Consider the following 55,129-nt stretch of genomic DNA (forward strand, 5'->3'; position numbering starts at 1 on the left):
CGCCTCGCCCTCGGACGCTCCGGCAGGGACACTCATACACAGCGGCCGTTCCTCGATGCTTCGTTGCTCGACACCTCGAAGCGTGAAGAACGGCCGCCTCCGCTGTCCCGGAAAGAACCGCAGATCAGCAGGTCGGGTGACCCGCGCGGTTAAACGCCAAGCTCAGGTCACTTCCTGCCCGGTGTCCAGTTCATGCCCCAGCCGTAGGCGTAATCGATGGTGCGTTGGGGGCTCACTCCGCGTTCCGGCACCAGGTAGCGGGCCTCCCGCTGGACGACGAGGTCGCCGCCCTGGTTGGTGATCAGGGCGAGGGCGCAGACGGTGGACGGGACGGTGCACTCGTCGAGCGAGAAGTCGACGGGGGCGCCGTGCTGCGGCTGGAGGGTGACGGTGGCGTGCAGATCGGCGAAGCTGCGCGCGCCCTCGTAGACGGTGACGAAGATGACCACGCGACGGAGCTTGTCCCGGTGGTCGAGGTTGATGGTGAGGTTCTCGCCGGCGGCCACCGCGCCGGTGCGGTCGTCGCCGTCGAGGTGGATGTACGGGGGCTGGTGGAGGGCGCCGAACGCGTTGCCGAGGGCCTGGACCACTCCCTTGCGGCCGTCGGAGAGTTCGAAGAGCGCGCACAGGTCGAGGTCGAGATCGGCGTGCATGGCCACGGCCCGGCCGAGCTTGGCGCCCCAGCCCGTGAACTGCTTGCGCACCTCCCAGTTGAGGTTGACCCGCATGACGCCGGAGGTGCCGCCCTGCTTGCTGAGCGAGACGGTCGGCGACTCCTTGGTCAGTGTGACCTTGGTGAGGCGTACGGGCGCGGTGGGGGGCGCGGGCGGCGGCGCGGCGACGGCTGCCGGGGTGTGCGACGGTGCCACCGGCGCGGGAGGCGCCACCGGGGTCGCCGGCGTCCGCGGTGCCACGGGCGGAGCCGGGGGAGCCGCCTGCCGGGGTTCGTCGACGGTGATGCCGAAGTCGGTCGCGAGGCCCTCCAGTCCGCTGTCGTACCCCTGCCCCACGGCCCGGAACTTCCAGGCGCCCTGGCGCCGGTAGAGCTCGCCGAGGATGAAGGCCGTCTCGACCGTCGCGTCCTGGCTCTCGTAGCGCGCGATCTCGGTGCCCGCCGCGGCGTCCACGACCCGTACGTACAGTCCCGGCACCTGTCCGAAGCTGCCTCCGTCGGCGGAGGCGGCGAGCACGATCCGCCCGACGGCGGGCTCGACGCGCCCCAGGTCGACCGCGAGCCGGTCGGTCGTGGCACCGCCGGCGGCGTGCTTGCCCTCGTGGCGCACCGCGCCCGAGGCGTGGGTCGGCTGGTTGTAGAAGACGAAGTCCGCGTCGGAGCGGACCTTTCCCGATCCGGAGTCGAGCAGCAGCGCGGACGCGTCCACGTCCGGGCCCCCCGTTCCCGAACTCCAGCCCAACTCGACCCGAACGTTCAGCGCGGGTACCGGAACATTGGCTCCTTTGAGCATGGACATCCTCGCCCCCATCGTGGTCCTCGTGCCCGGAGAAGTGTGTGCGGACACGGTAGCCGCGGCGCCGCCCGCACAGCCCCCACGACCCGTGGGTAACCCCCTCCCAGCTTGTCCTTTACACGATCTGGAGGCTTCGGGATGACCGTTTTTTCCCGGGTTCGCTCTGATTGGGGAATCCCAGTCACAAGTAACACGTCAAACAACCCTCTTATCGGGCTCCCCAACCAGCACATCGTGGGCTTAACTTATGTGCCATGACCTCCCCCCGCTCCACCTACGGTGGCGGTTACTACTCCGCGCCGTCGTTCCCCGACACCCCGATCTACGACTCCCTGGTCGCTGAGCGGGGCACGCCTCAGATCGCGCCGATCCGAGTGCCTTCCGCGTACGACACCGGCAACAGCTACCTGCCGGCGCTGCCCGCGGCCCTCCCCGCCCTTCCGGCGGCCCCCTCCCAGCCCGGTCCGGCCTACGGCTACCCCCAGCCCGTGCCGCAGCCGGTCCCGCTGCAGCAGACGGCGGCTCCGTACATCCCCCAGCAGCCCGCCGGTCCGCGCGGCTACCCGGGCGGCCAGCCGCAGCCGATGGCCCGCCCGATGGCGGGCGGGTACGAGGCGATGCGACCGGCCGCGGCACCGCGGCCGATGCCCACGCCCGCACCGTACGACGATCCGTACAACCGGCCGTACCAGGGCGGTGGCTACTGACGCCGGTCCGGCCGACGTGACCGGCGGCAGGTGAGGAGCACCTGGCAGGATGGCCGTATGGCGACCCCCGCACTCCGCTCCCTCCATGTCCATCCGGTCAAGTCCGTCGCCGGACACGTGACGGCCGAGGCCGCCGTGGAGCCCTGGGGGCTCGCGGGCGACCGGCGGTGGATGCTCGTCGACGCGGCGGACCGGATGGTCACCCAACGCCAGCAGCCGCGCCTGGCGTTGGCCGCCGCCGCGCCCTTGCCTGACGGTGCCGTCCGGCTGACCGCACCGGGTGCCGCACCGCTGACCGTGGCGGTGCCCGAGCCGTCCGACGCCGCCACCGTGGAGCTGTTCGGGGAGAAGGTGGAGGCGGTGCCGGCGGGCGCCGCCTCCGACCGGTGGTTCAGCGCGTACCTGGGCGCACCCGTCCGGCTGGTGTACCTCGACGACCCCGCGTACCGCCGCCCGATCGACCCGGACTACGCGCTGCCGGGCGAGACGGTGTCCTTCGCCGACGGCTTCCCGCTCCTTCTCGTCTCCGTCACCTCGCTCGACGCGCTCAACTCGCTGATCGCCCAGGGCGACCACCCGGACGAGGGCCCGTTGCCCGTGAACCGCTTCCGTCCCAATCTCGTCGTGGACGGCACGGCCCCGTGGGCCGAGGACCACTGGCGGCGGATCACGGTCGGCGAGGTGTCCTTCCGGGTGGCCAAGCCGTGCGGCCGCTGTGTCGTGACGACAACCGACCAGGCCACGGCCGAGCGCGGCAAGGAACCGCTGCGCACCCTCGCCCGGCACCGCCGCTTCGGGGACCGGCTGGTCTTCGGTCAGAACCTGGTGCCCGAGCACACCGGCACCGTCCGCGTCGGCGACCCGGTGCGCGTCCTCGCCTGATCCGCCCCGCCGAACCCGCGTGCACGTCCTCGCCCGACCGCCCCGGCCGAACCCGTGTCAATCGCCCTTTCCGGGGGAACCCGCCGCAGAGGCACGCCCGTTGGGGGAGCGAGGACGTGTGATTGCTCTCTTTTCGACCAAGACGCGCACGAGCCGCTCCCCGGGCGGCTACGACGGACGCCTGAGGGGGTGCGGAACGGTGCGAGCGGTCTCGGGTCTCTGGCGCTGGCGGCACAATCCGCTGCGCCGCACGACCGATCTGGTCGAGGCGTGGGTGGCGTGCGCCGCCGCTGTGCTGCTCGTCCTCGCCGTGCCCGCCGCCGGGTGGGGTCTCGGCGGGCTCGCCGACGAGGCGATGCAGGAGTCGGTGCGGGCGCAGGCCGCGGAGCGCCGTCCCGCGATCGCCCGGGTACTGCACGCCCCGCCCTCGCCCGGGCGCACCGCGGCCGATCCGGACTCGGCGGTGGACCAACGGATACGCAGGCCGGTGGTCGCCGAGTGGACGGCGCCGGACGGCACCCGGCGCAGCGGCAGGGTGACCACCGCCGTCCCCACGGCCGGTCCCGGCGACACCTTCCCGATCTGGACGGACCGGCGGGGCGCCCCGGTGGCCCGCCCGATGGACCCGGACACCGCACGGGCCCACTCCGTGCTGGCGGGCACCGGTGCCGCCGCAGCGGCGGCGGGACTGGTGGAGGCCGTCCGGCGGCTGATCGTACGGGGACTGGTGCAGCGGCGGTACGAGGCGCTCGACCGCGAGTGGGTGAAAGCCGGTCCCGACTGGGGCCGCACGGGCGCGGGCAGCTGAGCGGTCAACCCCCGCTTCCCACGCACGCTACGGTGGTGCGACGCGCGGCACGGGCGCGACCGACGCACGAGGTGGGGGCAGAGCAGCACCATGGCACAGGGCACGGTCCAGGTGACGCACACCGGCACATCGCGGTGGCGGCGCCGCACGGGTGAGTACGCCTCCCTCGCCGCAGCCCTGGAGGCGGCGGCCGACGGCGACGTCCTCACCGTCTCTCCCGGTACGTACCGGGAGAACCTCGTACTCCGGCGTGCAGTGACCCTGCGCGGGACGGACGGATCGGCGGGCTCGGTGCGCATCGCCCCCTCCGACGGGGTGCCGCTGACGGTGAGCGCCTCGGCGACCGTACAGGACCTGCACGTCGAGGGGCAGGACGCCACCGCGCCGGCGCTGCTCGTCGAGGACGGCACTCCCGAACTGACGGATCTGCGGATCGTGACGCGCTCGGCTGCGGGCATCGAGGTCCGCGGGGCGGCCCGGCCGACGGTCCGGAGGTGCACGGTGGACAATCCGGCCGGCGTGGGGATCGGCGTACTGGACGGCGCGGGCGGGGTGTTCGAGGAGTGCGAGGTCGTCGCCGCCGGGCAGTCCGGGGTGTCGGTACGCGGCGGCGCGCACCCGCGGCTGGAGCGCTGCCGGGTGCACCACGCCTCCGGCACCGGGCTGAGCGTGACCGGCGAGGGCAGCTCTCTGGAGGCGCTCGGCTGCGAGGTGTACGAGATCAAGGGCGCGGGCATGCAGGTCGCGTCACGGGCGACGGCCCATCTGACGGACTCGCGGGTGCACCGCACCTCCTCCGACGGCATCACGCTCGACACCGACGCGGTGCTCACCCTCGCCGACTGCGACATCCACGACGTACCGGAGAACGCGGTGGACCTCCGGTCGCGTTCGGTGCTCACGCTCACCCGCTCCACCGTGCGGCGGTTCGGCCGCAACGGCCTCTCGGTGTGGGACCCGGGGACACGCGTCGACGCCAACCAGTGCGAGATCCACGACAGCACGGGCGACTACCCCGCGGTATGGGTCAGCGACGGCGCGACCGCGGTCCTCGAGTCCTGCCGTGTGCACGACGTTCCGGACGCCCTGTTCGTCCTGGACCGGGGCTCGCGTGCCGATGTGGTCGACAGCGATCTGACCCAGGTGCGGAACACGGCCGTGTCCGTCAGCGACGGTGCCACGGCCCAGCTCGACGACTGCCGGATCCGGGAGGCCTCCACGGGCGCCTGGTTCCGGGACCACGGCAGCGGCGGCACGCTCAGCAACTGCGCCATCGACGGCGCCCAGACGGGTGTCATCGTCACCAAGGGCGCGGACCCGTCGATCGAACGGTGCACCGTCACCTCGCCGGCCGAGGCCGGGTTCTACGTCTCCGCCGAGGGCCGCGGCACCTTCCTCGGCTGCCGGGTCTCGGGCAGTGGAGGTTACGGCTTCCATGTGATGGACGGCTGCCGTACGACCCTGACCCGTTGCCGCACGGAGCGGTGCGCACGCGGCGGTTACGAGTACCCCGAGGACGGGACGGCCGTGGAGGACTGCACCAGCGACGAGAGCGGTGTGCGCTCGGCGCCGCCCGCGACGGCCCCGGCGGTGGCCACCGTCGCCCAGTCCCCCGGGCTGCTGCCCATGATCCCCGGCCAGCGGACCGCCGAGCCCGAGCCCGCCGCCGCCCCGGCGCCCGCGCCCGCGCCAGCGACGGCGGCCAGGACGTCCGACGCCGTACTCGGTGAACTGGACGCCCTGGTCGGCCTGGAGAGCGTCAAGCGCGAGGTACGGACGCTGACGAACATGATCGAGGTGGGCCGGCGCCGCAAGGAGGCGGGCCTCAAGGCCGCGTCGGTCCGCCGCCATCTGGTCTTCACCGGCTCCCCCGGCACCGGCAAGACGACCGTGGCGCGGCTGTACGGCGAGATCCTGGCGTCCCTCGGGGTGCTGGAGCGCGGCCATCTCGTCGAGGTGTCCCGGGTCGACCTGGTCGGCGAGCACATCGGATCCACCGCCATCCGCACCCAGGAGGCCTTCGAACGGGCCCGCGGCGGAGTGCTGTTCATCGACGAGGCGTACGCCCTCTCACCGGAGGACTCCGGCCGGGACTTCGGCCGGGAGGCCATCGACACGCTGGTGAAGCTGATGGAGGACCACCGGGACGCCGTGGTCGTGATCGTCGCCGGGTACACCGCCGAGATGGAGCGGTTCCTCTCGGTCAACCCCGGCGTGGCGTCCCGCTTCTCACGGACCATCACCTTCAGCGACTACGTCCCCGGCGAGCTGCTGCGCATCGTGGAGCAGCAGGCCGAGGAGCACGAGTACCGGCTGGCCGAGGGCACGGCCGAGGCCCTGCAGAAGTACTTCACGGCACTGCCGAAGGGCCCGGCGTTCGGTAACGGACGGACCGCGCGCCAGACCTTCGAGTCGATGGTCGAACGGCACGCGGGCCGGGTCGCCGAGCTCACCGAGCTCACCGAGCCCAGCACGGACGACCTGTCGCTGCTCTACCCCGAGGACCTGCCCGAACTGCCCTGAGCCGGGGCGGACTCGTCGCGCTGGCGGGGCAGGGCGGGCGGCAGCCGTTCCAGCAGTGCCCGGCGTTCCTCGGCGAACGCCGGGTCGGCCTGGTAGTCGGAGTGCCCGAGAACGGGCTCCGGCAGGGGATGGGTGTCCGTGCGCCCGTACACCACGGGGTCCTTGAGTGCTTCCCGGTCGACCTCGGGCTTGCCGTCCTCGGCGGGGAGCCGGACCGGGCCGCCGATCGGGTCGGTGTGTCGCCACAGGTTCCGCCAGCAGTGCAGTTCCCGGTGCAGCCCGCGCAGCTGCACGGCACCGAAGTAGGCGGGGAACCAGCGGCCGTAGAGCCGCTCCAGCGGTGAGCCGTAGGTGAGCAGGGCGACGCGCCGGCGGGTGGCCGGGGTCAGCTGCCAGACCGCGGCGGCGGCCAGCACACTGCCCTGCGAATGGCCGGAGATCACGAGCCGTCCCCCGGTGGCCGACGTCCACGACGCCATACGCCAGGTGAGGTCGGGAACGGCCCGCTCGGCGTAGCACGGCGGCGCGAAGGGGTGGGCGGCGCGCGGCCAGAACGTGCCGACGTCCCAGAGGATGCCGATGGTGCGGCGGGCGGAGGCGTCCCGGTAGGCACGCCGACCCCAGGTGACGAAGAGGATGAAGCCCAGTCCGATCAGCCAGGAGCCGAGGGCCTGCGCGACGTCGGCCGCTGCCTCGACGGCCGGGTGTGCCCGGTCGAAGGCTTCGCCCGGCACCTCCGCGCTGACCCACGCCCCGGCGACGGCGCCCGCGCCGAGCAGCAGCGTCGCGAAGCACACGATGCCGAGCACCGCGGGCGCGGCGTCGGTGAGACCCGCCCGGGCGCGGGTGCCCGCGATCCGGCGGGTGCGCACGTGGTCGGGCCGCTCGTCCGGATATTCCTGTTCGACGCGGTCCTCGAGGGCCCGCGCCGTCCGCCAGGTCCGTACGCCGAGGACGCAGAGCGGCACCAGCAGCAGGAGCAGCAGGACGGGGATGACGGACGCCTGCCAGCTCAACAGCACCGGCGGCCCCGGGATCGCCCCCTCCCCCTCCCCGGGGGTGCCCGACCCGTCGAGCCAGTCGGCGACCCGCTGGGCGACGCCGCCGGTCATCACGCCGCCGAGCGCGCAGGCGAGCAGGGCGACCGCGGGACCACCGAGACCCCACAGGGCGGCGCGGCCTTGCCGGGCGCGGCGGTGCAGCAGGTGCGCGGCGACGGCGAGCGTGACGACGAGCGCCCCCTGGGCGAGGGCGATGACGCGGAAGGCGACCTCGCCGGGGAGCGTGCCCTGGGACGCCCAGCCGGGGCGGGACCAGGACCCGTACACCATCGCGACGGCGAGCAGGACGAGGGTGACGCAGGGCAGCCAGCGGACGACGGCGCGGTCGATCCGGTTGTCGACGACCTCCTCGCTGCGTCCGCGGCGGACGACGACGGCGACGACGAAGACACCGGCGAGGACCAGTACCGCCTCGAGGACCGAGCCGGAGAGTTCCAGGGCGCGGACGCCCGCGCTGCGGTCGTGGCGCGCGGCGGCGCCGGTCACGGCTGCGGCGATGACCAGGAACCCGGCGGCGGTGTGCGCCGCGCGCAGCCGGCCGACCAGCCGACGGCCGTACCAGAACCCCGGCCGGCCCAGTGCGGGTCGGTCGGTCTGCGCGGTGAGGGCAGGGGTCGCGCTGCTCCCGGTCCCGAGGGAGCCGTCTCCGTCGCCGGGGCTCAGACGGACCCGGCCGGCCCGGGGGCCGGAGGCGTCGTGACCGCCCGCCGTTGCCTCGGAGTCCTCGCTCTGCGGGCGAGCGGCGGCAGCGGGGGGCGTGGTGGTGGTGGCGTTCGGCGGACGCTGGGCCTCGTAGGCGCTCCAGGTGCGGTTGGACAGGTACCAGAGCAGGCCCACCAGGGCCGCCGGCAGCAGGGCGGCGAGGGAGAGCCGGCGGCCGGGCTGGGACCACCAGCCGTCGTGGGAGGCGGAGAGGAAGCCGATCCAGGAACCGTTCCGGGAGCAGCGGGCGGAGCCGGCGCACTGCCATGCCGTCAGGTCGAGGGCGACCTCGCAGGCCGCAGCGGTGAACAGCACCGTCAGGCTGAGGGCGACAAGCCGGACGAGCATCCCGTACAGCCGTAAGGTCCGGGCTCTGCCCGTGGTGGCGGGCCGCATCCAGTGGGCCAGGTTGACGACCATGAACGGCAGGAGGAGCAGCCACAGGGCCCTGGCCCCGTTGCCGGAGGTGAGATTGGACCAGCAGTACGCCTCCGGGACCGGCCCGTCGCGATCGCGGTCGTGGCGGTGCTCGGCGTCGGAGTCGTCGGTACGCCGGTACACGGCGGCCGTGGCGTCGCCGGTGACCCGGACCGTGCGGGGATCGCCGAGCATGTCCTGCGGAGTGGCTCCGCCGACGCCGTGGACCAGCAGTTCCAGTGCGGCTCCGCCGGCCTGCGGCGCGGGGTCCGGTGTGGCAGGGGACACTTCTGCGGCTCGCTCTCTGCCGGCGGGATCACGGCGGTGGGAGTGTCTGCGGCGCGACCAGAATCCCGGAACACGTGGCAGCGCCGCATGCCCTTCCACCGAATCTTCCCGCCACCGGCGGCGAAGCCACCGTGGGAGGATGAGGTTCCTCGGTGAACGGCGGACGGATGGGCAGCGGGCCCGACAGCGAACCCGACCGCGAAACGGAAGGACCGGCCACGGCGGTGAGCGACAATCAGAACTTCCTGGCGGAGCAGCGTCGTGCTCTCATCCTCGACGAGGTACGGCGGCGCGGCGGTGTGCGGGTCAACGAACTCACCCGCCGGCTGAAGGTCTCCGACATGACCGTGCGCCGCGACCTCGACGCCCTCGCCCGGCAGGGCGCCCTGGAGAAGGTGCACGGGGGCGCGGTGCCGGTCGTCGCGGCGAGCACGCACGAGCCCGGTTTCGAGGCCAAGTCGTCCTTGGAGCCCGGTGCCAAGGAGGACATCGCCCGTGCCGCGGCGGCGATGGTCGTCCCGGGGAGCGCCATCGCCCTCTCGGGCGGCACGACGACGTACGCGCTGGCCCACCGCCTCCTCGACGTCGCCGATCTGACGGTGGTGACCAACTCGGTGCGGGTGGCCGACGTGCTCCACACGGTCCAGCGGCCGGGCGGTGCCTCCGGGCGGCCTCCGGGCGCCCCCACGGTGGTCCTCACGGGAGGGGTACGCACTCCTTCGGACTCGCTGGTGGGTCCGGTCGCCGATCAGGCGATCCGCTCCCTCCACTTCGACGTGCTGTTCCTGGGAGTCCACGGCATCTCGGTGGAGGCCGGGCTGTCGGCGCCCAGTCTGGCGGAGGCCGAGACCAACCGCCGGCTGGTCCGCTCGGCCCGCCGGGTGGTGGTCGTCGCGGACCACACCAAGTGGGGCACGGTCGGACTGAGTTCGTTCGCCCGGCTGGACGAGGTGGACACGCTGGTCACGGACTCGGGGCTGCCGGAGAGGGCACGCGAGGAGATCACCGAGCACCTGCCGAACCTGGTGGTCGCCGGTGGTCCCGCCGAGCCGCCGGAGCAGCCGGAGCAGCCGGAATGACCGTCTTCCGGGTAGTGCGGGCGACGCCGCTGCAGGCCGGGGAGGCATGGCGGCGGCTCACCGACTGGCCGGCACATGCCGCACAGGTGCCCCTGACCCGGATCTCCGTGGCGACGGAAGGCCCGAGCGGCGAGGGCACCCTGTTCGTGGCCCGTACGGGCGTGGGCCGGGCGCACTTCGACGATCCCATGGAGATCGTGCGCTGGGAGCCGCCGGCGGCCGGGCGGCCCGGGCACTGCCGGCTGGAGAAGCGCGGCCGGGTCGTGCTGGGCTGGGCGGAGATCGAGGTGCGGGAGTCCCCGGCCGGATCGGTGGTGACCTGGACGGAGGAGCTGCGGGTGCGGGGGCTGCCGGCTGCGGCGGGCCCGCTTGTGGCGCGGGCGGGGCGGCGGGTCTTCGGCCGCGCGGTGGACGGTCTGCTGGGCCGTGGTCCGCAACCGCGGGAGTGACCGTCGACGGGTCGTCGGCTATCGTGTGCGGGCCCCACCCGCCGGGCGGGTCGCCCGGTTCCCCTCTGCGGTCCACGGTCTCCCGTCCGTCGCTCGCCCGCGTCCGTCTCCCCTGACCACCCGGCCCCCTCGTCCTCGCCCCCTGCGACCGCTCCTGCCCTGCAGTCCCCGGAGGTACGGTTCATGGTTCACCGACTCAGGTCCGTGGAGCTGGACTTCGCCGAGTCCGCACCCGTCCGGCTGGTCTTCACGGAGGAGTTGCGGGCCGACCCTCATGACGTGTACCGCGCGCTCGCGGAGGACGTCGAGGACTGGCCCGGCTGGTTCACGGCCGTCACGTCCGCCCGGCCGACCCAGGACGGCCGGGGCCGGGAGGTGCGGCTGCGCGGCGGTACGCGCTTCCGAGAGACGATCATGAGCACGGAGCCCGGTGAGCGCTACGCGTACCGCATCGACGAGACCAACGCCCCGGGCATGCGGGCGATGCTCGAGGAGTGGCGGCTGGCTCCCGCGGGATCCGGAACCAGGGTGCGGTGGACGATGGCGGTCGACGGCGCCGCTCCGCTGCGGCTCCTGATGGGGCTCGCAAAGCCGGCGGTGGGCCGCGCCTTCCGTGATGCGGTACGCAACCTGGACCGGCGGCTCACCTCGCCCCCTGCGTAACCGGCTGACGCCGGGAGCGGTGCGGGAGACAGCGCGGCGGCGGGGACGGTCCCACCCGTACCCGTCGGGCCCACGGAGCCGGCGTTCGCGTCGTCACGCCGGTGTTCCGCGGACATGCCGGGCCGCGGTCCGGCGAACGCCCCCGCCGTCCGGGCCCCATCGGCCGGGCCGGAGTCGGCCGTGTCCGGGGGTGGTCAGCCGGGCCAGACCCCCGTGTGCAGGAACTCCTCGATGGCGGCGGTGTAGGGGGCGATGTCGAGCCCCTGCCCAGCCAGCCAGTCGTCGGAGTAGTACTTGTCCAGGTAGCGGTCGCCAGGATCGCAGATCAGGGTCACGACACTCCCCTGCTCGCCCGCCGCCACCATCTCCGCGACGATCTTCAGCGCGCTCCACAGTCCCGTGCCGGTGGAGCCGCCGGCCTTGCGGCCGATGACCTTCTCAAGGGCCCGCACGGCAGCGACGGTCGCCGCGTCGGGCACCTTCATCATCCGGTCGACGGCTCCGGGCACGAAGCTCGGCTCCATGCGGGGCCGCCCGATGCCCTCGATGCGTGATCCGCAGTCGCTCGTGGCCAGCGCGTCACCTCGGGTCCAGCCGTCGAAGAAGCAGGAGTTCTCCGGGTCGGGGACGCAGACCCTGGTGTCGTACTGCATGTAGTGGACGTAGCGGGCGATGGTCGCCGAGGTGCCGCCGGTACCGGCGGTGGCCACGATCCAAGCGGGCTCCGGGTAGCGCTCCAACCTCAGCTGCTGGTAGATCGATTCGGCGATGTTGTTGTTGCCGCGCCAGTCGGTCGCCCGCTCGGCGTAGGTGAACTGGTCCATGTAGTGACCGCCGGTCCGGGCGGCGAGGGTCGCGGACTCCTCGTACATCTTCCGCGAGTCGTCCACGAAGTGGCACCGGCCTCCGTGGAATTCGATGAGGCGGCACTTCTCCGCACTGGTGGTGCGCGGCATCACGGCGATGAAGGGCACGCCGATCAGTTTGGCGAAGTAGGCCTCGGAGACGGCGGTCGAGCCGCTCGACGCCTCGATGACCGGCTTGCCCGGCCGGATCCAGCCGTTGCACAACCCGTACAGGAACAGCGAACGTGCCAGCCGGTGCTTGAGGCTCCCCGTCGGGTGGGTGGACTCGTCCTTGAGGTAGAGATCGATGCCCCACGACTCGGGCAGCGGGAAACGCAGCAGATGGGTGTCGGCCGAGCGGTTGGCATCGGCCTGCACCTTCCGTACCGCTTCTTTCAGCCAGGCCCGGTACTCGGGATCGCTGCGGTCCACATCGACGGTGGCCATCGCCTCGTAGGTGGTCATGCGCCCCGCTCCTCACTGTCAGGCCAACGCTTCCCACTGTCCACGATATGCCCCTCACCTGCACAAACGTTACCTTTGGGCTTCCATAGGGGTTGCTTGTGGAAGCGGCGGGGAAGCGCTCTGGTGCCCGTGCGGGTGCCTGTGCAGACTGAGGTGCAGGAGCGGGCGCGAAGGGGGCGGCCATGTCGGATGCGGAGTTCACGGCAGCCATGCCGGAGCCGGAGTTCAGCGCTACGGGTGTGCGGATCGAGCGGTGGCCACGCTCGCTCACGACGGCCGGTCAGGTCCTGGTCGAGGGCGGCCAGCTCGCCCTGCTGACCAGTTACGGACGGGTCATCGACAGCGCGCCCGTGCAGGCGGTCAGGGTGGGCAGGCCCTGGTTCGCGGGAAGCAGCGACATCGCGGTCGCCACGGTCAACGGCACCCGCTACCGGCTGACGCTGAACGGAGCCCGGCGGGAACTCGGCGACGAGGCGCTGACCGGCCGCCTCCTGGAGGTGCTCCGCAAGGCCGGAGGCGGCTCGGGCTGAGCCGCCGAACCATCCCCCACCTGCGCCGCGTGTGCGCGGAGTTGCGGAGGTGTCACGCCGGGTTCACTCTTGACTCATCACTCAGGGTTCACCGGCGGTGACACTGTGACCCCGTCCCGCCGGCGCATACAGCAGGCAGCAGCCAACTGCTGGATCCGATCCTTCGTCTTCTTCCGGACCTCATTCGGGGAGTCGCAGCCGTGATCAGCGAGGCAAGCAGGCATTGCACGGTGGAGCTCCAGGCTCTTCCGTCGCGGATCGGTCAGGTCCGCAGAATCGTGTCGGCGCAATTGCGCTACTGGCAGCTCGATCGCTTGATCGACCAGGCGGCTCTCGGCGTCACCGAGCTCCTGACCAACGTCCACCGGCACGCACAGCCCGACAAACTGTGCACCGTGGAGATGGAGCTGCTCTTCGACCGGCTCACCGTTTCGGTGCACGACCACGACCCCCGGATACCGATGCTCGGGTCCGCGGGACCGCTCGAGACCACCGGCCGTGGACTCGCGCTGATCGAGGCCGTGAGCGAGAGCTGGGGCGTGCTGCCCAAGGGCGACGCGGGCAAAGTCGTCTGGTTCACGCTCCCCACGGCGCTCCCGACGCCGGCGGCACCGTCGCCGTACGCCGTCACCGCGGTGTTCGGCGCGGCCGCCACTCCCTTCCCCGTCGTCGAGGCCGAGCCGCGGGAACGTGCCCCGGTGCGGGCGGCCGTGGCGACCTGAACCTACGCTCCGGGACGGCTCCGGCCGACGACCAGGCCGGGTCCCGACCGGCCCTCCCGGAAGCCCGGGGCGGCCGGTCGGGGTGCGGGCGTCAGACCGGGCCGCCCCTCGCGTTCGGCCCGAACTGCTCGTCCCGAACACGAGCGTCATCCCGGGAGGGCGTCCGGGTCGTCGTACGGCCTGCGGCGGTGTGCGTACCGCCCGGAGGGTACGGGTACGCCGCGTCAGGCGACCGGGATCAGCGTGAGGTAGGCAAGGCCCAGCACGTTCCGGTAACCGCGCAGCCAGCTCGCCCGGTGACGGTCCACCCGCTCGCGGGTGCCGCCGGCGAGCGGGTGTTCCGGGTGGCGGGCGAGCCACTCCTCCACGTCGGCAAGATAGCCCGACTCGAAGTCCTCCCACTCCGATTCGCCCGCGGTCTCGATCGCCTCGACACGGAATCCGGCCGCGATGGCGGCCTCGGCGACCTCGGCCAGCAGGAGGTGGTCGTCGGCCCGGGCGCCCGGCCACATCGCGGCCAGTTCCTCCGAAGTGGGAAGACGCTGCCAGAAGCCCTCGCCGAAGAGCACGCGCCCGCCCGGGGTGACCAGTGAACGCAGCGCGCGGAGCGCGGCGGTGGTCGCCGGGAGCGTCCCGGAGGCACCGGTGCCGTCCGGACCGAGCAGAGCCTGACCGGAGCCCACGCACAGCACGACGTCGGCCGGCCCGTGCGGGGTGCCGGTGGCGGACTCCTCGAGGAACCGGGCGCGTTCGAGGAGCCCGCGCCCCGCGGCGTTGCGGCGTCCGCGGGCCAGGTCGTCCCCGTTCAGGTCGATGCCCACGCCCTTGGCGCCGGGCGCCGCCTCCAGAAGCCGCAGCATCAGCTCGCCCCAGCCGCAGCCGATGTCGAGCACGGTGGCCGGTTCCCGGCGGGAGAGTCGCGCAACGAGCCGGTCGGCGCGCTCCTCGGACAGCGGCCCGTGGAAGGCGAGGTGGGTCAGGCGGGGCGGGAGTTCGTCGTCGGCCATGCCGTGGACCGTACGGCGACCGGTCCGCGGGTCGCATCCGAATTCCCTTGGGTCACAGGCGGGTCGGCCGTGGCTGCGGCGACCGCCCGCGGCGCGGCGGGCTGTCGGCCCGAAGGCCCGGCCGTCGGCCCGTCGCCGGAGCGGGACAGCCGGCGGCAGGGCCGCCCCCGACACCCTTGATGGCCCCGACACCCCTGATGCCCCGGACACCCCGACACCACCGGGTCGCGGACGCCCCCGATGCCGGTCTCCGGCGTCCCGAACGTCCCGGACGCAACGCCCGGCGGGCGTTCGGAGCGGACTCCACGGCCGGGGTTCCCAGACGCCGCACACCGGCCTCACGGTTCGCGGGCGCTCACGAAAGGCGCCTGCGCCGCCGCGCTCAGCGGATCGTCGAGCACCGGCTGCCAGGCCAGTTCCGCCGCGCCCACCAGGCTGTTGTGGTCGAGGGTGCACGGCAGGATGGGCACACTGCCGCTCCGGCCCCACAGGCTGCGGTCGGCGACCACGGCCCGCAGGCGTTCCGGATCGGCGTCGAGCAGTTCGCGGTGCAGGCCGCCGAGGATGATGCGGTCGGGGTTGAGGATGTTGACCAGCCCCGCGAGCCCGAGGCCCAGCCGGTCGACGATCTCCTCGGCCGCCGCCCGCACGGCCGGGTCGTCGTACTCCCTGCGCAGCAGGTCCCTGGCCTGCTGGAGCAGGGAGACCTCGGGGCCGGGGTCGCGACCGGCCGCCGTGAGGAACGCGAGCGGGTCGGCCTCCACGTCGAGACAGCCGCGGCTGCCGCAATGGCAGGCGCGCCCCTCGGGGTTGACCGTGAGGTGGCCCACTTCCAGGGCCAGGCCCGAGCTGCCGGTGTGCAGTCTTCCGTCGAGGACGAGCGCGCCGCCGACGCCACGGTGCCCGGTGGCGACGCAGAGGAGGTGCTGGGCTCCGCGGCCGGCACCGTGCCGGTGCTCGGCGAGGGCGGCGAGGTTGACGTCGTTGCCGGTGAAGGCGGGTCCCGTGATACCGGCCGTCTGCACGCAGTCGGCGAAGATGTCGCGGACCGGAGCGCCCGCCGGCCAGGCGAGGTGCAGCGGGTTGAGGGCGGTGCCCTCGGGCTCGGCGACGGCGGAGGGCACGGCGAGCCCGGCGCCCACGCAGCGGCGGCCGGTCTCCTCCAGCAGTTCCGCGCCCGCCTCGACGACCTCGCCGAGCACCTGCGCGGGATCGGCGGAGACCGTGACGCAGCCGGGCGCCGTCGCGACGATCGTGCCGCCGAGTCCGACCAGCGCGGCCCGGAACCCGTCGGCGTGCACCTGGGCGGCGAGGGCGACGGGGCCGTTCTCGTCCACGGCGAGACGGTGGGAGGGACGGCCCTGGGAACCGGCGGCCGCTCCGGGCCGGGAGTCCACCCGGATGAGACCGAGCGCCTCGAGTTCCGCCGCGACCGCACCGGCCGTGGCCCTGGTGACGCCCAGCTCGGCGGTCAGCACGGCCCGGGTGGGCGCGCGGCCCGTGTGGACCAGTTCCAGTGCGGGGCCGAGGGCGCCGCGGCCTCGCTCCAGCCGCGTCCGGGTGCTCGTCGCCTTGCCGTTCATGGGCGAAGTCTCCCATGATCCCGCAGACGGGGGGACGCTCCGTCGGGGCACCGCCGTGCGGCCGGAGGACGGTTCCCCGGGCGAGCACGGAGGCGGCTTCCGTACGCCGCCCCCCGCGCGTGGCCCGGCTCGGAGTGAGCCGGTCCCCGCCCGTGGGCCCCGCCGGTCGGCGCGGTTGTGCGGGTGCGGCGGCAGCCCCTATCCTCACTTTGTGCCGCTACTAAACAAACCATCCTCGTCCCGCTCCCTCACCCGGCTCCGGATCGCGCTCACCGTCTTCTTCGCCCTCGACGGCTTCCTCTTCGCGGGCTGGGTCGTCCGCATCCCCGCCATCAAGGAGCAGACCGGCGCGTCGGCGAGCGACCTCGGCCTCGCCCTCCTCGGCGTGTCCGCCGGGGCCGTGGTGACGATGACGCTCACCGGGCGCCTGTGCCGGCGCTTCGGAAGCCGGCCGCTGACCGTCGCGGCCGCGGTCCTCCTCTCGCTCGGCATCGCGCTGCCCGCACGGACCCACTCCGCGCTCGGCCTGGGCCTGGTGCTGCTGGTGTTCGGCGCTGCCTACGGCGGAATCAACGTGGCCATGAACAGCGTCGCGGTGGACCTGGTCGCGGCGCTGCGAAGGCCCGTCATGCCCGGCTTCCACGCGGCCTTCAGCCTGGGCGGCATGATCGGCGCCGGCCTCGGCGGACTGGTGGCCGCGGGCCTTCCGGCCTCCTCGCACCTGCTCGTCCTCACCGTCACCGGGCTCGCCGTCACCGCCGCGGCCGGACCGGTGCTGCTGCGGCACCCCTCTCCCGCCGTCCACGAGAGCACCGGCCGAACCGCGTCCCCCGGCGACCTCGGGGACGACCCGGTCCACCCCTCCCGCCGCACACGGCGGCTCGTCGCGGTCTTCGGCGTCATCGCCCTGTGCACCGCGTACGGCGAAGGAGCGCTGGCCGACTGGGGAGCGCTCCACCTGGAGCAGGATCTCGGGGCGCACGCGGGGGTGGCGGCTGCCGGATACTCGCTGTTCGCCCTGGCGATGACGGCGGGACGACTCTCCGGCACGACGCTGCTGGAGCGGCTCGGCCAGACCCGGACACTGGTCGCGGGCGGGGCGACCGCAGCCGCCGGCATGCTGCTCGGCTCGCTGGCGCCGACGGTCTGGCCGGCCCTGCTGGGCTTCGCCGTGACCGGACTCGGACTGGCGAACATCTTCCCCGTCGCGGTGGCGCGAGCCGGCGCGCTCGCCGGGCCGGGCGGTGTGGCCACCGCCTCCACCCTGGGCTACGGCGGCATGCTGCTGGGACCCCCGGCGATCGGCTTCCTCGCCGACTGGTTCTCGCTGCCGGTGGCACTGACGACGGTGGCCGCGCTCGCCGCCACGGCCTCGGTGATCGGTTACGCCGTCCGCCGGGTCCCGGCGGGAACGGCCGCGGAGGAACGGGCCGAGAACCGGCGGCCGTTCGCCGTCTCGGCGCCCGTCCGAGCGGAGCCGTGCCGGAGCGAGCCGAGCTGACGCGGAGGGGGTGCCGATGCGGAGGCGGGCGCGACGCGTGGACATCAACCGTGCGGGCCGAGAGCCGGCCGAGAGGCGAGCACGGACCACCTGAGTGCCCGTCCTGGTGCCCGGCTACGCGCTGTCGCTCCGGATCGACCTCGCGCCCGCTGCGCCGCGGTGGCCGGCCGAACGCCCGACGGGGCGTCCACCAGGGCGGCGGGTGTGGGGAGTTGCCCGCTCACCGACGCCCTGTGACACTTCCCGCATGGGGGAACGCACACAGGCACAGCGGGACGAGATGACCGTCGAGATCGGTTACGCGCTGCTCAGCGCGGCCTTCGCGGCGGCGGTGGTGTTCGGGGCGATCGCGGGACCGAAGCTGGTGTTCACCATGCCGTACGCCGTCGAGCGCGGGCTGATCCCGGCCGCCGTGGCGGCGGCGGCGCTGGTCTTCCCGCTGCGGGTGGTGACGGTGCTGCGGCGGTTCTCCCGCGAGGCCGGCCGGACCGGCCGATCCGGTCAACCGGTGCGGCCCGCTCGGACCGACCGGACCGGGCCGGGTGAACCCTGATCCGCCCAGGCGTCCCGGCCGGTCCGGCCGGACCGGCCGGACCGGCCGGACCGGCCCCGACTCGTAGGCGAGGACGACGAGTCGGGCGCGGTCCCGGGCACCCTGCGTCACCGTCGCCCCGCTGACGTGAGTCCGGGCCCGTGAGCGGGCGGCAACGGGGCGGCGGGCGATCCCTCGCTGGTCAGCCCGACGCCGACGCGGGCCATCACCTGCGGTTCCCGCTCGATGAGTTCGGAAAGCGCCCCGGCAGCCCCGGTCCCGGCGGGACCCTTGGAGCGGGCCGCGAACCCGGCGACGAGCCGAAGCGCCACGCCCGGCGGCGGCAGGGCGTCGCCCGCCACCACCGCCCGTGGCGCACGCAGCAGTTCCTCGGGCTCGGCGTCCTTCACGAGGAACCCGGAGGCGCCGTACCAGCCGGGGTCAGCCCCGGCTCTCGGCGGACGGGGCGATCCCCGCCTCCCGGCCGATCCGGGCCGCGGCGTGCGCGAAGAACGCGTCCCTGTCCTCCACGATCCGGTGGAACTGCCCGAACACCTCGAAGGAGATCAGCCCGAAGAGCTGCGACCAGGCGGCCACCAGGGAGGCGACGAGCTCCGGCGGCAGTCCGGGGGCGAGGTCCGCCGCCATCCGCCCGGCCTCGGGGCGCATCTCCTCGGGGAGTCCGGGCGGCGCGGTGCCGGGCCCCAGGTGTGCGTCGCGCGCGATGCCGACGAGGGCGAGGCCCACCCGGGAGGCGGGAGCGACCGTGGTCTGCGGGGCGGCGTAGCCGGGTACGGGTGAGCCGTAGATCAGCGCGTACTCGTGCGGGTGTCCGAGGGCCCAGGCGCGGACGGCGACGCAGACGGCGACCCAGCGGGTGAGCGGGTCCCCGTCGGCACGGGCGGCCTTCTCCGCGGCGGCGCCGACCGAGTCGTACGCGTCCACGATCAGCGCCGTGAGCAGTTCGTCCCGGCTGGGGAAGTAGCGGTAGAGCGCCGAGGAGACCATGCCGAGCTCCCGGGCGACGGCGCGCAGGGAGAGTTTCGCGGCGCCGTCGGCGGCGAGTTGCCTGCGCGCCTCGACCTTGATGGCCGCGGTGATCTCACCGCGGGCCCGCTCCCTCGCTCCCCGGACTGCGGGGCCGGTGCCGCCCGACCGGCCAGTGCGGTGCTCGCTGTTCATGGGGAGCAGTGTGCCACGACCGAGAGCACCGACCAACAACGAGAGCACTGCTCTTGAATCGACGGGCGAGCGTCGTGCACACTGCTCTCAAGCGAGAGCAGTGCTCTCACCCGGATCCGGTGCCCGGCCGGAGTCACGTCCACGGAGGTCTTCGCCATGTCGTCGTCGCCGCACTACATCAAGGCCGGACCGGTCGCTCAGCTCTTCAACAACCTCGTCGGCCGGCTGGCACGGCACGGCGTCAGCCTGCTCGGGTCCGCCGAGCTCTCCGTGCGGGGGCGCAAGAGCGGCCGGATGCAGCGCATCCCGGTCAATCCGCACAGCCACGGCGGTCGGCAGTACCTGGTCTCGGCCCGCGGCCACTCCCAGTGGGTCCGCAACATGCGCGCGGCGGGCGGCGGAGAGCTACGCGTCGGCCGCACGGTCCGTGCTTTCACCGCCACCGAGGTCATGGACGCCGCCGAGAAGCTCCCCGTCCTTCGCGCCTACCTGGAGCGCTGGGGCTGGGAGGTCAACCAGTACTTCAAGGGCGTGACCGCCAAGTCATCGGACGAGGAGATCCTGGCGGCCGCCGCCGACCACCCGGTCTTCCTGATCGCCGTGGAGAGGTGATCGCCGGTGGAGCGGCGTCCCCGGGCGGAGGGCCCCACACGAAGGAGTGCCCCCGGCCGCAGGCCGTCACGCCCGGACGGCGCGACGCACGGTGATCACCGCACGGCCGGCGATCAGGGCGTGACGGGGGCTCCGTCCGCCCCGTCGTCCCCACCCGCGGCGTCCGTCGCCCGGTCCCGCGGGGCGGGCGGCACGGGGCGGGAGCGGTCCATGGCCTCCAGGGCGCGCCGGGCGACCCCGTGCGTCCGCACGATGCCGGCCAGCGTCGTGACTCCGCGCGTGATGTCGGAGAACGCCTTCCAGGCCGGACGGAAACCCGTGATCGCCGCGTGCAGGATTCCCGGACGCCGTTCGAACACCGCGAGCATCCGCCGGCCGACGCCCATCTCCACACCCAGCCCCGCCTTGATGGCGAACGCGTAGTTGAGCGCCTGGCGGCGGGCGTCGACCGCGTCGTTCGCCTCCGCGACCCGCACCGCCCACTCCCCGGCAAGCCGGCCCGAGCGCAGCGCGAAGGAGATGCCCTCCCGGGTCCACGGCTCCAGCAGTCCCGCCGCGTCACCGCAGACCAGCACCCGCCCGCGCGACAGCGGCGAGTCGTCACTGCGACAGCGGGTCAGATGCCCGGAGGAGACCGCCGGCTCGAACCCGGCCAGTCCCAGCCGGGCGATGAAGTCCTCGAGATAGCGCTTGGTGGCGGCGCCCTCGCCACGGGCCGAGATCACCCCGACCGTCAGTACGTCGCCCTTCGGGAACACCCAGCCGTAACTCCCCGGCATCGGGCCCCAGTCGATGAGCACCCGGCCCGCCCAGTCCTCCGCGACAGTGGAGGGCACGGGGATCTCCGCCTCCAGGCCCAGATCCACCTGGTCCGTCTTCACCCCGACGTGCGCTCCTATGCGGCTGGCGCTGCCGTCCGCCCCGACCACGGCGCGTGCGAGGACGGTCTCCCCGTCGGCGAGCACGACCGCGACGGTGCGGCGGTCGGGCACGGCCGGTCCGTGCTGCTCGACCCGGGACACGGTGGCACCGGTGCGCAGGACGGCGCCGGCCTTCTCCGCGTGCTGCACCAGAGCGGCGTCGAACTCCGGGCGGTTGATGAGCCCGAACAGCATCCGCCGCGAGCGCCGGGTACGGGCCAGCCTGCCGTTCATCGAGAAGGTGACCGCGTGCACCCGGTCCTTCAGGGGAAGTTCGAATCCTGGCGGCAGTGCGTCCCGCGAGGGACCGATGATCCCGCCGCCGCAGGTCTTGTAGCGAGGCAGCTCGGCTTTCTCCAGAAGGAGCACCCGTCGGCCGGTCACCGCGGCCGCGTAGGCCGCCGACGCTCCCGCGGGACCCGCGCCGACCACGACGACGTCCCACACCGGTTCGTCCCGCCCGTTGACGGCATCTGCGTTCTCGCTGCTCACGATGTGCTTCTGCTCCCGATCCGTCGCTCGGCCCAAGGTCTCCACGGCATCCTACGGCGCGGCCACCGCCCGTCACGCTGTGGGAGGATCGCCGTACCTTCGCACTACACACAACGTCGCACCCACAAGGAGCGTGCCCATGACCGCCAATCCGATCGCCGAGACCGTCGCGTCCCTGATGCCCCGCGCGAAGGCGGAGCTCGCGGAACTGGTGGCGTTCGAATCGGTGGCGGACCCGGCGGTGGCCCCCGGGAGCGAGTGCGAGGCCGCCGCGAACTGGGTCGCGGAGGCGCTGCGAGCCGAGGGCTGCCAGGACGTGGCGCTGCTCGACACCCCCGACGGCTCGCAGTCCGTGTACGGCTTCCTGCCCGGCCCCGAGGGCGCCCCCACCGTGCTGCTGTACGCGCACTACGACGTGCAGCCGAAGCTCGACGAGTCGGCGTGGGTGACGCCCCCGTTCGAGCTGACGGAGCGCGACGGCCGCTGGTACGGGCGCGGCGCCGCCGACTGCAAGGGCGGCTTCATCATGCACCTGCTCGCGCTGCGCGCCCTCAAGGCGAACGGCGGGGTGCCCGTCTCCGTCAAGGTGATTGTGGAGGGCTCCGAGGAGCAGGGCACCGGCGGCCTCGAGCGGTACGCCGAGGCGCATCCGGATCTGCTCGCCGCCGACACGATCGTCATCGGCGACGCCGGCAACTTCCGGGTGGGACTGCCCACCGTCACCGCGACGCTGCGCGGGATGACGATGGTCCGGGTCACGATCGACACCCTGGCGGGGAATCTGCACTCCGGGCAGTTCGGCGGCGCCGCGCCGGACGCCCTGGCGGCGCTGATCCGCGTCCTGGACTCGCTCCGCGCCGAGGACGGCTCGACGGTGATCGAGGGGCTCGACGCCGACACCGCCTGGGAAGGACTCCAGTACCCGGAAGCCGACTTCCGCAAGGACGCGAAGGTCCTCGACGGTGTGGACCTGATCGGCGACGGCACGGTCGCCGACCGGATCTGGGCGCGCCCGGCCGTCACGGTGATCGGCGTCGACTGCTCCCCCGTCGCGGGCGCCACCCCCTCGGTGCCGGCGAGCGCCCGCGCGCAGATCAGTCTGCGGGTACCGCCCGGCCAGGACGCCGCCGAGGCGACGAAGCTGCTGTTCGCCCACATCGAGAAGCACACGCCGTGGAACGCCCGGGTGAGCGTCGAGCAGGTCGGCCAGGGCCAGCCGTTCCTCGCCGACGTGCGGAGCCCGGCGTACACGGCGATGGCCGAGGCCATGCGGATCGCCTACCCGGGCCAGGAGATGCAGGCCGCGGGCATGGGCGGCTCGATCCCGCTCTGCAACACGCTCGCCGAGCTGTACCCGTCGGCGGAGATCCTGCTGATCGGGCTGAGCGAGCCGGACGCCCAGATCCACGCCGTCAACGAGAGCGTCTCGCCGGAGGAACTGGAGCGGCTGTCCGTGGCCGAGGCGCACTTCCTGGTCAACTACGCGCGCTCCCGCCGAGCATAGGGAACCACCGCCGGCCACCCCGGTCCACGCTCTCGGCGAAGTTCGCCGAGAGCGTGGACCGGGGTGGCAGCGGGCCGTCACCGCGTACGTTCGCCGCATGGACGTCATCGAGGTACTGCCGCAACTGCACATGTTCCGCTTCCGCATCGGTCAGGCCTTCCTGTGGCGCGACGGGGACGAACTCACCCTGATCGACGCCGGGGACGTGACCGCCGCACCGGGCGTCGAACGGGCGGTCCGCTCGCTCGGCGCCGATCCGGCGGGGCTGCGCCGGATCGTGCTGACGCACTGCCATCGGGACCACATCGGCGCCGCGGGAGAACTCGCCGACCGGTTCGGAGCCGAGGTGATGGCCCACCGGCTGGACGCTCCGGTGATCCGCGGCACGGCGCCGGTGCCCGAACCGGTGCTGCTGGACTGGGAACGCTCTCTGTACGAGCACGCCCTCACGGTCCCGGTGGCGCCGCCGGTGCGGGTGGACCGGGAGTTGGAGGACGGCGACGAGCTGGACTTCGGCGGCGGGGCCCGGGTGGTGCACGTACCGGGCCACACCGACGGCTCGGTGGCGGTCCATCTGCCGTGCCACGGCGTCCTGTTCACCGGGGACGCAGTCGCGGGAGTCGGCCGGGTCATGCCGGGCGTCTTCAACGTGGACCGCGAGCGGGCGGTGGACTCGGTGCGGCGGCTGGCGTCCCTGGCGCCGTCCACGGTGTGCTTCGGGCACGGCGACCCGCTCGCGGAGGACGCGGCCGCCGTCCTGAGCGGCGCGGGCGAGGTCACGCCGTGACCCGACGCGGGACGGTGCCCGGCCGGCGCGGCACGGGTCGTTTCCGGGCGCGAGCCCGCGCGCACGTGCCGTGGGCCGGGCCGCCCGGTGGACGTGTGTCGAGCCGGGCGACCGACCGGCTCGACGCACCGGACGGCACCGGACGCCGCGCCTCGTACTCGTCAGACGGGCACGCCTGCCTCCAGGTTCAGCACCGTGCCGCGTTCCCGGGCCCGCAGGGCCCAGCGCAGCCGTTCGTAGCGGACCGGGGGCAGCATCCCCGCGGCCTCCTCCTCCGATGCGAAGCGCCAGTCCCTCAGTTCGGCCCCGGGCAGGCTCACCCGCTCGGCCGCGTCGTCGCCGGTGAGCCGCCCTCCGTCGAAGAGCAGCCGGAGCCCTCCGTACCCGGGTGGCCGGGGCGGCTCCCAGTCGACGACGAGCAGCCGCGGCACGGCACCGAGCTCGATGCCTATCTCCTCGGCGACCTCCCTGATCCCCGCGCGTGCCGGGGCCTCGCCCGCCTCGACGACCCCGCCGGGGAACTCCCAGCCGGGTTTGTAGGTGGGGTCGACGAGGAGCACCCGGTCCTGTTCGTCGAAGAGCAGGACTCCGGCGGCGAGGGTCTCGGCCGTGGGTTCCGCCGTCTGCACGATGTCGCTGACTCCGGCCGCGCCGGAGTGTACGGCCTCCGCGACCGTCTCCGCGGTCTCCCTCGGCGTGAGGCACGAGTTGTCGACGGCGTGGGCGTCGGCGGTCAGCCAGGCGAGGGCGGCGCGGTAGCGCTCGATGTGGTCGTACGCGTCGTCCTCCCCCGGGCGTTCCCCGGGAGCGCACGGCTCCTCACGGGCGGCGATCCGCGAGCGCAGGATCGTTTCGTCCGGGCGGAGCAGCACATGCCGGACCGGGATCCGGCGCGCGGCGAGGCCGCCGAAGATCTCGTCGCGGTACTCCTGCCGCAGCAGAGTCATCGGAACCACCAGCACCCCGCCGACCTCGGCGAGCAGCGCGGCCGCGGTGTCCACGACCAGCCGGCGCCAGATGGGCAGGTCCTGGTGGTCCGTCACTTCGGCGAGTCGTTTCTGCGGCAGTAGGGCCCGCATCGCCACGCCGATCACCTCGGGGTCGTACAACGTGCTGTTCGGGATCAGATCGATCAGCTCGCGAGCAGTGGTCGTCTTGCCCGCGCTGAACGCACCGTTGATCCAGACGATCACGGTTCCCCCTCCTCCGTAGCCCCCTGTGGACTGCCCGCAACACCCTGCCACGGAAACGTCACTCCGGAAGCGTCGCGCCCGCCGCGCGGGCCCGGGCCGTAACACATCCGGACGGAGCTTCGTTGGGGATCACGGACGAGCAAGGGGGTGCGGGATGCGCCGAACGGTGCTGGAGACGTTTCCCGCCGGTGGCCCGCGAGGGAGCCGACCGGCAGAGGAGTTCGCGCGGAGGCGCCGGGACGAGGGCGTCCCGGCGGAGGTGGTCATGGATCTGGACACGGACGCGTTCCTCGTCGTGATCCCGCAGCAGGGGGCCGAGTCCCGCTGAGCCCGTCGCCCGGGGTCACAGGGCCCAGTACGGCCCCGAGACGACGCGGTGGAGCAGTCGCACCGACGACCCGTCCGGTGTGGTCGCCCGGACCTCGAACCGGAGATGGCGGCCCTTGGGCACGTCCGCGGTGCACTGGAACTGGTGGCCGCCGGGTCCCTTTCCGGTGACGGTGAGGTACGCGGACGGGTTTCGGCCCGCGGTGTCGGTCAGGTAGAACCGGCCCTCTATCCGCGCCTCCTCGTGGGTGTTGTCGGCGAACAGCAGATGGACCAGGGTCGAGTGGCGCCGGGGCCCCGAGTGCAGGACGGCGTCCGTGAAGGCCAGGCCCGTCCAGACACCGGAACGGAGCGCGACGTCCACGGAGTTGGACTCATTCAGCATGGACGGCATGTCGGGGGCCTCCTGGGGCGGGCTCTGTCCGGTCGCGCGGGCGACGATTCCGGGGAAGACGACGTTCTTGAACTGGCGCACCCGGGCGTCCCCCGGGCAGGCGGTGCCGGACACCGCCCAGGCGGAGTGCAGACGGTGGTAGCCGTAGCCGGGGTCGTCGTGGCTGCGGCAGATACGGAGCGGGATGTCGTGCCGCTGGTGCAGCCACACCCCGAGCCGGACCAGTTGCTCGACCTGAGCATCGGTCCACGGGTCCGACGACTTGGTGTTCGACGCGGTCTCGATGCTGACGGCGCCGGTTCCGTCCGGGCGCCGGTTCGCGCTTGCATTGGCGTCGGCACGGGTCTCGGTGCCGATGTACTGGCCCAGGTCGCCCTCGTAGCCGAGACCGAAATGGGACTCGAGGTTGGTGGACTTCCAGTATTCGTAGAGCCGTCGGGCGGTCCACGGCGCGGCGATGCTGTGCAGGATGAACTGGGTGGGCCGGATGGCCGGCTGACCGTCCGACTCTGGCTGTAGCTCGTACTTGGTGGCGCCTGGGTACCAGGCCATGCGCGCACCCCCTTCTGTCGTGCCCATGACCCTGATGCCGCAGGTCGGGGCCCGGGAAACCCCCGCACGGGGCATTTCGGCGCGGCGCGGGGGCGTATCCGCGCTCAAGCGGCGCCCGCTGCTCCACCACGTGCCGCGGTGACCCTGCACGCCTTCGCGTGAGCACGGGAGGACGTCCCGACGCCTCACCTCCACACCGCACGAAACGCCGAAGGGTGCCGGCGCGGGGATCGCCGCCCAGCCGGCCACGGCGTCGGCGTTTCGTGCGACTCCGGACGCCGACCGGCCCTTCCCTCGGAAGGCGGCTGAACACCGGCCGGCGGGTCACTCCACCGGCGGACGCCTCTGACGGGCCTGCGCGACGCCCGTCCTCGCCACGCCCGGCGAGGGCCCGACACGCGGTGATCGCGTTCCCTCGGTCGGAGCAGCGGGCGACGCCTTATGGGTCTATTCAGAGCGCTATACGGTGATTTACATGCTTATCGTCGGCGTGTTGACGCCTCATCGGATGGGGGCGTCCGAAGAGAGCTCGGAGATCTTATGCGTGCAGCAGCAATCGCTCTTGCCCTCGCGGCCTCGATCGCCACAGCCGCGCCGGCGACCGCCGTCGGCATGGAAGACGGAGGCAACGAGAACGGCGGCGGCAGCAAGAGTCTGACCGTTACGGGTCTGACCAGTGACCAGAGGCTCGTGCAGTTCCGTGCCAACCGTCCGCAGGACGTCAAGGAGATCGGCGCGGTCACCGGACTGCAGGAGGACACGACGCTGGTCGGCATCGACTACCGGGCACAGGACGGCCAGCTGTACGGCGTCGGCAACGCCGGCGGCGTGTACACCATCAATGCGCAGACCGCAGCGGCCACCCTGCTCCACCGGCTGGAGGTCCTGCTGGAGGGCACCCACTTCGGCGTGGACTTCAGCGCCTCCGCCAACCGGCTGCGGATCGTCAGCAACACCGGCCAGAACCTCCGCCACCACGTCGAGGACGGCAACACCGAGGAGGACACCGACCTCACGGTCCTCGGGGTGGCCGGCGCGGCCTACACGAACAACGACATGGCCCCGGCCACCGACACCACGCTGTTCGTCATCGACGCGAACGGCGACCAGGTCGGCGTCGTGTCCCCGCCGAACACCGGCGTCCTCGAGTCCACCGGTGATCTGGGGATGAACGCCGGCCTTCCGGCCGGATTCGACATCTACTCCTCGGCCAAGGCCACGAACCAGGGCTTCGCCTCGCTCCAGACCAACGGCGGCACCACCGGCTTCTACCGGGTCGATCTGCTGACCGGTGAGGCCACGAGGGTCGGCCAGGCGTTCCCGGTCCAGGTGGTCGACATCGCGGTGCCCCTGACCCAGGCCCAGGACGACGACAACGACTATCCCGGCAACGGCAACTGATCCGGCANCCACGAGGGTCGGCCAGGCGTTCCCGGTCCAGGTGGTCGACATCGCGGTGCCCCTGACCCAGGCCCAGGACGACGACAACGACTATCCCGGCAACGGCAACTGATCCGGCACGACCCGGGCATGCCGCGGTGCTGTGCCGGAGCGTTCCTCCGGCACAGCACCGCGGCATGCCCGCCGGACCGGTGCGTCACCGGATGACGCATCCCCGGTACCGGACGCCGCCTCGCACGCCTCACCGCCGGGCAGTGCGGTGTACCCGCCGACTCCCGGAGCCACCCAGCCGCCGCTCGGCGGTGGTGCACACCCGGCGGCGGTCGTCCACCGGCCGTGAAACGGCGGGCCTCTGGCGGAACCTGGTTCGCCCGGGGACCCCGGTGCCTCGGACGCGGGCGCCGAACCCCCCGGCTGCGGACCGCGGTTCGGCGCCGCGGCGGAGTTCGCCCGCCGGCGCGTCCGGCTCGGCCCGGCGTCGCCGCCGCCCCGGTCCTCAGCCCGCCGCCGTTGCCTCCGCCTGGCCGCGCGGGCCGGGCCGGACCGCGGCGGCAGCGCCGAGGAGACCGGCGTCGGTGCCCGTCAGGGCCGGCGCCACGACGAGGTCCTTGACGAAGGAGAGGGTGGCGTAGTCGCGCAGCGCGCTGCGCAGGGGGGCGAAGAGGACCTCTCCCGCACCCGCCACTCCCCCGCCCACCACGGCGATACCGATCTCGACGAGCGTGGCGGTGGCGGCGATTCCGGCGGCCAGGGCCTGAGCAGCCCGCTCGAAGGAGGCGATCGCGACCGGATCGCCCGCGGCGGCGGACGCGGCGACGGCGGCCGCCGAGGAATCCCCGTCCGGGCCGGGACGCCAGCCGCCCTCGAGGGCCCGGCGGGCGATGTTCGGGCCGCTCGCGATCCGTTCCACACAACCGCGCGCCCCGCACGGGCAGAGGTCGCCGTCGAGGTCGACGCTGATGTGGCCGATGTGACCGGCGTTCCCGGTCGGCCCCGGGTACAGCCTGCCGCCGAGCACGAGGCCACCGCCGACGCCGGTGGAGACCACCATGCACAGGGCGTTGTCGTATCCGCGTGCCGCGCCCTGCCAGTGCTCGGCCGCGGTCATGGCGACACCGTCGCCGACCAGTTCCACCGGCAGCCCGCCGGTGGCCGCACGCACCCGGTCCACCAGTGGAAACCCACGCCAGCCGGGGACGTTGACCGGGCTGACCGTGCCCGCTGACGCGTTCACCGGACCCGCGCTGCCGATGCCCACCGCGGTGACGTGCAGCCAGATCGGCGAGGCGCAGAGCTCGCCGAGTACCGACGCGACCGCGCGCATCACCGTCTCGCCGTCCTCGCGCGCCGGCGTCGGACGCTGCGCCCGTAGGAGAATCCGGCCGCTGCCGTCCACCAGCGCGCCGGCGATCTTGGTACCGCCGATGTCGAGCGCGGCGACGAGGTCGTTATGCATCGGTGTGCGATCTCCCGGGGACGGACCAGCTGCTTCTCCGACCAGTCTCCATTCCCCTGACAACGTTGTCCAGGGCCTATGCTCGACGCCACACCCTCGCACAGCCCCGAACCGGGCGCACGCAGTATCCGCCAGGCGCCCGGACGGGCACTCCCGACGACGACAGGACAGCGCATCGTGGCCGAGTTCGCCCGCCGCACCGACACCCGTTACGGCAACCGGCCCACCATGAAGGACGTGGCCGCGCGAGCCGGAGTCGGGCTGAAGACGGTCTCGCGCGTGGTGAACGGCGAGCCGGGCGTCACCCCGGACACCGAGCGCCGGGTGCAGGAGGCCATCGAGGCACTGGGATTCCGTCGCAACGACAGCGCGCGGGTGCTGCGCAAGGGCCGTACCGCCTCGATCGGGCTGGTGCTGGAGGATCTGGCCGACCCGTTCTACGGGCCGTTGAGCCGGGCCGTGGAGGAGGTCGCCCGGGCGCACGGGGCACTGCTGATCAACGGCTCCAGCGCGGAGGATCCCGACCGGGAACAGGAGTTGGTGCTCGCGCTGTGTGCCCGCCGGGTGGACGGTCTGATCGTCATCCCCGCGGGTCACGACCACCGCTACCTCGAGCCCGAGATCAAGGCGGGCGTGGCGACGGTGTTCGTGGACCGGCCCGCCGGCCGGATCGACGCGGACGTCGTGCTCTCCGACAGCTTCGGCGGCGCCCGGGAGGGCGTCGCGCACCTGATCGCGCACGGGCACCGGAGGATCGGGTTCATCGGCGACCAACCGCGCATCCACACCGCCGTGGAACGGCTGCGGGGCTACCGGGCGGCGATGGAGGACGCCGGGCTGCCGGTGGACGAGCGCTGGGTGTCCCTGGGCTCGACGGACCCCGCGCGGGTGACGGCGGCGACGGAGGAGATGCTCTCCGGCCCCGAGCCGGTCACCGCCCTGTTCGCGGGCAACAACCGGGTGACGGTGACGGCGGTGCGACTGCTGGCGGGCCGGGAGACCCCGGTCGCCCTCGTCGGTTTCGACGACATCGAACTGGCCGATCTGCTGGGCATCACGGTGATCGCCCAGGATGCCGCCGCGCTCGGCCGTACCGCCGCCGAGCGGCTGTTCCGCCGGCTGGACGGGGTGTCCGAGGCGCCGGCACGCGTGCAGCTGACGACCGAACTCCTGGCCCGGGGCTCGGGCGAGGTGCCACCCCCCGGCGCCTGACGGTCCGTCCGGTCGGCCCGGACCCCGCCGACCCCTGCGGAGGCCGGTCGCGACCGGTGCGGCGGACTCTGCCGTCGAACCTCCTTGTGGGCGGCGGGGGCCGTTCCCGCGACTACTGCGCGGTGGCCGTCAGATCGCCGCGGCGCGGCCGGGCGAAGGCGTCGAGCTCGGCCCGGGTGAGGCCGGTGAGACGCGCGACCTCGGCGTCGTCGAGCGCACCGCAGTCGAGGCCCCGCAGCAGATAGCCACTGAGCGCCTTGGCGGTGGCGGGCTCGTCCATGATGTCGCCCTCGGTCCGGGCGACGTACGCGGCGAGGCGTGCGGCCGCGGCCTCCATGCCCTCGCGGTAGAACGCGAACACGGCGGCGTAGCGGGTCGGGAGGTGGCCGGGGTGCATGTCCCAGCCCTGGTAGTACGCGCGGGCCAGGGCACGGCGCGTCAGCCCGTAGTGGAGCCGCCAGGCCTCGTGCACGTGGTCGGTGCCGCCGACCGGCAGCACGTTGGTGGAGCCGTCCGAGACCCGGACGCCGGTACCGGCGGCGGCGACCTGCATGATCGCCTTGGCGTGGTCGGCGGCCGGATGGTCGCTCGCCTGGTGGGCCGCGCTGACGCCGAGGCAGGCGCTGTAGTCGAAGGTGCCGTAGTGCAGCCCGGTGGCGCGGCCCTCGGCGGCGTCGATCATCCGGGCGACGGTCGCGGTGCCGTCGGCGGCGAGGATGGCCTGGCTGGTCTCGATCTGGATCTCGAACCCGATGCGGCCGGCGTCGAGTCCATGGGCCTTCTCGAAGGCCTCGAGGAGCCTGACGAAGGCCGTGACCTGCTCCGCGTAGGTCACCTTCGGGAGGGTGAGGACGAGCCCGCCGGGCAGACCGCCGTGCTCCATCAGGCCGGTCAGGAAGACGTCGGTGGTGCGGATCCCGCGGTCGCGTACGGCGGCCTCCATGCACTTCATGCGGATGCCCGTGTACGGGGCCGAAGTACCCCGGGCGTACGCCTCGGAGACCAGCCGGGCGGCACGGGCGGCGTCGGCGTCCTCGTCGCGGCCGTGGTAGCCGTCCTCGAAGTCGACCCGCAGGTCCTCCACGGGCTCGCGTTCCAGCTTCGCCCGCACCCGGGTGTACACGGACTCCGCGAGGTCGTCGGGGAGTCCGAGCACCCGCGCGAGGGTCGCGGCGTCCGGTGCGTGCTCGTCCAGCGCGGCGAGCGCCTGGTCGCCCCAGGAGCGGATGGTTCCGGCACCGAAGGCGTCGCCGGGTACGTAGACGGTGTGGACGGGCTGGCGGGTGCCGGGGTCTCCCGGGTACCGGCGGGCGAGTTCGGCGTCCACCGGTGCGAGGGAGGTGCTGATCTCCTCGCTGACCGCGCCGGCGAGGCTCGTCGACACCTTCTCCTGCTGGCCCATCTCGGCACCCTCCACGCTCACGTCATTCCGTCTGACGGAATCAATAATCCGTATAGTGAAGCTATCGGGGGCGACTGACCTGCGTCAATGGTCCCCCGGAACGCCGCGGGGCCGCGCGGTGACTTCACCGCGCGGCCCCGAACGGGCGTGCTGCCCGACTCAGCCCTTGCGGGCCTTGATCTCGTCGGTCAGCTGGGGGACGACCTCGAAGAGGTCGCCGACCACGCCGTAGTCGACCAGGTCGAAGATCGGGGCCTCGGGGTCCTTGTTGACTGCCACGATCGTCTTCGAGGTCTGCATACCCGCCCGGTGCTGGATCGCGCCCGAGATGCCGGAGGCGATGTACAGCTGCGGGGAGACGCTCTTGCCGGTCTGGCCGACCTGGTTGGAGTGCGGGTACCAGCCGGCGTCCACGGCGGCGCGGGAGGCGCCGACGGCCGCGCCGAGCGAGTCGGCGAGCGCCTCGATCACCGAGAAGTTCTCGGCGCCGTTGACGCCGCGGCCGCCGGAGACCACGATCGCGGCCTCGGTCAGCTCGGGGCGGCCGGTCGACTCGCGCGGGGTGCGGGAGACGACCTTGGTACCGGTCGCCTTGTCACCGAAGGTGACGTCCAGCGCCTCGACGGCGCCGGCGGCCGGGGCGGCCTCCACGGGGGCCGAGTTCGGCTTCACCGTGATGACCGGGGTGCCCTTGGAGACGCGGGACTTGGTGGTGAAGGCGGCGGCGAACGCGGACTGCGTGGCCACCGGACCCTCGTCGCCGGCCTCCAGGTCGACCGCGTCGGTGATGATGCCGGAGCCGATGCGGAGCGCCAGACGGGCCGCGATCTCCTTGCCCTCGGCGGAGGACGGCACCAGCACCGCGGCCAGGGAACCGCCGGCGGACGCCGCCTCGTACGCGGCCTGCAGCGCGTCCACCTTCGGCACGACCAGGTAGTCGGCGAACTCGGGCGCGTCGGCGGTCAGGACCCTCACCGCGCCGTGCTCGGCGAGGGCGGGGGCGGTGGCCTCGGCGCCGGAGCCGAGCGCGACGGCGACCGGCTCGCCGATGCGGCGGGCCAGCGTCAGCAGCTCCAGGGTGGGCTTGCGGACGGCGCCGTCCACGTGGTCGACGTAGACGAGAACTTCAGCCATGGGACTTCTTCTCTCCTGCTTGCGAAGTATGCGGGGCGGTTGGGGTGGTGACCGAAGCTCAGACGAACTTCTGGCTCGCGAGGTACTCCGCGAGCTGCTTGCCGCCCTCGCCCTCGTCCTTGACGATGGTGCCCGCGGTCCGGGCCGGACGCTCGGCCGCCGAGTCCACCGCGGTCCAGGCACCCTCCAGACCGACCTCCTCCGCCTCGATGTCGAGGTCGGACAGATCCAGCGACTCCACCGGCTTCTTCTTCGCGGCCATGATGCCCTTGAAGGACGGGTAGCGGGCCTCGCCCGACTGGTCCGTCACGGACACGACCGCCGGCAGGGACGCCTCCAGCTGCTCCGAAGCGGTGTCGCCGTCACGGCGGCCCTTGACGGTGCCGTCCTCGACGGAGACCTCCGACAGCAGGGTCACCTGCGGGACGCCGAGCCGCTCGGCCAGGACCGCGGGAAGGACGCCCATCGTGCCGTCCGTGGAAGCCATGCCGCAGACGACCAGGTCGTAGCCGGTCTTCTCGATCGCCTTGGCCAGGACCAGGGAGGTGCCCATCACGTCGGTGCCGTGCAGATCGTCGTCCTCGACGTGGACGGCCTTGTCGGCACCCATGGACAGCGCCTTGCGCAGCGCGTCCTTGGCGTCCTCCGGGCCGACGGTCAGCACGGTGATCTCGGCGTCGTCCGCCTCGTCGGCGATCTGCAGCGCCTGCTCGACGGCGTACTCGTCGAGCTCCGACAGCAGACCGTCGACGTCGTCGCGGTCGACGGTCAGGTCATCGGCGAAGTGCCGGTCGCCGGTGGCGTCGGGCACGTACTTCACACAGACAACGATCCTCAAGCTCACGCCGGCTCTCCTACTGCATCGTCATTACTGAGCTGCCTTGTGCAGGCAGCATAGGCGCCTGAAGGCGGGGTTTCCGGTCGGGGCGACCGGCGCTCCGAACGAAATATTACTCGCCAGTACATCCACTGATTACCCAGTGAGCAAGCGCTTGGAACTGTGACCTTGCCAACGCTGCGTAACCGGGATCTCTCAGTCCCTCAACGCGTTGAAGCGACCCTGGTGGTACAGCAGGGGACGGCCGGTCCCCTCCGGGTCGCCGGCGACCGCCTCGGCGATCACCACTCGGTGGTCCCCCGCGGGCACCCGGGCGACGACCCGGCAGACCAGCCATGCCAGCACGCCGTCCAGGAGCGGGACACCCTCAGGCCCGCTACGCCATCGGGTGGGCGCGGCGAACCTGTCGGCACCCCTGCGGGCGAAGGTGGCGGCCAGCTCGCGCTGCTCCTCGGAGAGTATGTGCACCCCGACGTACCCCGCCTCGGCGACGACCTGCCAGCTGGAGGAGGCGGTGCCGATGCCGAACGAGAGCAGCGGCGGCTCGGCCGCCACGGAGCTGAGCGAGGTGGCGGTGAATCCGACGGGACGGTCGCCGTGCGCGGTGATGACCGCGACTCCGGCCGCGTGGCGGCGGAAGACGGAGCGCAGCAGGTCGGGGGATGCGAGTCGAGGAGTGCCGAGGCCGGGCGTGGCCACCATGGAAGGGTCCTTCTGCGAGGAGTTCGGTCGGGGTCGTCGCTGCTCAGACACCCGGACAGCGAGCGCTCGCGTCGTGGGCCGGGGTGTTCCGTTGCTGCTTCCGGCCGGTGGGAAGGAGTTCTGTTGGCACATCGTCAGACTGACGATTGCCGGTGCGTGCAGTCAAGTGGGCCCGGTCAGATGCGAGCTGCGTCACGGACCGTCACCCGGCCGTCGCCGGTTCCGCGCCGTCAGACGGCCTCACCGAGGGCCGCGATGACATCCGCCTTCCGGGGCTGCCCGGACGCCCTCCGCACGATCCGGCCGCGGGAGTCGAGCACCAGCACGGTGGGCGTGCTCAGGATGTCCAGTTCGCGCACGAGCGCGAGCCGCTCCTCCGCGTCGATCTCCACATGGGCGACACCGTCGACCATGTCCGCGACCTGTGCGAGCGTGCGCCGCGTCGCCCCGCACGGCCGGCAGAAGGCACTGGAGAACTGCACCAGCGTCGCCCTCTCCCCCAGCTCCGCACCCAGTTCGGCCGCGCCGAGCCGGCGCTCCACGTCCTTCCCGCGCACCCTTCGGCCTCCCGTTCGTCCCCCGGTGCTGCAGCCCGTAAGCCCCGCCACCGCGAGGACCGCCGCGCACCACGGGTCCCGTCGTCGCTTCCCTACAGCACGCACACGACCACGATGATTCCCGCGCTCCCACCCCCGCGCCCCGCGGCGGAACCCCGGGCGGCACGGACCACGCCGACGTCAGGGGCCGGGCTTCGGCGCCACCGTATTCGCGCCCAGCCCGCCGCCCGTCCGCCCGGGCGCTGCCGACCCGTCGGGTACCGCGCTGCGCCGCGGGCGCCGTGACCGGTGCAGGTGACACGACGTGACGAGAATCTCGCCGTACGACGCGCCGGGGACTGGCCGTAGCGCCGCACATGGGGCACGATCTGCCCAATGCCGAAAACCTACGGCTGCGTAACTTCCGCTGGGAGAACCCTCCCCGGGACACAGAAGGAAGGGCCTCTCCCGACATGGCAGAGCTCGTCTACCGGCCGGTCATCGGCGCCGCACTCGCGATGTTCAAGGCGCTCGACCTGAAGATCGAGAGCCAGGGGTCGGAGAACATCCCGCGCTCGGGGGGTGCGGTGCTGGTGAGCAACCACATCAGCTACCTGGACTTCATCTTCTCCGGCCTGGCCGCGCTGCCGCAGAAGCGCCTGGTGCGCTTCATGGCGAAGGAGTCGGTGTTCCGGCACCGGGTCTCGGGTCCGCTGATGCGCGGGATGAAGCACATCCCGGTGGACCGCAACCAGGGCGAGGCCGCGTACGCCCACGCGCTGGACGCGCTGCGCGCGGGCGAGGTGATCGGCGTCTTCCCGGAGGCCACGATCTCCCAGTCGTTCACGCTGAAGGCTTTCAAGTCCGGCGCGGCGCGGCTCGCCCAGGAAGCCGGCGTACCGCTCGTCCCGATGGCCCTGTGGGGCACGCAGCGGCTGTGGACCAAGGGCCGGCCGAAGAACCTCCGGCGCAGCCACATCCCGGTGACGATTCGCGTCGGTGAGGCCATGGAGGCGCCGACGGACCAGTACGCCGGGGCGATCACCCGCCGGCTGCGGGAACGGGTGCAGGAACTGCTGGAGTCGGCACAGCGCGCCTATCCGGTGCGGCCCAAGGACGCCTCCGACACCTGGTGGGTGCCCGCGCACCTGGGCGGTACGGCCCCGACGCCGGCCGAGGTCCGCGAGGCACACTGAGCGGGTTGCCGCGGGGCCTCCCTCCGTGTGGGCCTCCCCGCGGCCGCAGGGACCGGACCCGGATCCCCGCCACGGGGCTCACGGAAGCACGGGGGCGTCACCGGCCGTACGGACCGCGATCCGGGCCGGGGGCGGAGCTTCTCGGCGACTCGGCGGGTTCCGCCCCGCCGCCGTGACATGTTCGGCACCGGTCAGGGCGCGCCCGGTCGGTGCCTCGGCGAAGCCGTGGGCAGGGGACGGCTCGGCCCCGAAGCACTGCAGGCGTCCCGCCGGCCGTGCGCGGGTCCTCGTGCGGAGCGCGGCCGTCGAGACGCGTTCCGCCGCGCGCCGCGCGGCGTCGCCGGGAAGCGCCGAACCCGCCTCGCTGCCGGGTCCGTCGACCAGGCCGTGGGCGTCGACGCGCCCTGACGATCCCGACTTCGCCCGCCAGGCCCGTGACCGACGACGTCGCCGGCGACGAGGCCGGCCGAGATCCCGGGGACCTGCTGGATCAGCTCCATGACGCGCAAGCACGGAAATGCGACCGGCCGATAGTCAATGAACTTTCAACCGGTCGCACATCCATGCGGCCGAGGGCGCCGGTGCGACGACCGGGTTCGACGCCACCGCACCGGCGGAATCAGCCCGCCATTTCTTCCTTCAGCGCCAGGACGAAGGCGTCCACGTCGTCCTCGGTGGTGTCGAACGAGCACATCCAGCGGACGTCCCCGGCCGCCTCGTCCCAGAAGTAGAAGCGGAAGCGCTTCTGGAGCCTGCGGCTCACCTCCTGCGGGAGCCGGGCGAAGACCGCGTTCGCCTGCACCGGGTAGAGGATCTCCACCCCGTCCACCGCCCGGACGCCCTCGGCGAGCCGCTGTGCCATGGCGTTGGAGTGCCGGGCGTTGCGCAGCCACAGGTCCTTGGCGAGCAGGGCCTCCAACTGCACGGACACGAACCGCATCTTCGATGCGAGCTGCATCGACATCTTGCGCAGATGCTTCATGTGGCTGACGGCGTCGGGGTTGAGCACGATGACGGCCTCGCCGAAGAGCATGCCGTTCTTGGTGCCGCCGTACGAGATGACGTCCACGCCGACGGCGTTGGTGAACGCGCGCATCGGCACGTCCAGCGACGCCGCGGCATTGGCTATCCGCGCACCGTCGAGGTGGACCTTCATCCCGAGCCCGTGGGCGTGGTCGACGATCGCGCGGATCTCGTCCACCGTGTAGACCGTGCCCAGCTCGGTGTTCTGGGTGATCGACACGACCTGCGGCATGGCGCGGTGCTCGTCCTCCCAGCCCCAGGCCTGCCGGTCGATGAGCTCGGGGGTGAGCTTGCCGTCCGGGGTCGGTACGGTCAGCAGCTTCAGCCCGCCCATCCGCTCCGGAGCGCCGCCCTCGTCCACGTTGATGTGGGCGCTCTCGGCGCAGACGACGGCACCCCACCGGTCCGTGAGCGCCTGCAGCGCGGTGACGTTGGCACCGGTGCCGTTGAAGACGGGGAACGCCTCGGCGCCGGAGCCGAAGTGGCTGTGCATGATCCGCTGGAGGTGGTCGGTGTACTCGTCCTCCCCGTAGGCGACCTGGTGGCCGCCGTTGGCCAGGGCGAGGGCGGCCATCACCTCCGGGTGCGCGCCCGCGTAGTTGTCGCTGGCGAATCCCCGTACGTGGGGGTCGTGGTGCCGGCGGGCGTCGGTTCTCGGCGGGATCACGGCTCGGGGGTCAGCCACAGGCGCTGTCCATTCACTTCCGGGGCGGGCCGGTCCCAGACTCCGGCAATGGCCTCGGCCAGTTCCTTGACGTCCGTGAAGCCCGCGAACTTGGCGTTCGGGCGCTCGGCGCGCATCGCGTCGTGCACGAGCGCCTTGATGATCAGGATGGCAGCCGCCGTGCGCGGGCCCTCCTCGCCCCCAGCCTTCCTGAACGAGTCCGCCAGCGCCAGGGTCCAGGCCTCCGCAGCGGCCTTGGCGGCGGCGTAGGCGGCGTTGCCCTCGGTGGGCTTCGCCGCCCCGGACTGGCTGACCAGTACGAAGCGGCCCCTGTCGCTGCGCTTGAGCGCCTCGTGGAACGCGAGCGAGGTGTTCTGCACCGTACGGATCAGCAGCTTCTCGAGGAGCTGCCAATCGCTCGGGTCGGTCTCACCGAAGGTCGCGCTGCCACGCCAGCCGCCGACGAGATGGACGAGGCCGTCGACGCGGCCGAACTCCTTCTCGGTCTGCGCGGCCCATTCCCGGGTCGCGGTCGGGTCGAGCAGGTCGACGGTGTCGCCGGTGACGGTCGCACCGCCGTGCGCGTACCGCGCCTCGTCGACCGCCTGCGCCAGCCGCTCGGTGTCCGCGTCCGACGCCACGACGATCGCGCCCGCCTCGGCGAGGCGGAGCAGGGTGGCTCGGCCCGCCGGACCCGCTGCGCCCGCGACCGCGATCACCGCACCGTCGAGGACCCCGTTTCCGTTCGCATTCATGGTGCTGGTCTCCTCCGTCCGAGAGCTCACGCGGCGACTCGCTCGGCGGACCGGGCCGTGATGCCCTTGGTGGAAGCGATCACGCCCTTCAGCTTCTTGGAGAGCGCCTCAAAGAACATGCTGAGCGGAAACTCGTCCGGAAGCACGTCGTCGACGAGCTTGCGCGGCGGCTGGCTCAGGTCCAGGGCGTCGGGCCCCTTGGCCCAGCGGGAGCCCGGGTGCGGAGCGAGATAGGTGGCGACCAGCTCGTAGGCCTTGAACCAGTGGACGAGCTTCGGGCGGTCGATGCCGTCGCGGTACAACGTCTCGATCTCGGCGCAGAGCTGGTTGGTGACCTGCGGGGCCCGCTCCCAGTCGATCCTCAGCGTGTTGTCCGTCCAGCGCACGACGTCGTGCTTGTGGAGGTACGCGAAGAGCAGCTGGCCGCCGAGGCCGTCGTAGTTGCGCACCCGGTCGCCGGTGACGGGGAAGCGGAACATCCGGTCGAACAGCACCGCGTACTGGACGTCACGGCCGTGTGCGTTGCCCTCGGCCTCCAGCTTCACGGCCTCCTTGAAGGCGGTGAGGTCGCAGCGCAGTTCCTCCAGGCCGTACATCCAGAACGGCTGGCGCTGCTTGATCATGAAGGGGTCGAACGGCAGGTCGCCGTGGCTGTGGGTGCGGTCGTGGATCATGTCCCACAGGACGAAGGCCTTCTCGCAGCGCTCCTGGTCGTGGACCATCGAGGCCACGTCCTCGGGGAGGTCGATGGAGAGGATCTCCACCGCGGCCTCGGTCACCCGGCGGAAGCGGGCGGCCTCGCGGTCGCAGAAGATGCCGCCCCAGCTGAAGCGCTCGGGGGCTTCACGCACGGCTATGGTCTCGGGGAACAGCACGGCCGAGTTGGTGTCGTAGCCGGCGGTGAAGTCCTCGAAGGTGATCCCGCAGAAGAGCGGGTTGTCGTAGCGGGTCGCCTCCAGCTCGGCCAGCCACTCCGGCCAGACCATCCGCAGGACGACGGCCTCGAGGTTGCGGTCCGGGTTTCCGTTCTGCGTGTACATGGGGAAGACCACCAGATGCTGGAGGCCGTCCACCCGGTCGGCGGCGGGCTGGAAGGCCAGCAGCGAGTCCAGGAAGTCCGGCACGCCGAAGGCACCGTCGGCCCATTTGCGCAGGTCGGCGACGAGCGCGCGATGGTAGGCGGCGTCGTGCGGAAGCAGCGGGGAGAGCTCCTCCACGGCGGCGGTCACCCGCTCGACCGCGTACTCGGCGGCGGCGCGCACCGGGGCACCCTCGGCTCCGAAGTCGATGGAACCGTCCTCGGACTGCCAGGACCTGATCTCCTCGACGGCGTCCTTGAGCGTCTGCCACACGGGATGCTCGACCACCGCCATGGTCGTCGCCGCGTCCGTCGCAGCGTTCTGCACAAGAATTTCCGTCATGTCACTTCCTCCACGGGAGAACCTCGCGTCAAGACACCGTATCCATGCCCGGTTCTCCCGTACAAGGGGGAACCCTGGGAAATTATCCTGCCTCACCCCCATGGTCACCGCAGATTTTTCTGTGACCTAGGCCATTCGAGACGATGGCTGCGGAGCGTCGGGCAGGGGGCACCACCGGGCCGACTTCGGCCCGGTGGTGCCGTCAAGGCCCGGAAGACTCGCCCACGCACGAGTGAGCCCGCCACGGGGCGAAGCGCCGGGAGAACGCGTTCCCCCAAGCCGGGCACCTCATGCACGACCGGGTGCGGCCGAGGCGCAGGCCACTAGGCTGCGGCCGTGCCGCGCGGAGCGGGAGCCACCGCGTGCGAGCCGCAACAAGAACGGCCCGAGCCCGACACATCGACGGAAGCGAGAAGATCTTGAGTTTCCTCACCATCGGTCATCGCGGGGTCATGGGTGTCGAACCGGAGAACACCCTGCGTTCCTTCGTCCGGGCGGAGCGCGCGGGCATGGACGCGATCGAACTGGACCTCCATCTCAGCAAGGACGGCGCACTGGTCGTCATGCACGACGCCGATGTGGACCGGACGACCGACGGCACGGGACCGATCGCCGAGAAGACCCTCGCCGAACTGCGGGAGCTGGACGCCGGTCAGGGCGAGCGCGTCCCGATCTTCGAGGAGGTCCTGGAAGCGGTGAGCGCGCCGCTCCAGGTCGAGATCAAGGACGCAGCCGCGGCACGGGTGCTCGCGGACGTGATGGTCAAGCGCGATCTGGCGGAGCGGATCGAGGTCACCTCGTTCCAGGACGACGCCGTCAGGGAGATCGCCGCGCTGGTGCCCGGCGTGCGCACGGCCCTCGTCGCCAGCCGGTGGGGCAGCGACATCGTGGAGCGCGCGCAGGCCGCCGGCGCCCCGACGCTGGCGCTGAACATCCGCCGGCTCACGCTGGAGACGGTGGAGCACGCCCACGACGAGGGGCTCAGGGTCATCGGCTGGGTCGTCAACACCCAGGACCACCTGCGGCTGGTGCGCGCCCTCGAACTCGACGGCGCGACCACCGACTTCCCGGAGATCCGGCGCACCGGCCGCTTCACGGCCTGACGGCCGCGGCGGCGGAACGCCCTCCGCGCACCCGGTCCGGTGTCCGAGGTCCCGCAGACGTGTCGCGGGCGGTCGCGCCTCAGCCGTCCAGGCTCTTCACGAGCAGCTCGAACTGCAGGTCGGCGCGGCGCGGAACGCCGAATCGCTCGTCGCCGTACGGGAACGGGGTCATCCGGCCCGTACGGCGGTATCCGCGCCGCTCGTACCAGGCGATGAGCTCCTCGCGCACCGAGATCACCGTCATGTGCATCTCGGTGACGCCCCACGCCTCGCAAACGAGACGCTCCGCCTCGGCGATGACCAGTCGGCCGAGCCCGCCGCCCTGGAGTCCCGGGCGCACGGCGAACATGCCGAAGTACGCCGCGTCGCCGCGGTGTTCGAGCTGGCAGCAGGCCACCAGCTCGTCGTCGCGCCGCACCACGAGCAGCCTGCTGCCGGACGCCCCGATCACCTGGCGCACGCCTTCCGGGTCGGTGCGCTGTCCGTCCAGGATGTCCGCCTCGGTGGTCCAGCCTGCACGGCTGGAGTCCCCGCGGTAGGCCGACTCGATCAGCTCGACCAGCGCGGGCACGTCGGCATCGGTCGCGTCGCGGAAGGACAGCTGCACCGGGTGCTGGGGCGGGGCGGTCTCCATGGGGCGGTTCTCCGTTCTCCTCTTCTTCGCCGGCGGTCGCGGCGGGTCGGCCGCGGACGCGCGGTCCGCCCGACCTCGGCGCGGCGCACCGGCGGTCTACGGTGGAGACCATGATGCACGTGCTGAGCAGTCGCATCCTGCTGCGGCCGACCGATCCCGAGCGGTCCCGACGGTTCTACGAGGACGTGCTGGGCCTGCAGATCTACCGCGAATTCGGCACCGGCCAGGACCGCGGAACGGTCTACTTCCTCGGGGGCGGGTTCCTGGAGGTCTCCGGCCGCTCCGACACCCCGCCCGGCCCGGGCCTCGCACTGTGGCTCCAGGTGTCGGACGCCAAGGCGGCCTACGGTCATGTGCTGTCGCACGGGGCCGAGGTGGAACGGCCGCCGCGGCGGGAGCCCTGGGGGCTCGTCGAGATGTGGCTGACCGATCCGGACGGGGTGCGGATCGCCGTGGTCGAGGTGCCCGAGGACCATCCACTGCGCCGCCGGCCCTGAGCGGGGCGGACGATTCCGCTCCCGCGCCGCGGGCAGAGCCGTCCCGGACGCGGGGCGAGGGAGACTCGTCGGGCGGTGTGCGCGGCCGCACCGCCTCCGCGAGCGCCCCGCGTACACCCGTGCGCTCGTATGCGCCGGGCCCCGGCGGGGCATGCCCTGCTCGACACGTCGAGCGGGGAGGTGGGCGGTGCACGGACCGGCGGTGCCGGGCTGGCTGCTCGTGGCGCTGTGCGCGATGTCCGGCGCGTACTGCGTCGTGCGGATGCGCTGCTGTGCGGGCCCGGCGCGCAGCGCGGCGACGGACGAGGCCCTGATGGGGTTCGGGATGGCCGCGATGGCCGTGCCGGCTGCCGTGGCACCGGCACCGGAGTGGGCATGGCTGCCGTACGCGGTCCTGTTCGGGACGGTGGGTCTGCGGGCGTTGCGGGCCACTCGGGCCTCCCGCGCCGGCGCACACCATCTGCACCATCTGGTCGGCTCGCTGGCCATGGTGTACATGGCGGTGACCATGTCCCCGTTCGCGGCGGGCGGCCACGGGGAGCACGGCGCGCCCGGTGCCGGCGGAGTGCCGCTGGTGACGGGGGCGTTGCTCGTCTACTTCACGGTGTTCGTCCTGCACACGGGCGCCCGGCTGGTGCCCGCGGCTGCGCCTGCCGGCGGCCCTCCCCCGGCCTGGGGAGCCCGTCCCGAGCTGGCCCTGGCGTGCCGGGTCTCGATGGGCGTCGCCATGGTCGCCATGCTTCTCTCCGTCTGAGCGCCCCGGGGCGGGCCGTGGCGTACATCACTTGCCGTCTGAAGCCATACCTGCGAGTAGCAGGCCGCTCATAGTCTGGTGCCATGATGGTCTCCCTCGCGCTGCTGTCACTCGGCGCACTGGCCGCCGCCGTCGCGCCGCGGCTGATGTCCCGGGCCGACTGGCCGGAGCGCGAGCCGGTGGTGGCGTTGTGGGTGTGGCAGTGCGTGGTCGCTGCGGTGCTGCTGAGCTTCGGCCTCTCCATGACCATCAGCGCGGCCGCCGCCTGGCAGGCGGTGCGGGGGCCGGTCTTCGCGCCCGCACCGAGCGCGGTCGTCGAGGCATATGCCCTGGGCGCGGGCGGTCCGTGGTCGGCGGTACTGGCCGTCGTACTGGCGTGCGGAGGGCTGTGGAGCGGCGCGATGCTCACCCGGGAGATCCACCGGGCGCACGCGCGACGCAAGCGGCGCAGGGCGGAACTCCTCGTGCGCGCCCCCCTGTTGCCCGGAGAGGATCCGGGCGACGATCCGCTGGTGGTGCTGGAGGGCGAGCGCCCCGACGCGTGGTGGCTGCCCGGCGCCGCGCCCCAGCTGGTCATCACCACGGCCGCCCTGCGGCGACTGAAGGGCCGTCAACTCGACGCGGTGCTGGCTCATGAGCAGGGTCACGCCAGAGCGCGCCACGACTGGCTGCTGCACTGCTCGGCGGCGCTCGCCAACGGTTTTCCCCAGGTCCCGGTGTTCGCCGCGTTCCGGGACGAGATGCACCGGCTGGTCGAGCTGGCCGCGGACGACGTGGCCTCGCGCCGGTTCGGGCGGCTGACGATCGCCCTCGCGCTGGTCGAACTGAACGAACACCGCGGAGTCTTCGGTCCCTGCCCGGCGCCCGACGCCCAGCTGCACCAGCGGGTGAACCGCCTGCTGGCCCCGGTGCCCCGGCTCACCGCGGGCAGGCGGCTGCGGCTGACCGCCGCCGCGGTCATGGTGCCCGTCGTACCGCTGCTGGTGGCATTCGTGCCGGGTCTGAGCGCTTTGACATGACCAGCACCGTGCCCGGGGGTGCCGGGAAGGTCGCGGCGTCCGGTGCGGTGCGTCGCACCGCGGAGGAGCGCCCACGCACCGGACGCACTCGGGTGACGTGACAACTCAGCTCGGCGCCGCGACCCGGTGAACCCGGCCGGTCGCGGCACTAGCAGGGCGTATCGGGGGCAGGATCCCTCCCATGCGTCCCCCCACCCCCACCTCCACCCCGCTCCCGCGCACCCCCGCCCCGGAGCCTGGCCTTCCGGTCCCCGGGGCACGCACCGCCTCGCTGACCGCCATGGTCACCGTCCTGCTGCTGGTGACGGTGGCCGTGGGCTGGGAGCCGCTGATGTCGGCCGACCGTACGGTCGCCGTCGAGCTCCACGAGTCCGCACTGGCGGAGCCGGGACTCACCCAGGCGAACCGGATCCTCAGCGACTGGGTGTGGGACCCGTGGACGATGCGCGCCCTGGTGGTCGGGGTGGTGCTCGGCCTGCTGTGGCGCGGCGAGCGCCTGCCGGCCCTCTGGGTCGCGGCGGCGAGCCTGCTGGGATCGGCGGTGCAGCAGATCCTCAAGGTCCTGGTGGGGCGGCAGCGCCCGGTCTGGGCGGAACCCGTGGACTCCGCCCACTACTCCGCCTTCCCCTCCGGCCACGCGATGACGGCGACCGTCACCTGCGGGCTGCTCCTCTGGCTGCTGGCGCGGACGGGGGCCGGACCGGGGCTGCGGCGGACGGCGGCCCTGCTCGCGGCGGTCTCGGTGCTGGGCGCGGGCTTCACCAGGCTCTACCTGGGAGTGCACTGGCTCACGGACGTCCTGGCCGGCTGGCTGCTCGGGATCTGTGTGGTCGCCGTGGCGGTCGGCTCGTACGAACGGCTGGCCTTGAACCGGGAGCCCTGACGCCGGGAGGATCGCCCCATGGCGATCAAAGGCGTGCTCTTCGATTTCTCAGGAACGCTCTTCCGGATCGAATCCGTCACCTCCTGGCTGCGGGCCGCCCTCGACGAGACGGGGATCTCCGTCGGCGAGGACGCGTTCGAGCGGTACGCACGCGAGCTGGACGCGGCCGGGGCGCTGCCCGGAGGTTCCAACCCCGAACTGATCCCCGAGGCGCTCGCCGACCTGTGGTGGACGCGCGACCGGGACGCCCGGCGGCACAGGGACGCCTACGTGGGCCTCGCCCGCCGCGTGGAGCTCCCCGACCCCCGGCTCTACGACGCGCTCTACGAGCGGCACAAGACCCCGTCCGCGTGGCGCCCGTACCCGGACGCGGAGGAGGTGCTCGGCGAGCTGCGGCGCCTGGGCACGGGCGTCGCGGTGGTCAGCAACATCGGCTGGGACCCGCGGCCGGTGTTCCAGGCGCACGGGCTGGACGGCTACGTGGGCGCGTACGTGCTGTCGTACCGCCACGGGGTGCAGAAGCCGGACGCCCGGCTGTTCCGGGCGGGCTGCGAGGCGCTCGGGGAGGACCCCCGCGACGTCCTGATGGTCGGCGACGACAGGCGCGCGGACGGCGGGGCGGCACGACTGGGCTGCGCGGTGCACTTCGTGGATCATCTGCCGGTAGAGGAGCGGCCCGAAGGACTGCGTCCGGTACTCGGACTCGTGGGCGCGTGAACCGGAACGCCGTGGGCGAAGTGCCGGTGGGCGGCCCTGGGAATCGAGACCACGAGATCGGACAATAGAGGCAGAAGCCGCAAGCCGCGGCTCCAGGGATCCGTGCGGATCCATGACGGAAGGATCGGACCGGGCGATCCCCCGCGTCGCCCGGTCCGTCCGGTCACCCCGCTGACCAGGCACACGAGCGCCTCGCCACGGGTCGCGCTGAGTATATTGGCTCCGAGCCAGTCAACGCAGGAGTTAAGCATGTCCCCGCGGAGCGCATCGGTCAATGAAGAGCTCCGTCGGCGTTCCCGGGAGCGCCTGCTCCAGGCGACCGTGGACCTCGTCGGGGAGCGCGGCTACGAGGCGACGACGCTCGGGGACATCGCCGACCGGGCCGGTTCGGCCCGCGGACTGGTCTCGTACTACTTCGCCGGCAAGCGCCAGCTGTTCCAGTCGGCCGTGCACCGGCTGATGCACCTCACGCTGGAGGAGGCGCTGGAGCGCGAGCCCCGCACCTCCGACGGGCGGGAGCGGCTGGCCCGGGCGATCGACGCGATCCTGGGCCTCGCCGCGGACCGGCCGGTGCTGATGCGCGCGCACATGGCGGGCATCCTGCAGGCCGACGGGTTCGTCCAGTGCCCCGAGCAGCAGCGCCTGGCCCTCCTGCTGCGCGACACGGTGGAGCGGTACGGGACCCGGGATGTCGACGCCGACTACCCGCTGCTGCGCGCACTGCTGATGGGCGCGGTCTTCGCGGTGGCGCTGCCCGGCGCGCCGATGCCGCGCGCACGGCTGCGCGCTGAGCTGTTCCAGCGTTACGGGCTGGACTGGGAGCTCGGTTTCCCGCCGGGCGGGGAGCCGTCCGGTGGGACGTCGCACGGGGGTTCGGACCGGTCCTCCGGCGGGGCGACCGAGTAGGAGCTGTCCCGGAGGACCTGCGCGGCCGCACCGGGGAGTCGCGGTGCCGCCCGCCGGGGCGGCACCGCGACGACGCGGATCAGTGGTCGTGGCGGTCGAAGTAGTCCGGCTGGGTCTGCACGTTGAGCTCGCGCATCCGGACGCGCTCGGCCGCGTCGGTACGACGGTCATCGAGCTTCAGCACGTCGAAGCCCTTGGCGATGTCGTTCGAGTAGATGTGGCCGTTGTAGTAGTACGCCGACCAGGAGCCGCCCGTGGTGACGGTGTCCATGGAGAGCGGGCCGCGCTCGAAGTAGGCGATCTCCCGCGGCTTGGCGGAGTTCGTGAACTCCCACACCGACACACCGCCCTGGTACCAGGCCTGGACCATGATGTCGCGGCCCTTCACCGGGATCAGCGAGCCGTTGTGCGCCACGCAGTTCTCGGTGGCGGCCTGATGCCGGTCGATCTTGAAGTAGCTGCGGAAGACCAGCTTGCGCTTGTCGCCCCTCCCGACGATGTCGTAGATGCCGTCGGCCCCGCGGTTCGGGCCGATCTCCGCGTTGCAGGTCGCACCCACGCCGCCGCCGAGCTCGTCGGTGAAGACCACCTTGCCGGCGTCCTGGTTGAACGTCGCCGAGTGCCAGAAGGCGAAGTTGACGTTGTCCTGGACCCGGTCGATGACCTTCGGGCGCTCGGGGTTCCGGATGTCGAACAGGATGCCGTCGCCCATGCACGCGCCGGCCGCGAGGTCCTCGCCCGGCAGCACCGTGATGTCGTGGCAGCCGGTCGTCTTGGAGACGCCCGGGTTCGTGGGCGCGCCGGGGTTGCCGCCGCCGTCGGGACCCTCGCCCGGGAACAGCACCGGGAAGCCGACGACCGCGGACCTCTCCGGGGCGTTCCGCGGCACCTTGATGACGGAGATCCCGTCGTGCGGCGGCTGGCAGTCCGGGAAGGCCGCGTTCGGCGAGTACGACGACACGTACACGTACACGACGCGCCGCTCGGGCACGAGGGTGTGGGTGTGCGAGCCGCACGCGGTCTCGACGGCCGCGACGTACTTCGGGTTGCGCTTGTCGCTGATGTCGAAGACCTTGACGCCCTCCCACGAGGACTTCTCCGTGGCCGGCTGACTGGTGCTGGCACAGGAGTTGTCGCTGCGCGAGGAGTCGGTGGAGAGGAAGAGCAGGTCCCCGGAGACCGAGATGTCGTTCTGGGAACCGGGGCACAGGACCTGTGCGACGGTCTTCGGGGCTCGCGGATTGGAGATGTCGAAGATGCGGAAGCCGTCGTAGTTGCCGGCGAACGCGTACCTGCCCTGGAAGGCCAGGTCGGAGTTGGTGCCCGGGAGGGCGTCCTTCGGGATGTTGGCGAGATGACGGATGTTGTCGCTGTGAACGACCTCGTCAACGGCGGGAATCTCGCCACTGTTCGTCAGGGCTTCGGCGGCTGCCGCCTGTTCCGACGAGACCTTCCTCTCGGCCGGGACGTCTCCGGGGTCCGGTGTGGCGGCCGCGGGTCCGGCCGCCAGCAGAGTGGCCAGCAGCCCTGCCGCGGCTGCCGCCACGCCCAGGCGTCTGCGCCGAACGCGGGTGGTGTGCAACGGGGTCACCGTTTTCCTCCCCTAGTTCCATTCCGTGCTTGAACCATGCACTGACCCCGGCAGTATCGTCCTCGGCATGCCCATATCAACAGATGGCAACAGGGACGTAACGAAAGTCGTCGCGGCCGTCGTGGTGGCCGTACTCGCCCTGGGCGCCTGCGAGTCGGGGTCCGGCGGCGCGAAGGCCGGGGACGAGCGCGGCGCGGCGGTCGTGGCTCCGGGGAAGCCGGGCGAGCCCGCGAGAACGCTCTCCCCCGAGCAGGCCGCGAAGGAGCTGCCGGACGACAGCCCGAACGCCGCGGACGTCGCGTACGTCCGGATGATGATCGTCCATCACACCCAGGCGCTGGAGATGACGGCGCTCGTACCCGAGCGGGCCGGCGGCACCCCGGTGAAACGTCTCGCCGATCGCATCAGGGCAGCGCAGGAACCGGAGATCGGTGCGATGCGGGGCTGGCTGACAGCACACGGCAAGGGCGGGGCGGCGGACGGTCACGGGGCCCACGACCACGGCGCGATGCCGGGCATGGCGACCGAGGAGCAGCTGGCGCAGCTCCGCGCCGCCGAGGGCAGGGCCTTCGACGAGCTGTTCCTCAAGCTGATGATCACTCACCACCAGGGCGCGCTGACGATGGGGGCGACCGTGCTGTCCGAGGGGAGCAACGTCCAGGTGGAGGAAATGGCCAATGACGTGATCGCGCAGCAGACGGCGGAGATCAACCGTATGCGCACGATGTGAGGCTTACCGGGCGGCCTGCCCGGTGCAATGCTGGAAGCACCCTGCGGAAGGAGCGCAGCCGTGCTTCGAGTCGCCGTCGTCGGATCCGGGCCGAGCGGGGTGTACACCGCTCAGGCCCTCGTCCAGCAGTCCCTCGTGCCGGACGTCCGGGTGGACGTCCTGGACCGGCTCCCGTGCCCCTACGGGCTGGTGCGGTACGGGGTCGCGCCCGACCACGAGAAGATCAAGTCCCTGCAGAACACCCTGCGGGCGGTCCTGGAGGACGAGCGGATCGGTTTCGTCGGCAACGTCGAGGTGGGCGCGCACGGCCTGACGCCGGCGCGTCTGCTCCGGCTCTACCACGCGGTCGTGTACTGCGTCGGGGCGGCGAAGGACCGCAGGCTGGGAGTGCCTGGCGAGGACCTGCCCGGGAGCTGTTCGGCCACCGACTTCGTGTCCTGGTACAGCGCCCACCCGGACGCCGCGGGCAGCGGATTCGCCCTCGGCGCCCGGTCGGCGGTGGTCATTGGCGTGGGCAACGTCGCCGTCGACGTCACCCGGATCCTCGCGCGCGGCGCGGCAGAGCTACTGCCGACCGATGTGCCGCACGACGCGCTGGGCGCGCTGGCCGGCAGCCGGGTGCGGGAGGTGCACATGGTGGGCCGACGCGGCCCGTCCCAGGCGAAGTTCACCACCAAGGAGCTGCGCGAGCTGGGCACGCTGCCGGACGCGGCCGTCGGCGTCGAGCCGGCCGACCTCGCCCTGGACCCCGGCTACGCCGACGCGACGGGGCTGCCGGCGGTCAACCGGCGCAACGTCGACGTGGTGCGCGGCTGGGCGACGGCCGGCGACGCCGCCTCACGCGCCCGGGCGCGGACCATCCGGCTGCGTTTCTTCCTGCGTCCCGTGGAACTGCTCGCCGAGGGCGGACGGGTCGCAGCGGTGCGCTTCGAGCGGACCGTGCCGGACGGCTCGGGCGGGGTGCGCGGCACGGGCGCGTACGAGGAGATCGAGGCGCAGCTGGTGCTGCGGGCGGTCGGCTACCGCGGAGTGCCCCTGGACGGGCTGCCGTTCGACGCCACCCGGGGCACGGTGCCGCACGAGGCCGGGCGGGTCCTGCGGGACGGCTCGCCCTCCCCGGGCGAGTACGTGGCGGGCTGGATCAAACGGGGCCCCACCGGCGTGATCGGCACGAACAGGCCCTGCGCGAAGGAGACGGTGGCCTCGGTCCTCGAGGACGCGCCCGCGCTGTCGGCCCGCGCACTCCCGGACGAACCCCTGGACGTGCTGCGCGAGTCGGGGCTGCGCCCGGTGGAGTGGCCGGGCTGGCTGGCGATCGAGGAGGCCGAGACGGTGCTGGGCCGGTCACTCGGACGCCGTTCGGTGAAGATCGCCGACTGGGACGGGCTGCTGGGCGCGGCCGGTGTCGGCGTGGCTCCGCGGCTCCCGGCCGCATAGCGCGGCACGGCGGCCAACGGGGATCAGGACGTCCGAACCGGGCGGGCAGAGGTGCTCGGCCCGCCCCGGAGTGACTGGGGTCGGCCTCGGCCGGTTCCGCGGTCGCGGTGGTTCCGTGGCGAGCACGGTCGGCCGGCACCGGGGCGCGGTCAGCCGGTGCCGAGACGGGCCGCCTCACCGGCGGCGGCGGTGAGGACGCTGTCGAGGAGGCCGGGGAACAGCGCGTCCAGGTCGTCGCGGCGGACCCCGTTCATCTTCGCCGTGCCCCGGTACGCCTGCCGGATCACGCCGCTCTCCCGCAGCACGCGGAAGTGGTGGGTCGAGGTGGACTTGGTCACGGGCAGATCGAAGTACGAGCAGGACAGCTCGGACTCGGCGGTCGCCAGCTCGCGCACCACGCGCAGCCGGACCGGGTCGGAGAGCGCCTGGAGCACGCCCTCGAGCCGGATCTCGTCGCGCTTGGGGTGGGCGAGTCGGCGGGGACCGGCGGCGGTGGTCACGGAGGCTCCACTTCGGTTCGGGGCTCCCATGGTACGAAACTCGTCGTAGTTCGCCGAGGGCGCAGCGGGCCGGTACCGCCGACCTGGCGCGCCACCGAGCACGCGGACGCCGCCACCTGGCGGCGCGCTGCCCCGACCAGTGACGCGGACGGTGCGATCTGCCTCGCGGGGCGCGGTGCCCGACCGCCGGCCCCGAGCACCGGCGGGGATCCGCCGTGGCGCCCGCCCCTGCCGGAACGCCACGGCGGATCCCGCCCGCCGGCTACTCGACGATCAGCTCGACGGGGATGTTGCCGCGCGTGGCCTTGGAGTACGGGCAGACCTGGTGCGCCTGCTTGACCAGCAGCTCGCCGGTCCCGCCCTCGAGGGCGCTCGGCAGTTCGACGCGCAGGACCACGGCCAGCCCGAAGCCGCCGTCCCCGTCCTTGCCTATGCCCACCTCGGCGGTCACCGAGATGTCGCCGGTGTCGACCTTCGCCTGGCGGCCGACGAGGCCCAGCGCGCTGGCGAAGCAGGCCGCGTACCCCGCCGCGAAGAGCTGCTCCGGATTGGTGCCCTCGCCGCTGCCGCCCAGGGCGGCGGGCGCGGCGAGCGGCAGGTCCAGCCGGCCGTCGGAGCTGACGGCGCGCCCCTCGCGGCCGTTCGCGGTGGCGACAGCGGTGTACAGCGCGTTCATGGAGAACCATCCCTTGGTCGTCGGAGCCGGACCCGTGGGGCGGTCCGGACAGCCACCACTAGAGCACACAATTAAGTTGTGCACAACTTAATTGCTCGCGAGACAGGTACCCTGAACCCATGAACACGACACCGGATGCCGTACCGGACAGGGAGATCCTCCGCCTGGACCGCCAGATCTGCTTCTCGCTGCACGCGGCCTCACGGGCCTTCAACGGCGTCTACCGGGCGATCCTGAAGGACCTCGACCTCACCTACCCCCAGTACCTGGTGATGCTGGTGCTCTGGGAGCACGGCGAGCTGCCGGTGAAGACGATCGGCACCCTCCTGCGACTGGACTCCGGCACACTCTCGCCGCTGCTCAAGCGCCTGGAGGCAGTCGGTTTCGTGGAGCGCCGGCGCAGCGCGGAGGACGAGCGCTCGGTCGCCGTGCGACCGACGGCCGCGGGCGCCGCTCTGCGGGAGCAGGCCGCCCTCGTGCCCCGCAGGATCGCTACGGCCACCGGACTCTCCCTGGAGGAGATCGGCGATCTGCAGGAACGCCTGTCGGCGCTGACCGCCAAGCTCGACGGGGCCGACCTGGACCTCGACCCGCTCGGCGGCTGCGCGGGACCGGCCTGACTCCACGACGGGACCCGCGCGGTCGCGGCGCACGGACCGGCCATCTTTGTACGAGAGACTTCGTAGTTTGACAACCGCCGTACTACGATGACTATCGTACGAGCGTCACCTTCGCCCCGCCGTGAAATGGAGTCCGCCGTGAGCACACTGTTCGAGCCGTACACCCTGCGGTCCGTGACGATCCCGAACCGCGTGTGGATGGCACCGATGTGCCAGTACAGCGCCGAGGCCACGGGACCGGACACGGGCGTCCCCACCGACTGGCACTTCGCCCACTACGCAGCCCGGGCCGCCGGGGGCACCGGGCTGATCCTCGTCGAGGCCACCGCGGTCGCCCCCGAGGGCCGGATCAGCCCGCACGACCTGGGGATCTGGAACGACGCCCAGACCGACGCCTTCCGCAGGATCACCCGCTTCCTCAAGGAGCAGGGGACCGTCCCCGGCATCCAGCTCGCCCACGCCGGACGCAAGGCCTCCACGGACCGGCCCTGGAAGGGCGGCGGGCCGGTGGGCCCGGACTCCGGCGGCTGGCAGCCGGTCGCGCCGAGTCCGGTCCCGTTCGACGAGGGGTACCCGGTGCCCGACGAGCTGACCACGGATCAGATCGCGGAGTTCCCCGCCCGGTTCGCGGAGGCCGCCCGCCGGGCTCTGGACGCGGGCTTCGAGGTGGTCGAGGTGCACGGCGCGCACGGCTATCTCATCGGCGAGTTCCTCTCCCCCCACAGCAACCACCGCACCGACGCGTACGGCGGCTCGTTCGAGAACCGCACCCGGTTCGCACTCGAGGTCGTCGACGCCGTACGGACGGTGTGGCCGCAGGAGCTCCCGCTGTTCTTCCGGATCTCCGCGACCGACTGGCTCGAGGAGAACGGCTGGACCGCCGACGACACCGTGCGCTTCGCCGCCCTGCTCCAGGAGCACGGCGTGGATCTGCTCGACGTCTCCTCCGGCGGGAACGCGGCGCGGGTCCGCATCCCGGTCGGCCCGGGCTACCAGGTGCCGTTCGCCGCCCGGGTCAGGAACGAGACGGCGCTGCCCGTGGCGGCCGTCGGTCTGATCACCGCCCCGGAGCAGGCCGAGAAGGTCCTCGCGAACGGCGAGGCCGATGCCGTGCTCCTCGGCCGGGAACTGCTGCGCAGCCCCTCCTGGGCACGGCTCGCCGCACGCGAACTGGGCGGGCCGGTCCGGATCCCCGACCAGTACCACCGCTCGGTCTGAGCCCGTGGACGAGCGCCTGGTCCGATGCCGTGCGGGGCGCGTCCGGGCCGGCCTCTGGGCGGCCCGGCCCGGGCCGGGCGCGGAGGCGCACCGGGGCCGGGCACGGCCGGGCCGACCTGTGGGAAGGCCCCGTCCGCGGGCCGTTGTCAGCGGGTGGGTGCAGACTGGCTCCCGTCCGCGACAACGGCGTCCTGGAGGTGTCGGCGATGACCGACGTTCTGCTGGCGGTAGGCACGCGCAAGGGGCTCTTCCTGGGGCACGGGAGAGACGGCCGGTGGGAGTTCGACGGCCCCCACTTCAACGCCCAGGCCGTGTACTCGATCGGGATCGACACACGCCGCGGCACCGTGCCGCGGCTGCTGGTCGGCGGGGACAGCGCCCACTGGGGCCCCTCGGTGTTCCACTCCGACGACCTGGGCGCGACGTGGACGGAACCGGCCAAGCCCGCGGTGAAGTTCCCCAAGGACACCGGAGCCTCCCTGGAGCGGGTCTGGCAGCTCCATCCGGCGGGCCCCTCAGCCCCGGACGTGGTCTACGCGGGGACGGAGCCGGCGGCACTGTTCCGCTCGGAGGACGCCGGGGAGACGTTCGAGCTCGTCCGGCCGCTCTGGGATCACCCCACCCGCTCGCAATGGGTTCCGGGCGGCGGCGGCGAGGCCGTGCACACCGTGGTCACCGACGACAGGGACCCCCGCCGGGTGACCGTCGCGGTCTCCACGGCGGGGGTCTTCCGCAGCCGGGACGGAGGCGCCGCCTGGAGCCCGTCCAACGAGGGGGTGTCGGCGGTCTTCCTGCCCGATCCGAACCCGGAGTTCGGGCAGTGCGTCCACAAGATCGCCCAGGACGCCGGCGATCCCGACCGGCTCTACCTCCAGAACCACTGGGGGGTGTACCGGAGCGACGACGGGGGCGCCCGATGGACGGACATCGGCGCGGGCCTCCCGTCGGACTTCGGCTTCTCCGTCGTCTCCCATCCGCACCGCACCGGCGTCGCCTATGTCTTCCCGATCAACGCCGACGCGGACCGGGTCCCGGCCGAGCGGCGCTGCCGGGTCTACCGCACGGCCGACGCGGGCGCGACGTGGGAGCCGCTGTCGCACGGGCTGCCCGAGGGGGACCACTACGGCACGGTGCTGCGCGACGCGATGTGCACCGACGGCGCCGACCCCGCCGGCGTCTACTTCGGCAACCGGAACGGCGAGCTGTACGCAAGCGCGGACGACGGCGACACCTGGCGGCAGCTGGCTTCCCATCTGCCCGACGTACTGTGTGTCCGGGCCGCCACGGTCGGTTGAGGAAGGGCCTCGCGAGGCCAGTAGAGTGACGCCTCGTGGCACGACCGTTGAAAGAGATCGTCGATTCGGGGTGGGCGGACGCCCTGGACCCCGTGGCCGAACGCATCGCCGCGATGGGCGACTTCCTCCGCGCGGAGATCGCCGCGGGACGGACGTACCTGCCGGCGGGCGCGCATGTGCTGCGCGCCTTCCAGCAGCCGTTCGACGAGGTGCGCGTCCTGATCGTCGGCCAGGACCCCTATCCGACACCCGGGCACGCCGTGGGGCTGAGCTTCTCCGTGGCACCCGAAGTACGGCCGTTGCCGGCCAGTCTGGAGAACATCTTCCGGGAGATGCACACGGACCTCGGGCTGCCCCGGCCGTCGAACGGCGATCTGACGCCCTGGACCCGGCAGGGCGTGCTGCTGCTCAACAGGGCGCTGACCACCGCGCCCCGCAGGTCGGCCGCACACCGGGGCAAGGGCTGGGAAGAGGTGACCGAACAGGCCATCCGCGCCCTCGTCGCGCGCGGCAAACCGCTCGTGTCCGTACTGTGGGGCCGTGACGCCCGCAATCTGCGGCCGCTGCTCGGCGACCTCCCTGCGGTCGAGTCGTCCCATCCCTCTCCCAAGTC

53 protein-coding genes and 1 pseudogene (1 of these 54 cut by a window edge) are annotated in these 55,129 nt (G+C 72.7%); 31 read left to right on the top strand and 23 right to left on the bottom strand.

The window, feature by feature from the left end; all coding sequences use genetic code 11:
- Positions 1–167 precede the first annotated feature (167 nt).
- The gene (locus QMZ92_RS22320) at positions 168–1,472 is read right to left on the bottom strand and encodes a TerD family protein (RefSeq protein WP_502962111.1); all 1,305 of its coding nucleotides are present in this window, start codon (positions 1,470–1,472) and stop codon (positions 168–170) included.
- A gap of 251 nt (positions 1,473–1,723) precedes the next feature.
- Here QMZ92_RS22320 and QMZ92_RS22325 point away from each other — a divergent pair, with 251 nt between their 5' ends.
- The 4 genes from QMZ92_RS22325 (at position 1,724) to QMZ92_RS22340 (ending at position 6,389) form a co-directional block, all read left to right on the top strand.
- Positions 1,724–2,176, top strand: coding sequence for a DUF6643 family protein (locus QMZ92_RS22325; protein ID WP_283299180.1), 453 nt, complete (start codon positions 1,724–1,726; stop codon positions 2,174–2,176).
- Between the two features lie 57 nt (positions 2,177–2,233).
- Complete coding sequence (locus QMZ92_RS22330; RefSeq protein ID WP_283299181.1) at positions 2,234–3,058, top strand: MOSC domain-containing protein; 825 nt, start codon at positions 2,234–2,236, stop codon at positions 3,056–3,058.
- A 118-nt stretch (positions 3,059–3,176) separates the two neighbouring features.
- Positions 3,177–3,866, top strand: a complete 690-nt coding sequence (locus QMZ92_RS22335) for an Rv1733c family protein (protein ID WP_349307750.1) — start codon at positions 3,177–3,179, stop codon at positions 3,864–3,866.
- A gap of 90 nt (positions 3,867–3,956) precedes the next feature.
- The gene (locus QMZ92_RS22340; protein ID WP_283299182.1) at positions 3,957–6,389 is read left to right on the top strand and encodes a right-handed parallel beta-helix repeat-containing protein; all 2,433 of its coding nucleotides are present in this window, start codon (positions 3,957–3,959) and stop codon (positions 6,387–6,389) included.
- Here the strand turns inward: QMZ92_RS22340 and QMZ92_RS22345 are convergent.
- Positions 6,359–8,857 (bottom strand): hypothetical protein, encoded by a 2,499-nt coding sequence (locus QMZ92_RS22345; protein WP_283299185.1) that lies wholly within the window; start codon positions 8,855–8,857, stop codon positions 6,359–6,361. The two genes, QMZ92_RS22340 and QMZ92_RS22345, sit on opposite strands and share 31 nt — an antisense overlap.
- Before the next feature lie 224 nt (positions 8,858–9,081).
- On the opposite strand from QMZ92_RS22345, the gene QMZ92_RS22350 reads away from it, so the two are divergent.
- The 3 genes from QMZ92_RS22350 to QMZ92_RS22360 all read left to right on the top strand — a co-directional run bounded on the left by QMZ92_RS22350 (position 9,082) and on the right by QMZ92_RS22360 (position 11,048).
- On the top strand, positions 9,082–9,936 hold the full coding sequence (locus QMZ92_RS22350) for a DeoR/GlpR family DNA-binding transcription regulator (protein WP_283299186.1): 855 nt from the start codon (positions 9,082–9,084) through the stop codon (positions 9,934–9,936).
- Positions 9,933–10,385 (top strand): SRPBCC family protein, encoded by a 453-nt coding sequence (locus tag QMZ92_RS22355; RefSeq protein WP_283299187.1) that lies wholly within the window; start codon positions 9,933–9,935, stop codon positions 10,383–10,385. The genes QMZ92_RS22350 and QMZ92_RS22355 overlap by 4 nt, the downstream gene beginning before the upstream one ends.
- 183 nt (positions 10,386–10,568) lie before the next feature.
- Entirely contained in the window at positions 10,569–11,048 is a 480-nt protein-coding gene (locus tag QMZ92_RS22360; RefSeq protein WP_283299188.1) for an SRPBCC family protein, read from the top strand.
- A 194-nt stretch (positions 11,049–11,242) separates the two neighbouring features.
- Here the strand turns inward: QMZ92_RS22360 and cds1 are convergent, their stop codons facing one another.
- Positions 11,243–12,358, bottom strand: a complete 1,116-nt coding sequence (gene cds1 / locus QMZ92_RS22365; protein ID WP_283299189.1) for an L-cysteine desulfhydrase Cds1 — start codon at positions 12,356–12,358, stop codon at positions 11,243–11,245.
- A gap of 182 nt (positions 12,359–12,540) precedes the next feature.
- Here cds1 and QMZ92_RS22370 point away from each other — a divergent pair, with 182 nt between their 5' ends.
- Both QMZ92_RS22370 and QMZ92_RS22375 read left to right on the top strand, forming a co-directional pair.
- On the top strand, positions 12,541–12,888 hold the full coding sequence (locus QMZ92_RS22370; protein ID WP_283299190.1) for a hypothetical protein: 348 nt from the start codon (positions 12,541–12,543) through the stop codon (positions 12,886–12,888).
- Between the two features lie 200 nt (positions 12,889–13,088).
- Entirely contained in the window at positions 13,089–13,610 is a 522-nt protein-coding gene (locus QMZ92_RS22375) for an ATP-binding protein (RefSeq protein WP_283299191.1), read from the top strand.
- 224 nt (positions 13,611–13,834) lie between these two features.
- On the opposite strand, the gene QMZ92_RS22380 is transcribed toward QMZ92_RS22375, so the two are convergent.
- Positions 13,835–14,617: an SAM-dependent methyltransferase gene (locus QMZ92_RS22380; RefSeq protein ID WP_283299192.1), complete on the bottom strand. Its 783-nt coding sequence runs from the start codon at positions 14,615–14,617 to the stop codon at positions 13,835–13,837.
- Between the two features lie 338 nt (positions 14,618–14,955).
- Positions 14,956–16,200 (bottom strand): ROK family protein, encoded by a 1,245-nt coding sequence (locus QMZ92_RS22385; RefSeq protein ID WP_283299193.1) that lies wholly within the window; start codon positions 16,198–16,200, stop codon positions 14,956–14,958.
- 211 nt (positions 16,201–16,411) lie between these two features.
- Here QMZ92_RS22385 and QMZ92_RS22390 point away from each other — a divergent pair, with 211 nt between their 5' ends.
- On the top strand, positions 16,412–17,701 hold the full coding sequence (locus QMZ92_RS22390) for an MFS transporter (RefSeq protein WP_283299195.1): 1,290 nt from the start codon (positions 16,412–16,414) through the stop codon (positions 17,699–17,701).
- A 247-nt stretch (positions 17,702–17,948) separates the two neighbouring features.
- On the top strand, positions 17,949–18,254 hold the full coding sequence (locus QMZ92_RS22395; RefSeq protein WP_283299196.1) for a DUF6332 family protein: 306 nt from the start codon (positions 17,949–17,951) through the stop codon (positions 18,252–18,254).
- Between the two features lie 42 nt (positions 18,255–18,296).
- On the opposite strand, the pseudogene QMZ92_RS22400 reads toward QMZ92_RS22395, so the two are convergent.
- Together QMZ92_RS22400 and QMZ92_RS22405 are read right to left on the bottom strand one after the other, a co-directional pair.
- Positions 18,297–18,661: pseudogene (locus QMZ92_RS22400) on the bottom strand (transcriptional regulator); the annotation flags it as partial.
- 13 nt (positions 18,662–18,674) lie between these two features.
- Positions 18,675–19,415, bottom strand: coding sequence for a TetR/AcrR family transcriptional regulator (locus tag QMZ92_RS22405; RefSeq protein ID WP_283299197.1), 741 nt, complete (start codon positions 19,413–19,415; stop codon positions 18,675–18,677).
- A 156-nt stretch (positions 19,416–19,571) separates the two neighbouring features.
- Here QMZ92_RS22405 and QMZ92_RS22410 point away from each other — a divergent pair, with 156 nt between their 5' ends.
- On the top strand, positions 19,572–20,027 hold the full coding sequence (locus QMZ92_RS22410) for a nitroreductase family deazaflavin-dependent oxidoreductase (RefSeq protein ID WP_283299198.1): 456 nt from the start codon (positions 19,572–19,574) through the stop codon (positions 20,025–20,027).
- A 113-nt stretch (positions 20,028–20,140) separates the two neighbouring features.
- Here the strand turns inward: QMZ92_RS22410 and QMZ92_RS22415 are convergent, their stop codons facing one another.
- A complete protein-coding gene (locus QMZ92_RS22415) occupies positions 20,141–21,439 on the bottom strand; it encodes a geranylgeranyl reductase family protein (RefSeq protein ID WP_283299200.1) in 1,299 nt (432 codons plus the stop codon).
- A gap of 139 nt (positions 21,440–21,578) precedes the next feature.
- Between QMZ92_RS22415 and QMZ92_RS22420 the strand changes: the two genes are divergently transcribed.
- Together QMZ92_RS22420 and QMZ92_RS22425 are read left to right on the top strand one after the other, a co-directional pair.
- On the top strand, positions 21,579–22,943 hold the full coding sequence (locus QMZ92_RS22420; RefSeq protein WP_283299201.1) for a dipeptidase: 1,365 nt from the start codon (positions 21,579–21,581) through the stop codon (positions 22,941–22,943).
- Positions 22,944–23,040: 97 nt separating this feature from the next.
- Positions 23,041–23,730 carry an MBL fold metallo-hydrolase gene (locus tag QMZ92_RS22425; protein WP_283299202.1) on the top strand — a complete coding sequence of 230 codons (690 nt, stop codon included), beginning with the start codon at positions 23,041–23,043 and terminating at the stop codon, positions 23,728–23,730.
- A 161-nt stretch (positions 23,731–23,891) separates the two neighbouring features.
- Here QMZ92_RS22425 and QMZ92_RS22430 read toward each other — a convergent pair whose 3' ends face one another.
- On the bottom strand, positions 23,892–24,923 hold the full coding sequence (locus QMZ92_RS22430) for an NUDIX hydrolase (RefSeq protein WP_283299203.1): 1,032 nt from the start codon (positions 24,921–24,923) through the stop codon (positions 23,892–23,894).
- 154 nt (positions 24,924–25,077) lie between these two features.
- Here QMZ92_RS22430 and QMZ92_RS22435 point away from each other — a divergent pair, with 154 nt between their 5' ends.
- Positions 25,078–25,251, top strand: coding sequence for a DUF8839 family protein (locus QMZ92_RS22435; protein WP_283299204.1), 174 nt, complete (start codon positions 25,078–25,080; stop codon positions 25,249–25,251).
- Between the two features lie 15 nt (positions 25,252–25,266).
- Here QMZ92_RS22435 and QMZ92_RS22440 read toward each other — a convergent pair whose 3' ends face one another.
- Positions 25,267–26,196: a peptidoglycan recognition protein family protein gene (locus QMZ92_RS22440; RefSeq protein ID WP_283299205.1), complete on the bottom strand. Its 930-nt coding sequence runs from the start codon at positions 26,194–26,196 to the stop codon at positions 25,267–25,269.
- A 540-nt stretch (positions 26,197–26,736) separates the two neighbouring features.
- Here QMZ92_RS22440 and QMZ92_RS22445 point away from each other — a divergent pair.
- Positions 26,737–27,597: a DUF4394 domain-containing protein gene (locus QMZ92_RS22445; protein ID WP_283299206.1), complete on the top strand. Its 861-nt coding sequence runs from the start codon at positions 26,737–26,739 to the stop codon at positions 27,595–27,597.
- A 496-nt stretch (positions 27,598–28,093) separates the two neighbouring features.
- On the opposite strand, the gene QMZ92_RS22450 is transcribed toward QMZ92_RS22445, so the two are convergent.
- Positions 28,094–29,053 (bottom strand): ROK family protein, encoded by a 960-nt coding sequence (locus tag QMZ92_RS22450; protein WP_283299207.1) that lies wholly within the window; start codon positions 29,051–29,053, stop codon positions 28,094–28,096.
- A 228-nt stretch (positions 29,054–29,281) separates the two neighbouring features.
- Here QMZ92_RS22450 and QMZ92_RS22455 point away from each other — a divergent pair, with 228 nt between their 5' ends.
- Positions 29,282–30,265 carry a LacI family DNA-binding transcriptional regulator gene (locus QMZ92_RS22455; RefSeq protein ID WP_283299261.1) on the top strand — a complete coding sequence of 328 codons (984 nt, stop codon included), beginning with the start codon at positions 29,282–29,284 and terminating at the stop codon, positions 30,263–30,265.
- 112 nt (positions 30,266–30,377) lie between these two features.
- Here QMZ92_RS22455 and QMZ92_RS22460 read toward each other — a convergent pair whose 3' ends face one another.
- From QMZ92_RS22460 to QMZ92_RS22480, 5 genes are all read right to left on the bottom strand, one after another.
- A complete protein-coding gene (locus QMZ92_RS22460; protein ID WP_283299262.1) occupies positions 30,378–31,667 on the bottom strand; it encodes a DUF6986 family protein in 1,290 nt (429 codons plus the stop codon).
- Between the two features lie 159 nt (positions 31,668–31,826).
- Positions 31,827–32,801: an electron transfer flavoprotein subunit alpha/FixB family protein gene (locus tag QMZ92_RS22465; RefSeq protein ID WP_283299208.1), complete on the bottom strand. Its 975-nt coding sequence runs from the start codon at positions 32,799–32,801 to the stop codon at positions 31,827–31,829.
- A 58-nt stretch (positions 32,802–32,859) separates the two neighbouring features.
- Positions 32,860–33,645, bottom strand: a complete 786-nt coding sequence (locus tag QMZ92_RS22470; RefSeq protein WP_283299209.1) for an electron transfer flavoprotein subunit beta/FixA family protein — start codon at positions 33,643–33,645, stop codon at positions 32,860–32,862.
- 189 nt (positions 33,646–33,834) lie between these two features.
- Complete coding sequence (locus tag QMZ92_RS22475) at positions 33,835–34,341, bottom strand: flavin reductase family protein (RefSeq protein ID WP_283299210.1); 507 nt, start codon at positions 34,339–34,341, stop codon at positions 33,835–33,837.
- A gap of 230 nt (positions 34,342–34,571) precedes the next feature.
- Positions 34,572–35,003 (bottom strand): TlpA family protein disulfide reductase, encoded by a 432-nt coding sequence (locus QMZ92_RS22480; RefSeq protein WP_502962112.1) that lies wholly within the window; start codon positions 35,001–35,003, stop codon positions 34,572–34,574.
- A gap of 347 nt (positions 35,004–35,350) precedes the next feature.
- Here QMZ92_RS22480 and QMZ92_RS22485 point away from each other — a divergent pair, with 347 nt between their 5' ends.
- On the top strand, positions 35,351–36,073 hold the full coding sequence (locus QMZ92_RS22485; protein WP_283299211.1) for a lysophospholipid acyltransferase family protein: 723 nt from the start codon (positions 35,351–35,353) through the stop codon (positions 36,071–36,073).
- A 619-nt stretch (positions 36,074–36,692) separates the two neighbouring features.
- Here QMZ92_RS22485 and QMZ92_RS22495 read toward each other — a convergent pair.
- The 3 genes from QMZ92_RS22495 to QMZ92_RS22505 are packed head-to-tail and all read right to left on the bottom strand — an operon-like array spanning position 36,693 to position 39,936.
- The gene (locus tag QMZ92_RS22495) at positions 36,693–37,763 is read right to left on the bottom strand and encodes a threonine aldolase family protein (protein WP_283299264.1); all 1,071 of its coding nucleotides are present in this window, start codon (positions 37,761–37,763) and stop codon (positions 36,693–36,695) included.
- Positions 37,760–38,515 (bottom strand): SDR family NAD(P)-dependent oxidoreductase, encoded by a 756-nt coding sequence (locus QMZ92_RS22500; RefSeq protein WP_283299212.1) that lies wholly within the window; start codon positions 38,513–38,515, stop codon positions 37,760–37,762. The genes QMZ92_RS22495 and QMZ92_RS22500 overlap by 4 nt, the downstream gene beginning before the upstream one ends.
- A 26-nt stretch (positions 38,516–38,541) precedes the next feature.
- Positions 38,542–39,936: a DUF6421 family protein gene (locus QMZ92_RS22505; RefSeq protein ID WP_283299213.1), complete on the bottom strand. Its 1,395-nt coding sequence runs from the start codon at positions 39,934–39,936 to the stop codon at positions 38,542–38,544.
- Between the two features lie 419 nt (positions 39,937–40,355).
- Between QMZ92_RS22505 and QMZ92_RS22510 the strand changes: the two genes are divergently transcribed.
- The gene (locus QMZ92_RS22510; protein ID WP_138056609.1) at positions 40,356–41,039 is read left to right on the top strand and encodes a glycerophosphodiester phosphodiesterase; all 684 of its coding nucleotides are present in this window, start codon (positions 40,356–40,358) and stop codon (positions 41,037–41,039) included.
- 79 nt (positions 41,040–41,118) lie between these two features.
- On the opposite strand, the gene QMZ92_RS22515 is transcribed toward QMZ92_RS22510, so the two are convergent.
- On the bottom strand, positions 41,119–41,673 hold the full coding sequence (locus tag QMZ92_RS22515; protein WP_283299215.1) for a GNAT family N-acetyltransferase: 555 nt from the start codon (positions 41,671–41,673) through the stop codon (positions 41,119–41,121).
- Between the two features lie 110 nt (positions 41,674–41,783).
- On the opposite strand from QMZ92_RS22515, the gene QMZ92_RS22520 reads away from it, so the two are divergent.
- From QMZ92_RS22520 to QMZ92_RS22545, 6 genes are all read left to right on the top strand, one after another.
- Positions 41,784–42,170, top strand: a complete 387-nt coding sequence (locus QMZ92_RS22520) for a VOC family protein (RefSeq protein WP_283299216.1) — start codon at positions 41,784–41,786, stop codon at positions 42,168–42,170.
- 187 nt (positions 42,171–42,357) lie between these two features.
- The gene (locus QMZ92_RS22525; protein WP_283299217.1) at positions 42,358–42,924 is read left to right on the top strand and encodes a DUF5134 domain-containing protein; all 567 of its coding nucleotides are present in this window, start codon (positions 42,358–42,360) and stop codon (positions 42,922–42,924) included.
- A gap of 83 nt (positions 42,925–43,007) precedes the next feature.
- Positions 43,008–43,943: a M56 family metallopeptidase gene (locus tag QMZ92_RS22530; RefSeq protein WP_283299219.1), complete on the top strand. Its 936-nt coding sequence runs from the start codon at positions 43,008–43,010 to the stop codon at positions 43,941–43,943.
- 181 nt (positions 43,944–44,124) lie between these two features.
- Complete coding sequence (locus QMZ92_RS22535; RefSeq protein ID WP_283299221.1) at positions 44,125–44,826, top strand: phosphatase PAP2 family protein; 702 nt, start codon at positions 44,125–44,127, stop codon at positions 44,824–44,826.
- Positions 44,827–44,844: 18 nt separating this feature from the next.
- Positions 44,845–45,543, top strand: coding sequence for an HAD family hydrolase (locus QMZ92_RS22540; RefSeq protein WP_283299222.1), 699 nt, complete (start codon positions 44,845–44,847; stop codon positions 45,541–45,543).
- 249 nt (positions 45,544–45,792) lie between these two features.
- The gene (locus QMZ92_RS22545; protein WP_283299223.1) at positions 45,793–46,449 is read left to right on the top strand and encodes a TetR/AcrR family transcriptional regulator; all 657 of its coding nucleotides are present in this window, start codon (positions 45,793–45,795) and stop codon (positions 46,447–46,449) included.
- A gap of 79 nt (positions 46,450–46,528) precedes the next feature.
- Here QMZ92_RS22545 and QMZ92_RS22550 read toward each other — a convergent pair whose 3' ends face one another.
- Positions 46,529–48,040: an LVIVD repeat-containing protein gene (locus QMZ92_RS22550; protein ID WP_283299224.1), complete on the bottom strand. Its 1,512-nt coding sequence runs from the start codon at positions 48,038–48,040 to the stop codon at positions 46,529–46,531.
- 67 nt (positions 48,041–48,107) lie between these two features.
- Here QMZ92_RS22550 and QMZ92_RS22555 point away from each other — a divergent pair, with 67 nt between their 5' ends.
- Both QMZ92_RS22555 and QMZ92_RS22560 read left to right on the top strand, forming a co-directional pair.
- Positions 48,108–48,770 (top strand): DUF305 domain-containing protein, encoded by a 663-nt coding sequence (locus tag QMZ92_RS22555; protein ID WP_283299225.1) that lies wholly within the window; start codon positions 48,108–48,110, stop codon positions 48,768–48,770.
- A 60-nt stretch (positions 48,771–48,830) separates the two neighbouring features.
- Positions 48,831–50,207 carry an FAD-dependent oxidoreductase gene (locus QMZ92_RS22560; protein ID WP_283299226.1) on the top strand — a complete coding sequence of 459 codons (1,377 nt, stop codon included), beginning with the start codon at positions 48,831–48,833 and terminating at the stop codon, positions 50,205–50,207.
- A 149-nt stretch (positions 50,208–50,356) separates the two neighbouring features.
- Here the strand turns inward: QMZ92_RS22560 and QMZ92_RS22565 are convergent, their stop codons facing one another.
- Both QMZ92_RS22565 and QMZ92_RS22570 read right to left on the bottom strand, forming a co-directional pair.
- Positions 50,357–50,737, bottom strand: coding sequence for an ArsR/SmtB family transcription factor (locus tag QMZ92_RS22565; RefSeq protein WP_283299227.1), 381 nt, complete (start codon positions 50,735–50,737; stop codon positions 50,357–50,359).
- Positions 50,738–50,969: 232 nt separating this feature from the next.
- Positions 50,970–51,383: an organic hydroperoxide resistance protein gene (locus QMZ92_RS22570; RefSeq protein ID WP_283299228.1), complete on the bottom strand. Its 414-nt coding sequence runs from the start codon at positions 51,381–51,383 to the stop codon at positions 50,970–50,972.
- 119 nt (positions 51,384–51,502) lie between these two features.
- On the opposite strand from QMZ92_RS22570, the gene QMZ92_RS22575 reads away from it, so the two are divergent.
- The 4 genes from QMZ92_RS22575 to QMZ92_RS22590 form a co-directional block, all read left to right on the top strand.
- Positions 51,503–52,003, top strand: coding sequence for a MarR family winged helix-turn-helix transcriptional regulator (locus tag QMZ92_RS22575; RefSeq protein WP_283299230.1), 501 nt, complete (start codon positions 51,503–51,505; stop codon positions 52,001–52,003).
- A 138-nt stretch (positions 52,004–52,141) separates the two neighbouring features.
- Positions 52,142–53,221, top strand: a complete 1,080-nt coding sequence (locus QMZ92_RS22580) for an NADH:flavin oxidoreductase/NADH oxidase (RefSeq protein ID WP_283299232.1) — start codon at positions 52,142–52,144, stop codon at positions 53,219–53,221.
- A 206-nt stretch (positions 53,222–53,427) separates the two neighbouring features.
- Positions 53,428–54,516, top strand: a complete 1,089-nt coding sequence (locus QMZ92_RS22585; protein ID WP_283299234.1) for a WD40/YVTN/BNR-like repeat-containing protein — start codon at positions 53,428–53,430, stop codon at positions 54,514–54,516.
- A gap of 47 nt (positions 54,517–54,563) precedes the next feature.
- Positions 54,564–55,129: the 5' portion of a uracil-DNA glycosylase gene (locus tag QMZ92_RS22590; RefSeq protein WP_138057892.1), read on the top strand. It continues 97 nt past the right edge of the window; only the first 566 of its 663 coding nucleotides appear in the window; its start codon is at positions 54,564–54,566; its stop codon lies beyond the right edge, outside the window.

It is taken from the genome of Streptomyces sp. HNM0645 (assembly GCF_030056615.1).
GTDB classification, from domain to species: Bacteria; Actinomycetota; Actinomycetes; order Streptomycetales; family Streptomycetaceae; genus Streptomyces; species Streptomyces marianii.

Excerpts from the sequence above, each read along its gene's own strand:
- QMZ92_RS22320 (WP_502962111.1), bottom strand. The coding sequence starts at position 1,472 with ATGTCCATGCTCAAAGGAGCCAATGTTCCGGTACCCGCGCTGAACGTT.
- QMZ92_RS22325 (WP_283299180.1), top strand. The coding sequence starts at position 1,724 with ATGACCTCCCCCCGCTCCACCTACGGTGGCGGTTACTACTCCGCGCCG.
- QMZ92_RS22330 (WP_283299181.1), top strand. The coding sequence starts at position 2,234 with ATGGCGACCCCCGCACTCCGCTCCCTCCATGTCCATCCGGTCAAGTCC.
- QMZ92_RS22340 (WP_283299182.1), top strand. The coding sequence starts at position 3,957 with ATGGCACAGGGCACGGTCCAGGTGACGCACACCGGCACATCGCGGTGG.
- QMZ92_RS22355 (WP_283299187.1), top strand. The coding sequence starts at position 9,933 with ATGACCGTCTTCCGGGTAGTGCGGGCGACGCCGCTGCAGGCCGGGGAG.
- QMZ92_RS22360 (WP_283299188.1), top strand. The coding sequence starts at position 10,569 with ATGGTTCACCGACTCAGGTCCGTGGAGCTGGACTTCGCCGAGTCCGCA.
- cds1 (WP_283299189.1), bottom strand. The coding sequence starts at position 12,358 with ATGACCACCTACGAGGCGATGGCCACCGTCGATGTGGACCGCAGCGAT.
- QMZ92_RS22370 (WP_283299190.1), top strand. The coding sequence starts at position 12,541 with ATGTCGGATGCGGAGTTCACGGCAGCCATGCCGGAGCCGGAGTTCAGC.
- QMZ92_RS22380 (WP_283299192.1), bottom strand. The coding sequence starts at position 14,617 with ATGGCCGACGACGAACTCCCGCCCCGCCTGACCCACCTCGCCTTCCAC.
- QMZ92_RS22385 (WP_283299193.1), bottom strand. The coding sequence starts at position 16,200 with ATGAACGGCAAGGCGACGAGCACCCGGACGCGGCTGGAGCGAGGCCGC.
- QMZ92_RS22395 (WP_283299196.1), top strand. The coding sequence starts at position 17,949 with ATGGGGGAACGCACACAGGCACAGCGGGACGAGATGACCGTCGAGATC.
- QMZ92_RS22405 (WP_283299197.1), bottom strand. The coding sequence starts at position 19,415 with ATGAACAGCGAGCACCGCACTGGCCGGTCGGGCGGCACCGGCCCCGCA.
- QMZ92_RS22410 (WP_283299198.1), top strand. The coding sequence starts at position 19,572 with ATGTCGTCGTCGCCGCACTACATCAAGGCCGGACCGGTCGCTCAGCTC.
- QMZ92_RS22420 (WP_283299201.1), top strand. The coding sequence starts at position 21,579 with ATGACCGCCAATCCGATCGCCGAGACCGTCGCGTCCCTGATGCCCCGC.
- QMZ92_RS22425 (WP_283299202.1), top strand. The coding sequence starts at position 23,041 with ATGGACGTCATCGAGGTACTGCCGCAACTGCACATGTTCCGCTTCCGC.
- QMZ92_RS22435 (WP_283299204.1), top strand. The coding sequence starts at position 25,078 with ATGCGCCGAACGGTGCTGGAGACGTTTCCCGCCGGTGGCCCGCGAGGG.
- QMZ92_RS22440 (WP_283299205.1), bottom strand. The coding sequence starts at position 26,196 with ATGGCCTGGTACCCAGGCGCCACCAAGTACGAGCTACAGCCAGAGTCG.
- QMZ92_RS22445 (WP_283299206.1), top strand. The coding sequence starts at position 26,737 with ATGCGTGCAGCAGCAATCGCTCTTGCCCTCGCGGCCTCGATCGCCACA.
- QMZ92_RS22450 (WP_283299207.1), bottom strand. The coding sequence starts at position 29,053 with ATGCATAACGACCTCGTCGCCGCGCTCGACATCGGCGGTACCAAGATC.
- QMZ92_RS22455 (WP_283299261.1), top strand. The coding sequence starts at position 29,282 with ATGAAGGACGTGGCCGCGCGAGCCGGAGTCGGGCTGAAGACGGTCTCG.
- QMZ92_RS22460 (WP_283299262.1), bottom strand. The coding sequence starts at position 31,667 with ATGGGCCAGCAGGAGAAGGTGTCGACGAGCCTCGCCGGCGCGGTCAGC.
- QMZ92_RS22465 (WP_283299208.1), bottom strand. The coding sequence starts at position 32,801 with ATGGCTGAAGTTCTCGTCTACGTCGACCACGTGGACGGCGCCGTCCGC.
- QMZ92_RS22475 (WP_283299210.1), bottom strand. The coding sequence starts at position 34,341 with ATGGTGGCCACGCCCGGCCTCGGCACTCCTCGACTCGCATCCCCCGAC.
- QMZ92_RS22485 (WP_283299211.1), top strand. The coding sequence starts at position 35,351 with ATGGCAGAGCTCGTCTACCGGCCGGTCATCGGCGCCGCACTCGCGATG.
- QMZ92_RS22500 (WP_283299212.1), bottom strand. The coding sequence starts at position 38,515 with ATGAATGCGAACGGAAACGGGGTCCTCGACGGTGCGGTGATCGCGGTC.
- QMZ92_RS22505 (WP_283299213.1), bottom strand. The coding sequence starts at position 39,936 with ATGACGGAAATTCTTGTGCAGAACGCTGCGACGGACGCGGCGACGACC.
- QMZ92_RS22515 (WP_283299215.1), bottom strand. The coding sequence starts at position 41,673 with ATGGAGACCGCCCCGCCCCAGCACCCGGTGCAGCTGTCCTTCCGCGAC.
- QMZ92_RS22520 (WP_283299216.1), top strand. The coding sequence starts at position 41,784 with ATGATGCACGTGCTGAGCAGTCGCATCCTGCTGCGGCCGACCGATCCC.
- QMZ92_RS22530 (WP_283299219.1), top strand. The coding sequence starts at position 43,008 with ATGATGGTCTCCCTCGCGCTGCTGTCACTCGGCGCACTGGCCGCCGCC.
- QMZ92_RS22535 (WP_283299221.1), top strand. The coding sequence starts at position 44,125 with ATGCGTCCCCCCACCCCCACCTCCACCCCGCTCCCGCGCACCCCCGCC.
- QMZ92_RS22540 (WP_283299222.1), top strand. The coding sequence starts at position 44,845 with ATGGCGATCAAAGGCGTGCTCTTCGATTTCTCAGGAACGCTCTTCCGG.
- QMZ92_RS22545 (WP_283299223.1), top strand. The coding sequence starts at position 45,793 with ATGTCCCCGCGGAGCGCATCGGTCAATGAAGAGCTCCGTCGGCGTTCC.
- QMZ92_RS22555 (WP_283299225.1), top strand. The coding sequence starts at position 48,108 with ATGCCCATATCAACAGATGGCAACAGGGACGTAACGAAAGTCGTCGCG.
- QMZ92_RS22565 (WP_283299227.1), bottom strand. The coding sequence starts at position 50,737 with ATGGGAGCCCCGAACCGAAGTGGAGCCTCCGTGACCACCGCCGCCGGT.
- QMZ92_RS22570 (WP_283299228.1), bottom strand. The coding sequence starts at position 51,383 with ATGAACGCGCTGTACACCGCTGTCGCCACCGCGAACGGCCGCGAGGGG.
- QMZ92_RS22575 (WP_283299230.1), top strand. The coding sequence starts at position 51,503 with ATGAACACGACACCGGATGCCGTACCGGACAGGGAGATCCTCCGCCTG.
- QMZ92_RS22585 (WP_283299234.1), top strand. The coding sequence starts at position 53,428 with ATGACCGACGTTCTGCTGGCGGTAGGCACGCGCAAGGGGCTCTTCCTG.